This window comes from Acinetobacter pecorum, from assembly GCF_014837015.1.
GTDB classification, from domain to species: domain Bacteria; phylum Pseudomonadota; class Gammaproteobacteria; order Pseudomonadales; family Moraxellaceae; genus Acinetobacter; species Acinetobacter pecorum.
In genome coordinates this window covers 1-57,671 of sequence record NZ_JACSPT010000009.1, presented here as the reverse complement: position 1 = coordinate 57,671, position 57,671 = coordinate 1, and the positions used below count along the sequence as shown (strand labels likewise).

Genomic DNA, 57,671 nt, shown 5'->3' with positions numbered 1-57,671 from the left:
AAACTGTCAAAACAGAATCTGGCCCAGGCACTGGATTTGACTCAGGCGCCACAATTATTAAAACAGGCACTTCAGGCTTTGCATCAGGCTGAAGTTGATTTAGATGCTCCACAGCGGATGCTGCAACAGGCAGTGGCGCAATGGGATATCGACCGGATTCCACATACAACTGAGCTACAAGGTCGCTATTTATAAAAACAGCTTTTCACTTAAGCTAAAAATAACAACGAAAGCGAGAGAGGATTAAAAATGTTTTTTATTTTTGGTATTGGCCCTAAAACCAAAACAATTGAAAAAAGCCAGTTTCTATGTCCCGTCTGCCGGACCCGTTCTGCTTACGAGCTCAAACAGCAACGTAATTATTTTTCTTTATTTTTTATACCTTTGATTCCACTTTCCAAGCCTAAAACTGCTTTTGTGACCTGTTCTCATTGTGGAACTACAATGCCGAGCACAGTGCTTGACCATGCTCAGCCAGAGCCGGGACGAAATTCCAATCTAGAAGCTTGACTCTTCCCGGCTTGGATTGACCTGGCGTGTGGTTGAATCAATCTTCAGGATCAGACTGATCATGACTGCACAGATAATCAGGGATGAACCGCCATAACTGATAAATGGCAGCGTCAAACCCTTGGTCGGTAACATGCCCATATTCATGCCTGCATTTACCAGAATCTGTAACAGGAAAATGATACTGATGCCATAGGCCAGATAGCCGGCACGCAAATATTGATGCTGCAAGGCGCGATGCCCGATACGGATACAACAGACCAGCATGGTAAAGGACAAGATCAGGATGGTCGAAATGCCTAAAAAGCCAAATTCCTCACCCAAAATTGCCAGCATGAAATCGGTATGCGCCTCAGGCAAATAAGACATTTTCTGGATACTATGCCCCAAGCCTACCCCTGCCCATTCGCCACGGCCAAAGGCCATCAGGGCATTGGAGAGCTGATAACCAGTGCCTAGTGGATCTTCCCAAGGATTCGAGAAAGACAGCAGACGTTGCAGACGATACGGTTCCAACAGAATCGCGGCAGCAAAAGCTCCGACCAGGGTCATAAAGGCCACACCGAACTGAATCCAAGGTGCGCCTGCCAGAAAGAACACGCCAAGCATGGTTAAGGTAATTACCACAGTTGCACCCAGGTCAGGCTCGAGAATAATCAAACCGACGGTAGCACCCATGATGGCACTTAAACGGACCAGACCCTTGATATTATTGCGTACTTCTTCCGCACGGCGTACCACGTAGTCTGCGGTAAAAATTGCCATCATCACTTTAGCGACTTCCGAAGCCTGCAAGGTAAAACCAGCGACCCGGATCCAGCGCTTGGAACCATTGACTTCCGTCCCGACAAATAGCACGGCCACCAAAAGTACGATGGTAATAATCCACAAAAAGAAAGTGTTATTAAACCAGACTTTTAAGGGGATTTTATAAGCTAAAAAGGCTGCTACAGCGGCGACAAAAATCGAAATACCGTGCCGGCTAATATAGTGAAACGGATTTTCATGCATCCGTTCTGCATAGGGCATCGAGGCCGATGCCACCATGATCGAACCAATACAGAGCAAAGCCAATACACAGAAAATCAGCACATTTCGTGGATTCAGCTCAGCAGGTAGTCGAGGCACCCACTGCGTATAAAATTGATTTAATTTATTGATCGTAGTCTGAGCAAACCCAGCCATATCACGAATCCTTGTTATTCTTAATTGAGTTCATTCACATACGCAACAAACTTGCGACCACGCTCAGGATAACCCGAGAACATATCAAAACTTGCGCATGCAGGAGACAATAGCACGACATCATGGGTCTGAGTGTGCTTTTGACAGATTTCTACTGCCTGCTGCAGGCTGTCCGCATGGATGAGTTCAGTCGTACCCGCAATCGCTGCTTCAATGATGGGACGATCTTCACCGATCAATACCGCCACTTTGGCATATTTAGCGAGTGATTCACGCAAGGCTTTAAAATCCTGACCCTTACCTTGTCCACCAAGAATAATCGCGACCTTACCGCCTTGGGCTTCAATCGCCATGCCCAGACCATCTAGCGCCGCCAAGGTTGCGCCGATATTGGTACCTTTTGAGTCGTTATAATAGCGTACGCCTTGCACTTCCTTAACAAATTCACAGCGATGTTCCAGACCCTTAAAAGTCTTTAAGGTGTTCAGCATGCTTTCTAGTGGCAGGCCAATCGCTTCACCCAGCGCCAGACAAGCCAAGGCATTGGCAACATTATGCGTGCCCTGCATATACATCTCGCTACTTTTCAGCAGACGCTCACGACCACGCGCCAGCCAGATGCTGCCATCCGTATCCTTAAGAATACCGTACTGGTTCATATCTGGCGCATTCAGACCAAAGCTTTGCATCGGGGTCACATCTGGGACCAAAGGACGGGTCAAAGAGTCATCACGGTTATAGACGACTTTTTTCACACCCTGGAAAATCCGGTGTTTCGCTGTGTGATAACCCATCATATCGCCATGACGATCCAGATGATCTTCACTCATGTTCAACACCACCGCGACTTCAGCCGCCAGATTTGAGGTGGTTTCCAGCTGAAAACTGGACAGCTCGAGTATATACAGCTCAGGATCATCTTTGGTGAGGTCTAGCGCAGGACGCCCCAGATTGCCACCGACAGCGACTTTTTTGCCTGCATCCGCTGCCATCAGGCCAATCAAGGTAGTCACGGTGCTTTTGGCATTAGAACCAGTAATCGCCACAATAGGCTTATCTGTGGCACGGCGTAAAATCTGGATTTCACTGACTACCGGAATGCCCTTGTTAATCGCTGCCTGAATTTCAGGAAGTTTAGGATCAAGCCCCGGGCTGATGACGATTTCTTCTGCAGATAACAACAGCTCGGCATCAAACTGACCGAAACTGGTCTGAACCTCAGCCGGAATCTGGTCATGCCCGGGCGGGTTAGCTCTAGAATCTGTTACTGCAACGCGGTAGCCCTGACTATGCAAGAAATTGACTGCTGCAACACCTGATATTCCGAGTCCTGCAACGACTTTTAACCCACCACGCTGTATTAACATTTTCGCCCCATATTTTGGTCTATTTTGAAACTGACGAAATGGTAGCACTTTGCTGTTTTGAATGCCTTTTCTGATTGGCCTTTCTGCACATTTTTTTTGTGTTCATGCGTAAAAAAACCGTCATGATCATGACGGTTTTTAAAATTCAGCCAGAAGAGGAAATTATTTCCATTTTACTGCTTGTTGAGCCGGCTTTACGTCTGAACCTTTTTCTGAAACCGGACAGGCACAGTTGCCACCGCAGCCTGCCGCCACACCCGGTTGCAGCCATTTAGCCAGACGCTGCCAACCCTTGGCCGCACAGGCATCAGACAGCTTCTGGAAGACTGAGCTAGAGGTGTTCGGAAACACCTTTTTGAATACGACCAGCATGCTCCAAAGCACCAGTGCTGTCACAATTAGAATTTCAATCATCTCAATCTCCCATACATATACAATGCAGCAAATTCAATTGGCCAAGGCCAAACTGATATTTAGCCCAAATAATATGAAGCAATTTGATAAGTCAGGAATGACATGAAATATGCCAGACCAAACAGGTAAACAGTCATGATACTGACAGTTTTCCAGGAACCGGTTTCACGTTTAACCGTTGCCAGAGTCGCCAGACAGTGTGGTGCATAAATAAACCACACCAGCAAAGATAAACCTGTCGCAACTGACCATCCCAGATCACCTCCACCGCTGATCAGTGCAGCCAGACCTTCAGACATTGCATCTTCATCAACTGCCGACATCGCATAGACTGTGCCCAGTGCTGCAACGACCACTTCACGCGCTGCCATCGCCGGAATCAGGGCAATACAGATCTGCCAGTTAAAACCGAGCGGTGCAAAGATCGGCTGCATCAGATGACCGAGCATCCCTGCCAATGAATAATCAATGGCCGGCAAGGTTGCCCCTTCTGGGGGCTGTGGGAAAGTACACAAGAACCACAGTACAATCGATAATGCGAAGATGATGCCACCGACACGTTTCAAGAAGATTTTGCCGCGATCCAATAAGCCGATCCAGACGTTCTTCAGGTCCGGAAAACGGTAGCTTGGCAGTTCCATCAGCAGCATGTGTTGTGATTTATCTTTGTGGAAGAATTTCAACACAAAAGACACCAGCAAGGCACTCACGATACCCGCCATATAAAGACCAAACAGCACCAGACCTTGCAGATTGAGGAAACCCCAAACAGTTTGTGCCGGTATGAATGCTGCAATCAGCAAGGCATAAACTGGCAAGCGCGCCGAACAGGTCATTAAGGGGGCAACGAAAATCGTAGTTAAACGATCTCGTGGATCACTAATGGTACGCGAAGCCATAATTCCGGGAATAGCACAAGCAAAGCTGGACAATAACGGAATAAAGGCACGTCCTGATAAACCGGCTTTAAACATCAGCTTGTCTAACAGGAAAGCAGCACGCGGTAAATAACCCGATTCTTCCAGTACCAGAATAAAGAAGAACAGAATCAGAATTTGTGGCAGGAACACCACCACACCACCGGCACCGGCAATAATCCCGTCCACCACCAGACTATTCAGCAAGGGATGAGAAATATATTCGCCGAGGAACTCACCAAGCCAGCCGAAGAAAGTTTCGATGCCATCCATAAACGGCGCAGCCCAGGCAAATACGGCCTGGAAAATCACGAACATCATCACGGCCAGACTAATTAAGCCCAGCACCGGATGCAGAAAAATCCTGTCAAGAAAATCAGTACGTTTATCCTCCTGATCGACGAAATTGACCACGTCATTCAGAATGTTTTCTACGCGCTGGTGACTGTTACCTTTCAAGCCACTGAGTTCGGTCTGCGGTACAGAATATTTGCCCTGATCTAGCGCATTTTTCAGGTTTTCAATACCTGAATTACGTACAGCCACCGTTTCTACCACAGGTACGCCCAGCCGTTCGGACAGCTTCTGGGTATTGATCTGCATGCCACGCCGGCGTGCTTCATCCATCATGTTCAGCACAACCAGCACCGGACGGCCCAGCTCAATCATTTCCAGTACCAGACCCAGATGCAATTTTAGATTAGTGGCATCCACCACACATAAAAATGCATTCTGTTCCTGCTCTTCAGCAATTTTACCTTGTACGACATTACGGGTAATCTCTTCATCCGGACTGGTCGCATCCAGACTATAAGTTCCGGGCAAATCCAGTACTCGTACCGCTTTGCCTGAAGCAAGCTGAAATGTACCGACTTTACGCTCAACCGTGACACCTGCATAGTTGCCGACTTTCTGGCGAGTTCCGGTTAAATGGTTGAATAATGAAGTTTTACCGCAGTTAGGGTTACCGACAAGGGCAATACGTAATGTATCACTCATGCCGACACCGCCTGCTCGATTTCAATTTTGGCTGCTTCTGATTTACGCAAAGCAAAACGTGTAAATCCAACTTGAATCAAAATGGGATCTCCACCAAAAATACCTTTAGTAATCACCTGTACCTTCGTACCGGGCACAAAGCCTAGAGTTTCCAGGCGACTCGCTACAACATCGTTGAGAGCACCTTCACCATCAGCCGTTCGACTTACTTTTCGGATGATGGCTGTTTGTTTTGCTTTTAAATCAGACAAACGCACCGTGAAAATTCCTGAACTATTTTGGACAGTATACAAACAAATGAGAATAATTAACAAATAAGATTGATTACATGCTGAATTAGTTTCATATCACATCGACAGTTTGGTGAAATTAAACTACAGTGGAGAATATCTATTAAATTCATCGCTTTTTCAGATCAGATCTTTTCACTCTATGCTGAATAAAAAACCTCGTATTCCCGCCCCTGTCCAAATTCCTGAAGTATTCAGCTATTTACAGGGTTTTCGTGACTATCTGATTGCGCAAACGGTCAGCCCGCATACCCGCAACGCCTATCTGTCCGATCTGATGCAATGTGCAGAATGCCTGAGCAAACCCTTGCCACAATGGAGTCATGATGATATTTCCGATGTGCTGATTGCACTGACCAAACAGCAAAAAAGTCCGCGTTCGATTGCCCGCTGCCTGTCTGCTTTGCGTTCATTTTATAAATTTCTGCGTGAGCAAAAACTGCGTAGTGACAATCCGGTTGCTGCACATAAAACCCCGAAACTGGGCCGGGCCTTACCCAAAGATCTCTCCGAAACAGATGTAGAAGCCCTGATTCATGCCCCGAATATCAACACGGCATTAGGACTGCGTGATCGCGCCATGTTTGAAGTACTGTATGCCTGCGGACTCCGGGTGACCGAACTGATTAACTTGCGTCTGGAACTGATCAACTTAAAACAGGGATATTTACGCATTGTCGGTAAGGGCAATAAAGAACGTCTGGTACCGATGGGCCAAATGGCCTGTGAATGGGTAGAAAAATATTTAACCGAAGCCCGTCCACAATTATATAAAACTTCGACCGATTATCTGTTTCTGACCCAGCATGGCGGCATCATGAGCCGACAGAATTTCTGGTATACCATTAAGCGTTATGCACTGCAGGCCGGAATCCAGGCCGAACTGTCCCCACATACCTTGCGCCATGCCTTTGCCACTCATTTACTCAACCATGGCGCAGACTTACGCGTGGTACAGATGTTGCTTGGACACAGTGACCTGTCTACCACCCAGATTTATACCCATGTGGCACAGGTCCGAATGCAGCAGCTGCATGCAACCCATCATCCACGTGCTTAAATCGAAACCAGACCGAATAAACTGAGAAGTTTGACGTGTTTGCATTTTTTTTTGTTATGCTAATGCTCTGTTTTCAGTCCAAGAAGAAAAGGGTTATTTATGACATTTGCCCGCTCAAAAATTTTTATGGCTTGCACACTTGCTGCTGGTTTGGGTCTTGCTGCATGTTCCAACTCCAATAACGAAGCTAAAAAGCAAGATACACTGACTGCAAGCGCACCCGCAACGGGCGAAGCGTCTACCCTCACCGAACGTAATGCACAACAGCGTTTGGTTTCTACTCTGGAAAAGCATTTCAAAACTGCCGGTATCAATGCCAAGATCACCGATATTAAAGCGACCGAGGTGCCGAACCTGTACTGGGTCAGCCTGGAAGGCATGTCTGCGGTCTATGTGACCAGTGATGGCAAATATCTGATTCAGGGTGATGTGATCCGCCTTGGAGACAAACAGCTACATAACGTCAGTGAGAGTCTGCAAGCCGGGATCAACAAAAAACTGTTTGATGGACTGAAAGCTGAAGATCTATTGATTTATCCAGCCAAAGGCAAAGCCAAGCATGTGGTCTATGTATTTACCGATGTCAGCTGTCCGTATTGCCATAAATTTCATGAGCAAATGGATGAGATGAATGCCAAAGGTATTGAAGTGCGTTATATCGCCTGGCCGCGTGGTGAACAGCATATGCCGGCCATGGAAGCGATCTGGTGCAGTGCCGACCGCCGTAGTGCATTTGACCAGGCGATTGCGGGTGCACAGATCAGTGCAGCCAAATGTAAAAATCCTGTTCAGGATCAATATCAAATGGGTCTGAATATAGGTGTAAATGGTACCCCTGCAATTTATAGTTCAGAAGGAATTTATCTGGGGGGTTACCTGTCTGCCGCTGAGTTATTGAACCGGCTTAAATAACTCATTTTAATACGTTATTTAACTTTAATTTATAAATAAAGATATTCTGAAATGACCCTAGAGTCAGGCAGTTTTTTTAGCTATGATCTAGGTTCTTGTAAAAAACTGTGTAATTTGGAGTGTGACGTGAAACCAGTTCGTCTGGCAATCCTCGGTCTTGGTACTGTAGGTGGTGGTGCCTTGAAACTATTAAAAGAAAATGCTGCTGAGATTAAACGTCGCACCGGTCGTGAAATTGAAATTACCTATGTAGGCACCCGTCGCCCACGTCCTGATCTGAATCTACCGGCATCGGTCAAACAGAGTGCAGACTTGATGGACATCGTACGTCAACCTGATGTGGATGTGGTGGTTGAAGTCATGGGTGGAATTCATCCTGCTTTCGAAATTATTATGGAAGCCATGAAACATGGCAAACATATCGTGACAGCCAATAAAGCACTCTTGGCTGAACATGGTAATGAACTGTTTAAGGCGGCTGAAGACAATGCCGTACAAATTGCCTATGAAGCGGCAGTCGCAGGTGGCATTCCCATTATTAAAGTGATTCGTGAAGGTCTGGCAGCCAACAAGATTGAATGGCTGGCGGGCATCATCAACGGTACTGGTAACTTCATTCTCAGTGAAATGCGTGAAAAAGGTCGTGCTTTTGACGATGTGCTGAAAGAAGCACAGGAACTCGGTTATGCTGAAGCCGATCCAACCTTTGATGTTGAAGGCATTGATGCTGCGCATAAACTGACTATTCTAGCTTCATGTGCATTTGGTATACCGCTCCAGTTCGATAAAGTATTTACTGAAGGCATCAGCAAAGTGACTGCGCAAGACGTGAAATATGCAGAAGACTTGGGCTTCCGTATCAAACACTTGGGTATTGCACGCCGCACAGATGCCGGAATCGAATTACGCGTTCATCCTACTTTAATTCCAGATGACCAGCTAATTGCCAATGTGAATGGCGTGAAAAATGCCGTGCTTGTTCAAGCCAACGCGGTCGGTCCAACACTGTATTACGGGGCTGGCGCAGGTGCTGGTCCAACAGCTTCTGCAGTAGTCGCAGACGTTGTGGATATTGTCCGTGATATTATTTACACCGAAGACGGTGCAGGAACCATTCCACAACTGGCCTTTGAAGCCCTGACCGATTTACCGATCTTAACTCGTGAACAAATGACGACCGGCTATTACATTCGTATTAATGCCGAAGATCAAATGGGCGTGCTTGCCGATGTCACCACGATTTTAAGCCGTGCCGGGATCAGTATCGATGCCATCATGCAGCAACCACGCTTAAAAGACCTTATTCCTATCGTGATTCTGACTGATCCAGTCAAGGAATCAAAAATGGATGCAGCGCTTTCACAAATTCAAGCATTACCCGTCATTCATGGCGAAATTGTACGAATTCGTTTAGAATCGCTTGATAATTAATCGGGTTGAGGGGAGGATTCCCCTTGCCAAGCTCTACACACAATTGGAACATCATCATGTCGAATGCCAATCGTTATACTGGTTTAGTTGACCGCTATCGCGACCGTTTACCAGTGTCTGCAACTACTCGTGCGATCTCTTTGGGTGAAGGTAATACTCCACTGATCAAGCTTGAGAATATTCCACGCATTATTGGTAAAGATGTTGAAATTTATGTGAAGTACGAGGGCTTAAACCCGACTGGTTCATTTAAAGACCGCGGTATGACTATGGCGGTGACCAAAGCCGTTGAAGAAGGCTCTAAAGCTATCATCTGCGCATCTACCGGTAACACCTCTGCGGCGGCGGCGGCATATGCGGCGCGTGCTGGCATCAAAGCATTCGTGCTCATCCCTGAAGGCAAAATTGCCATGGGTAAAATGGCACAAGCGATGATGTATGGTGCGATCACCATGCAAATTCGCGGTAACTTCGATGACGGTATGCGTCTAGTTAAGGAAGTTGCCGATCAGGCTCCGGTGACGATTGTAAATTCAATCAACCCGTACCGCCTGCAAGGTCAAAAAACCATTGCTTACGAGATCGTTGAAGCTTTAGGTCGTGCACCGGATTATCACTGCCTACCTGTAGGTAACGCAGGTAACATCACTGCACACTGGATGGGTTATACCGAAGCGGTTGCCAACCAGTCGAAAGAAGAATTTGAGCAAGTCGTTTACGATGCTGAAACTGATGCTTTTACTGGTCCTAAACCGGCTGGCTTGCCAATCATGGCAGGTTACCAAGCCTCTGGTGCTGCACCGTTCCTTCGTGGCGGTCCAGTAGAAAACCCGGAAACTGTTGCAACTGCGATTCGTATCGGTAATCCGCAAAGCTTCAATCATGCTAAAGCGGTTGTTCGTGATTCAAACGGCTGGTTCGATGAACTGACTGATGCGGAGATTCTTGAAGCTCAACGTCTGCTTTCTATGTATGAAGGTGTGTTCGTAGAGCCAGCATCTGCTGCGTCTGTCGGCGGCGCGATCCGTGATATTAAAGCGGGTAAAATTGCTGAAGGTTCAGTGATCGTATGTACCGTAACGGGTAACGGTCTGAAAGATCCAGACACTGCCATCAAGCAATGTGCTGATGCCGTAATGTTGTCGATTGATGCGACCATGACTCAAGTTAAAGACTCTATTCTGTCGAATATGTAATTTCGGCCAGAATTAAAAAAACCCTGCCATTGCAGGGTTTTTTTATGAACCAATCAATTAGATTCGTTTAGGTTGCTGGCTAACCCAACTCATTAAACGGGTCGCATCATTGGTACGCGCCTGTGAGCTGTTTGCGCCTAAAAGTACCACCGCCACCGGACGGTTATTCAGAGTCGTGTGCATCACCACACAGCGCCCTGCTTCATTAATAAAACCGGTTTTAGAAATATTGATATTCCAGCCGCCATTACGTACCAAGGCATTGGTATTATTCGATTTCAACACACGATAACCCAAGTTAAAGTCATAGCTTGGCGTGGTCGAGAACTGGCGAATCAGGCCGTATTGAGAGGCAGTATTCACCAATATCCCCAAGTCACGAGCTGATGCCACGTTGCCCGGATGCAAACCTGTCGATTCCATGAAGCGGGTAGAATTCATCCCGAGCTCTTTGGCTTTGGCATTCATTTTGGCAATAAACGCTGAGCGACCACCAGGATAAGTACGTGCTAAAGCTGCGGCAGCCGGATTTTCAGATTTCATCAGGGCAAATAACAATGCTTCAGCACGGTTCATACTATCCCCTGCTCTTAAGGTCGAGCTTGAGCTCTTGCACCCTGAGCAGGAAAAATCAGCCTGTTGCAAGGTGATTTTTTCTGACATGTTCAAACGTGCATCTGAAATGACCACGGCTGTCATTAATTTGGTAATGGATGCAATCGGATAGGCCGTATTGGTATTTTTACTAAACAGCACTTCACCGGTTTGTGCATCCATGACCAGTGCAGCCCGCGCATTGACAGAAGGTTGATTACTAAAATGATTCGTATCAATAATCTGCGGCGCAGTATAAGCCGGCTTGACTGCTGCTGGCGCTGCTGTGCCGGCCTGACGCAAAGTGGTGGTCACTGTGGCAGACCCGGGTGGCGAAGGCTCATTGGCTGACGCATTAAAATCATCGCTCATTAACTGGTTAACTTCTTCAGAAGACCAGCTGATACTGGATCCGCCCTCTGCTGTGCCAGAATTCATAATGATCTCGGCAAAACTTGTCGTGCTCATGCTGATTAACACGGACAGGCCGAGTAGATGCCTTAGAGACTTGTTTATTTTCTTCATTATTCCTTCACTCAACTAACAGAGGTAAGATTGATTTGCGTATTACCTCTAATATGCCTTACATTTAAACACAATCCTGAACATTTTTTGTTCTTGACACTGTGTGCTAGGTTTCAGATTTAATCTTGCGAATAGGATTGCTAATTTTGTACTTTCATTGCAAGCTTATTTTGCTTTATGTAACAAAAAAATGATTTTTTAAATAGAGGGAGAGTATAGGTGATCACAGTTTTAGTTGTGGACGACCATGAATTAGTCCGTACTGGAATTTGCAGAATGCTGGAAGACCATGCGGAGGTTCAGGTAATTGGCCAGGCTGAATCTGGTGAAGAAGCAATCTCTCTGGTTCGTCAACATCATCCGAATGTAGTGCTATTAGATGTCAACATGCCGGGGATTGGCGGCGTAGAAACTACGCGCCGCCTGCTACAGACGGCGCCTGAAACCAAAGTACTAGCGGTCAGTGGCCTGGCAGAAGAACCTTATCCCTCTTTACTTCTTAAAGCAGGTGCCAAAGGCTATATCACCAAGGGTGCACCCATTACAGAAATGGTACGTGCGATTAATAAAGTCATGCAAGGCGGCAAATATTTTAGTGCCGATATTGCCGAGCAGCTCGCCAGTTCTTACCTTTCCGATACACAACAATCGCCTTTTGATGCACTTTCAGAACGGGAAATGCAAGTGGCCATGATGGTGGTTAACTGTATCAGCGCCCAGGAAATTGCCGACAAACTCTTTGTCAGTGTTAAAACCGTGAATACCTATCGTTACCGTATTTTTGAAAAACTGAATATTGACAGTGATGTAAAACTGACTCATCTGGCCATGCGCTATGGGCTGATTAAACCTTAGCCTTTGGTGAATCATGGTGCATATAGCACAACAAAAAAACTATGCAGAACTGAATCAATATCATCTGGGTATCTGGTATAGCGCTTATCGCCTGCTGATCAGCACCGGTCTGCTGCTGATTTTTCTGTTGACCTATCCCGAAGTAAATACAGATTACCAATATCCGCAGCTGTATTATTATGCGCTGGGAGTCGGGGTAGCGATCAATACTGTACAGCTGTTTGCATTGAAATGGATCAGACTTCTGATTCAGCCGCAGCTGATCATGATTTTCTTTAGCGATGTCTGCATTTTAAGTTTGCTGACCTTGGCCAGTGATGGTCCTAATTTGCAGATCGGACTGCTGTTTGTAATCACCATCTTTGCTGCCTCCTTATTGTTGGATGCAAAAAAAGCCTTGGTGGTCACGCTGGTTGCGGTTATCAGCGTAATTTACCAGCATTTTATCGGCAGCATTTTTGCATTTTCTTCGCTGAGTAATATCAGTAATAGTGCCTTACTGGCTTTTTTATTCTTTATGGTTTATGGCACCGGACAAATTGCCGTACGCCGTTTCCAGATTCTGGAAAATCTAAACTTTTCTCAATCTCTAGAACTGTATCGCTTACAGAATATCAACCGCTATATTCTGGAACAGATCGAAACCGGCTATCTGGTACTGGATGAAAACTATCATGTGGTACTCAGCAATCCTGCCGCCTGCAATCTTCTGGGAATTGAATCCAAATATGGCCATGAAAAGTTCACCTTATACCACTCACAACCTGATTTATTTGAACTGATCCAGTTTGAAACGCTGGAAAATGGTGAGCGTTTTCAGTTTGATTCCCAGCAAAGTCGCTATAACATTCATGTGCAGGTACAAAAACTGATTGTACCGCACCAGACCCTCATGCTGCTTGTGTTGCAGGATGCCAAAAAGCTGAATCAGCAAGTGCAACAGCTCAAACTTGCTGCTTTAGGTCAGCTCTCTGCCAGTATTGCGCATGAAATTCGCAATCCCCTGGCAGCCATTGTGCAGGCTAATGATTTATATCTGGACTCGGAAACTGAACAGCAACAGCTACTCCAGCAGATGATTGGCCGACAGGCCACCCGGATTGACCGGATTATTCAGGACACACTGAATATGGTCAAAAATAAAGAAACCCATCCGGTGCCGATTCATCTTAATGAATTTATCCCGTTATTTATCCAAGAAGATCTGGCTGATATTCACGATCAGATTCAATTTAATATTGATATCCCCCTCATGATTCAGTTTGATGAAGCACAATTCCGGCAAATCCTGATTAACCTGATTCGTAATGCCATTCGCCACAATGCAGCAGATGCAGCCTATATTCAGCTGAATGTGCATCCCTATGAACATCGGGTCTGGATTGACATACAGGATTTTGGCTCAGGCGTGGCTGTACATGACCAGGCCTTACTGTTTAAACCCTTTTTTAGCACTTCAATTAGCGGTACCGGATTAGGACTGTATTTATCACATAGTTTTTGTGAAGCAAATCAGGCACAATTAAACTATATACAACAAGAACAGGGCGCATGCTTTCGCATCAGCTGTCAACGTATCACGCTATAAAGGGGTCAAGGAAGATGAATGGGGAACAACAACCACTAGTACTCTTGGTGGATGATGAGGAAGATTTATGTACCCTCATGCAAATGTCACTACTGCGTATGGGAATTCGTACCCACATTACCCATCGACTAGAAGATGCTAAAAAATATCTTGCCAATCATCAATATGATGCCTGTCTGACTGACCTGAACCTGCCCGATGGCAATGGTCTGGAATTAGTGGACTGGATTGGTAAGCTCTATCCCGCAGTTCCGGTCGCGGTCCTGACTGCCTATGGCAACATGGAAATCGCCATTGCTGCACTCAAAGCAGGGGCTTTTGATTTTGTCAGTAAACCGGTTAACCAGAAACACCTGGAACAGCTACTCCAAAAGGCCCTGAATAAACCGGTAGATTATTCGCATAATAATCCGAATGAAGCGCTCGAACATAAAATGCTGATTGGACAATCCCTGCCGATTCAGCAATTACGTATTACCTTACAAAAAATTGCCCGATCCCAGGCACCGGTTTTTATTACGGGTGAATCAGGTACTGGCAAGGAAGTGGTGGCCAATCTGGTCCACCGCCTGAGCAACCGTAATGAAGGGCCTTTTATTGCAATCAACTGTGGTGCCATTCCGACTGAACTGATGGAAAGCGAACTGTTTGGACATAAAAAAGGCAGCTTTACTGGCGCTGCGCAGGACAAACAGGGCCTGATTCAATCTGCACATGGCGGCAGCCTGTTTCTGGATGAAATTGCAGAACTGCCACTTTCCATGCAGGTCAAACTGTTACGTGCCGTACAGGAAAAACGTATTCGTCCACTCGGTTCAGATACCGAAATTGATGTAGATTTCCGCGTGATCAGTGCTACCCATCAGGATCTGGAAGCCCTGGTGCAACAGGGGAAATTCCGTCAGGATTTATATTTCCGTATTCATGTCATGGATCTGACTTTACCGCCGCTGCGTGAACGCGGCCAGGATATTCTGTTACTGGCTGAACACTTTATTCAAAAAATTTGTCAGGAATGGGGAATTCCCAATAAAAAACTGACTGAACGCAGTAAAGAGTTTTTATTGGGGCAATATTACCCCGGTAATGTACGTGAATTGCGTAATATTATGGAACGTGCAATTACCTTGAGTGATGAAGAACGGATTAATCTTCAGCATCTGCAGAGTGCGCCCCTACGTCAGGCACTAAACAGCTCTCAGGAAATAAATACATTTACGAGCGAAATCATTGCGACTGAAACCCTGATTGCCCCTAGAAAGCTGCCTGAAGAAGGATTGGAGCTATATCTGGAAAAGGTGGAAAAAGAAATTTTGCTTAACGCGCTGAATATGACCCACTGGAACCGGACACTGGCCGCCAAGAAACTCGGTATGTCCTTCCGTTCCCTGCGCTATCGTTTAAAAAAGTTCGGACTCGATACTGAAGAAGACGAATAATTATTTTTGCTGGAGCAGCAAGTCTGTGACATGCTCCAGATAGCTCTCCTCACGCATCTCCTGCTTGAATGGATAATTGAAATGCGGCTGTATTCCCCGCCCTTCAATCATCTGCCCGCTTGGGCTAAAGTATTGCGATACGGTCATCTGTAGAGCCGAACCGTTGCTTAAAGGAAAGAGTTTTTGTACCACCCCTTTGCCATAGCTTTTTTCACCCACTACCCAGGCACGGTTATGCTCTTTTAAGGCGGCAGTAAAGACTTCTGCTGCAGAAGCCGAGCGGTTATTAATCAGAACCCCAATTTTCAGATTCTGAAACTCAAAACTCGGCAAGGCCTGAAATTGCTGGTTACCTTCAGCCCGGCTTTTGGTCGATACAATCACGCCCTGATTCAAAAATAAATCGGCAGATTCCACTGCTGCAGAGAGTAAGCCTCCCGGGTTATTGCGCAGATCAAATAACACGGCTTTTAAGCGTTTATCCGAATAACTTTCAATCAGACGTTTGATTTCATTGGCAGTATCTTGCTGAAAAACTTTAACCTGTAAAGCCAGGACCTGATTATTGTGCAAGCTCGATTTAATTTCGGTATCCAGTTTGGTATTGCGTACCAGACGAAAGGCCGGACTTTGGGGAGAAAGCTGAACCGTGAGCGTAGAGCCGACTGCTCCACTGAGTAACTGCCGGACCTGCGCCTGATTCAGGCTGCTTAATACCTGATCGTCAATTTTATAAACGGTGACACCATTTCGCAGACCCTGTTTGGCTGAATCGGCGTCGTCACTCAGACCTCGAATCACCCATTGCTTCAGTCGTGAATCAAACTGCAGGTCGAAATCAATGCTGGCCAGCTCTCCTTCGGTATATTCACGCAGCTGTTTATAATCTTCAGGAGACAAATAACGGGAATAGCGGTCCAGGCCACTGACCAGGCCCTGAATGGCCTGCTGAAACAAGGCATCGTCATTTTTATCTTGAATATAATTGTCTTTTACAATGCCATAAATTTGCACGAATTCCTGAATGGAAGCCACAGGAATTTCAGAATACACCTGTCCATCCATTTCCATATCATCGAGTGCCGGCTCGTCGGAGCCGGCACTCCAGGCTGAATGACTCAAACACATCAGTAAGCATGGTATTACGACAGACTTCCAGCGTGTTCTTGTCATTCTTTTACCTTTTCAGAATTTTATTAAAGATTATGCATCAAGCTGAATCAGGTTACGGCCCTGCATTTCAGCCGGTACCGGAACTTGCATCAGGCTTAATAAAGTCGGTGCGACATCTGCCAGCACCCCACCTTCCACGATTGTGGCCTGAGTTGGGCCGACATAAATAAATGGAACCAATTCAGTCGTATGCTGGGTATGTACCTGACCACTGTGGTAGTCCTGCATCTGCTCAACGTTACCATGATCGGCAGTCACAATCATATGACCTTTTTGCGCCATCACGGCTTCGTAAACCCGACCGAGGCAGGTATCAACCGCTTCAACAGCTTTGACCGCAGCATCGAATACGCCAGTATGGCCGACCATATCTCCATTGGCATAGTTCACCACCAGCAGGTCAAACTCACCTGAATTGATCGCAGCCACCAGTTCATCAGTCACTTCATAAGCACTCATTTCCGGTTTAAGGTCATAAGTGGCTACGTTTGGCGATGGAATCAGGATACGTTTCTCACCCGGATATTCGTCTTCACGACCGCCACTAAAGAAGAAGGTCACATGGGCATACTTTTCTGTTTCCGCAATACGCAACTGGGTTTTGCCCAGGTTTGACAGGTATTCGCCAATCGAGTTGACCAATGCTTCAGGCATATACGCCACAGGTGCATCAATCGTGGCTTGATAACGCGTCAGCATGACAAACTTCGCCAGATTTGGCACCACTTTACGTTCAAAACCGGCAAAGTCTTTTTCCACAAATGCGCGGGTCAATTCACGGGCACGGTCAGCACGGAAGTTCATGAACACCACGCTATCGCCATCCTGAATTTTTGCCAGCTCACCAATACGGGTCGCTTTGACAAACTCATCCGACTCACTAGCTGCATAGGCCTGTTCCAGACCCTCGACTGCAGTGGCAGCCGTACGAACCGCTTCACCTTCAGTCAGCAGACGATAGGCCTGTTCAACACGATCCCAACGGTTATCACGATCCATGGCAAAATAACGGCCAATCATGGTCGCAATACGACCTTGGCCTGGATATTGCGCAAATAAGGCATCAAGCTTTTCTAAAGAAGGCTGTGCGCTTTTAGGCGGTGTATCACGCCCATCTAAAAATGCATGTAAATAGACTTTGGCACCGCGTTTCAGTGCTAGCTCTGCCATCGCCACGATATGATCTTCATGTGAGTGCACACCGCCTTCAGACAAAAGGCCAAGCAAATGTACTGCCCCATCTGTAGCTTTGGCTTTCTCTACTGCATCGACCAGCACTTCATGTTCAAAGAAGTCGCCCGTACGAATGTCTTTGGTAATTCGGGTAAAGTCCTGATACAGCACACGGCCTGCACCGAGGTTCATATGTCCGACTTCCGAGTTACCCATCTGGCCATCCGGCAGGCCAACATCTTCACCTGAACCCGAGATCAAACCATGTGGATGCTTGTTCTGCATTGCAGTTAAATTTGGTCGTTTAGCTGCTAAAAACGCATTGTCTTCGACCGCTTCGCGATGACCCACACCATCCATAATCACCAAAACGTGAGGGATTTTGCCAGCAGTTGCATCCGTCATAATGAAATACTCTGTTCGTCTACGAATTAATCGCTCTATTTTAGCGAAGTTTATAAAAAGAGGCCATGACCCGGGTATGGTTTAGGCCTCTCATGATGATTGATTTGTTCTATTTCCCTGTGATTTAGCGTGCCCGATGCAGCAGATATCCTCCGATACCAAACATGATCAGAATGGGAATAAATACGAACCAGGCTGGTGAGGGTGCATAAATCAGACTGGCATAACCGAGGAAATCCTGCAGATAGAAGAAACCCAGTCCGGCAAATAAGGCGATCACCAGACGGAAACCCATAGATTGCTGACGCAACGGCCCGAAAATAAACGAACAGGCAATCACTACCAAAGCGATCAGGGCAAATGGGGAACCGACTTTCTGCCAGAAGGCCAACTGATAGGTTTTAGGCACTTGGCTGTATTCATGCATATAGCTCATAAAGCTCACTAGCTGGCTTGGCGATAAATCTTCTGGATCAATCGTCACCATATGCACATATTTCGGTTGCAAGGCTAGAGCCAGTGGCTGTTCAGCATGTTGCACCAGAGTCGCATTGCCATCTTTTAAAATATCAAACTGTTCGGTACTGTTTAATTTCCAGGCTCCATCTTTGACAAACTCACCCTCTTTAGCCTCTAAAGTGCCACGTAAACGGTAATTGTCATCGAAATCCAGCATCTGCACATTTTTCAGCTGACCTTTGGAGTTGGCATAATCGATATAAATAAAGCGCTGACCTTCGCGGGTCCAGTAACCACGGACTTCACCGAGTTGAGCGGCTTTACTGGCACTCTTGACGCTTTTAGCCTGTTCAGTGGTATACGGAATCACCCACTCACTTAAGGCAAAAGACAACACCACCAGCAACAGGGCTGAACGGATGACCCAGCCGACTATACGCCATAAGCTTACACCCACCGAACGCATCACGATCAGCTCACTATTCGAAGCTAATGTGCCCAATCCCAATACTGCACCAATCAGTGCAGAAATCGGCAGGATTTCATACAAATATTTCGGCGCTTCCCAGAGTACATATTTCAAGGCATCCCAGGCGCCATAGCCTTCTTTGAGTGAGCCCAGCTCACCCAGATAAGTGAATAAAACCTGTAAACCCGCCAATACCGCGGTTGCACCCAGCATGGCCAGCGCAGTGGTTTGGGTCACATGTTTTGCAACTATACGACGTGCCAACATTGTTAAGACCTCACTCGCTGAATCTGTTTCTTGATTTTCGGACCCAATTTCTGTTTACGTGAGAACAAGGCACCTGCAATTGCATAGGCAATCAGGATCAATGGATAGGCCCAGATTCCCATTTCCTGTTTACTGATCCGGGTCTTTACTGCCATCAGGGCCACAATCAGACTGGCAAAGATCATGAGGGCAGGAAATAACTTAAGATAACGACCCTGTCGTGGACTTACCTCAGACAAGGCTACAGCCAGGATCAGGGCAATCAGAATGGCAAAAGGCACAAACACCCGCCAGCCCAGTTCACTAGCCACCACAGGATCCTGACGGTTCTTCCATAATTGCGAAGTCGGCAAGGCTTCAACATCAGTACTGGCAAACTCTACTTCTTCATTACTTTCCAGGCGCAGACGATAACTTTCAAATTCAGCTTGAGTATACTGCGGCGTACCCGGATAAATCTCATAACGGCGCCCTTGGACCAGATCTACCACATTGGCAGCATCATTTGGTATTTCGATTCGGGTCGCTTCCTGTGCCAGAATCATCACATCCGGCTTGCCTTCTTTTTGCGCGCGCTGATAGAAGAATATATCTTTTAAGTTTTTACGGTCTTCAGACAGGTCACCCGCATAAATGGTATAGGGTCCGGAAGAGATAAATTCTTTGGGTCGTACCAGATCAAAACCGGTACGTACCGCCTGACTGGTGGTCAGGGCTTCAAACTGGCGTATTCCCCAAGGTGCAGCCCAGAGCATGAGTCCCGCCTGAGCAATCAAAAATACCAGGGTCATCGGCACTAGCAAGCGCGCCAGTTGATGCCGGCTGACACCACTACCATTCAGGACGGCCATTTCATGATCGACATATAAACGGCCAAAAACCAGCATCAGTCCAATAAAGAAACCGAGTGGAAGAATCAGGGTCAAGAATTCAGGCAGCCGGTAGCCAATAATGCTAAATAGAATGCCTGCATCCAGACGGCCTTGTGCAGCGACCCCAAAATACTTGATCAGTCGACCACCCATCATGATCAAAGTCAATAAGGCAATCACCACCAAGGATGTCGAGATAACTTGCTTGACCAGATAACGCCGAATAATCAAATTAATTCTTCCAAAATAAGGTCTATAAAACGAGTGCTAGTTTACCCGAATAGCAAAAATATAAAACCTAAGCCGCTCAGCCCATTGAAAATCTATTCAGATAAATGTTTCAATGACTGAATGATTTACCAATCTAGACAGGCGTGAAAACAGAATATGAAACTTACAATTAATACGTCATTCCCAGAGAATGGATCAAGTCAATCTTTGTTGATTTTAGTTGACTCAGAACAGCTTCAGAATACAACAGCAACCTATCAAATCAATAATTTAGACACATTAATTGAAGCCTCTCAATTCAAGGCAGCATTGGCCGAAAGCCTGAGCCTAATTGGTCAGGTAAGTCAGTCTAGCCATGCCGCACTGATCGGCTTGGGCAAAGTTGCTGAACTGCAACCGGCCAAACTTGCAAAAATCGCACAGACTATTATTCAGGCCACTCAAAAAAAATTCAAACAGATTTCTGTAGACCTGAACCAGCTTCCACAAGAATTCCATTATCTGTTTGCCCTGTTTCTAACTCAGGCCAGCTATGGTTATGATGAATACAAATCCAAGAAAAATGAATTTGTACTTGAGCAGATCGACCTGATTGCCACCCATAGCGTATTAACTACCGAACAGTTGCAACTGGTACAAGCAGTGCAGAACGGACAAAACTTGGCACGTGACCTAGGTAACCGTCCAGGCAATATCTGTTTCCCTGAATATCTTGCAGAACAGGCGGTGGCTTTGGCCGCTGAATATCCAGACCTGCTTAAAGTCACGGTGCTGGACGAACAGCAGATGGCAGATTTAGGCATGGGTGCCTTCCTTGCAGTAAGTAAGGGTTCAGAGCGTCCGGGCCGTATTATCAGCATAGAGTATCAGTCAGAGCGTAGCGAAGCACCGGTCGTGCTGGTAGGTAAAGGCATTACGTTTGATACCGGCGGTATTTCTCTCAAACCAGGCGCAGGCATGGACGAAATGAAATACGACATGTGCGGTGCAGCCTCTGTGCTCGGCACGATGCGTGCATTGTGTGAGTCCCGCTTACCATTGCATGTCATAGGTACCATTGCTGCAGCAGAGAATATGCCTTCAGGCAAAGCCACCCGTCCTGGCGATATCGTGACCACAATGAGTGGTCAGACCGTCGAAATCCTGAATACCGATGCCGAAGGCCGTCTGGTGCTATGCGACACCCTGACTTATGTAAAACGTTTCAATCCTGCTTTAGTGATTGATATTGCAACTTTAACTGGTGCTTGTGTGGTCGCTTTAGGTTCAGTGCTAACCGGTATGTTCACACCAGATGATAAACTGGCAGCAGAGCTGGAAACTGCCGGCCAAGATTCGTTTGACCGAGTATGGCGTATGCCGGTACTGGACGACTATCAGGAACAGCTTGACTCACCATTTGCAGATATTGGCAATATCGGTGGTCCAAAAGCCGGTTCTGTGACTGCTGCCTGCTTCTTACAACGTTTTACCCGTGAATATCGCTGGGCACATCTGGATGTTGCAGGCACGGCATGGAACTCAGGTACCAATAAAGGCGCAACCGGCCGCCCTGTCCCATTATTAATGCAATTCCTGGCCAACCGCGTTCAATCGAATGGCTAAGGTCAGCTTTTATTTATTTGAGAAAAGCCCTGAACGGCAAGTGGATAGCGCTTGCCGTTTATGCCGCAAGATTCTGCGCCAGCCGGCGCGGATCTGGTTACTGTGTGCTAATGCCGAATTGCAGCAACAGCTGGATGAACGCCTGTGGAGCTTTGATCCAGGCAGTTTTATTCCCCATGGCATTGACCAGCCTCAGGCCACTGTCTGTATTTCGGCAAGGCTACCTGAAGAGTCTGACTGGATTATTTTCAATTTTAATCCGGAAGCACTTGAACCTTACGCGAAATTTAGTCACATTATTGAGATTATTGAAAACCAAGAAACGGCTAAACAGCAGGGCCGTGAAAAATTCAAACAGTATCGTCGTTTAGGCATTGAGCCAAACACCCATAAGCTTTAACCGATATTATTCATAAGGAGAGGCACGTGGCATTAAATGTAGGTCCCGATTTTAAACAGCGCTGGTTAAATGTGCCGGAAGCTGTACGTCAGACCTTTATCGATGACCTCTCTCGTATCTGCGATATTTTAAAACCTGAAACGTCTTTGGAAGAATGGCAGAGTCGTGAGCAGCGCTTGCAGCAGGAATCTGAACGCAAGATTGAAGCAGCCTATGCGCAGCGCAAGGCCGAATTGATTGAAGAAGCCCGTATTCGCAAACAGCTTGCACTCGAAAAAGCTTTGGCCGAAAAGCGTGCCGAGGAACAGGCCTATCAAGAACAGTTACGTCTTGAAGAACAGCGAAAATTGAGCGAACAGACCCAAATGCTTGCTGAAATTAATATGCAGCTAAAGACTGAAGTGCAGCACTATGTTGACCGCTTTCAGAAAAACCCTGAGCATACTTTTGACTTTGCCAAAGGCCGCATCCAGATTGAGGATCAGAACATTTTATCCGAATTAGAAAGTGTGCGTTTACGCCTGGAACTTGAGGCAGAAGCGGTGATTGAACAAACAGTCAATGCACTTAGAGAGAAAATGCGTGCTGCAGCCAAAGAAGAAATTGAGTATATCATTCAAAACTCTGAATTTTCTGATCAACCAAGCAATAGTTAGATCATCCTTTCACATAAAAAGCCCGAACATTCGGGCTTTTTTAGTTTTATCCTAGAAAAAGTCGGCCAGCATAAAAGCGGCATTTCCGAGCAGATAACCAATACTTAATAAAGTGCCAATCCAGAGTATACCCCCCACAATATTATAGAAGCTGAATGTGGCAAAACTCATATGGGCGGATCCTGCAGCAAAAGGGCCAAATGAGCGAACAAAGGGAATAAAACGCGCAATAACGATAGTTTTACCACCATGTTTCATAAAATAGTGATTGGTTTTCACCATATATTCTGGCTTAAAAAAACGTGAATGCTGATTGAAATATTTTAAACCAAGAACTTTCCCAGTGTAATAATTCACGCTATAACCCAGCACTGTAGCAGTAAATAGCAACAGCCCCATGGAATGCAAGGTCACGATATCACTGCTGGCGCATAACGCTCCCACAGCCAGTAACAAGCTGTCACCCGGCAGAAAAAAGAAGAATACAGAACCGGTTTCTGCAAAAATCACCAGAAACAGAATTGCATAAATCCATACCCCGTATTGATCGAGCAATAGCGGCAATGACTGTTCCAAGTTAAGTAAAAAATCGAGCATTCGACCCGTCCACCCAGGCAATATTTGCAAGTTGAACTGCTGATTATCCCGAAAAATAAAAAAACAGTCTAATTTTTCAATCAGACTGTTCAGTAAATCAACATTTTTCTTATTTTAAGAAACCGTTTTCAGCTAGAAAATCCATGCTGATTTTCGATTGTTCAGTGGTTTCAGCTGCTTTATCACCCAGCAATAAACGTTCGATATAACGTGCCAGCACATCAACTTCCAGGTTGACCTTGGTTCCCACCTTCCAGGTACCGATATTGGTCCGCTCCGCTGTATGCGGAATCAGGTTGAGACTAATGATACTGCCACGCAAATGATTAATCGTCAGACTGATGCCGTCGACTGTAACCGAGCCTTTTTCTGCCAGATATTTGGCAATTTCGGCCGGTGCCGTCACTTCATAATAAATCGAGCGGGCGTCTTCGCGAACCAGCGTGATTTCGCCGACTGCATCCACATGACCTGACACAATATGACCACCAAAACGTGTGGTCGGCAGCATGGCTTTTTCGACATTGACAGGCTGGCCTGCTTTCCAGTTACCCAGTGTAGTCCGGTTCAGGCTTTCACGGGAAACATCAGCCGCATACCAGTTCTCGCCCCAGTCGATCACGGTCAGGCAGATACCATTGGTCGCAATAGAATCACCCAGATGTACATCGGACATGTCCAGATCAGTCTGAATCCGCAAACGTACATCACCGCCAACGCTTTGCAGACTTTCAACTTTGCCGAGGCTTTCGATAATACCTGTAAACATTTTTATTTCCTTTTCAATTCTTTTACCAGAGTGCCAACTGGGTACTAACGCCGGTCGTATCCACACCGCCCAATTCTGCATAATGATGCAGCTGGCTGAGTAACTGGCGGATTGGCGGACCCGACTTGGCGTGGGTATCGGTAATCACAATAAATTCCAGTACGCGGGCACGTTCGGACTGACGCTGTTTACTAACACGATAACGCGGTACATCCTGGGTCAGCAAGCTGACCCGGCCACGTTTCAGGTTGGCCTGTAATAAATCGGTGGCGCTGATATTCCCGTCGGTTGAATAACTGGTCAGAATAAAGCGCGCATTGATGGTGGCCAGCAGGCTCTCATAGGCTTCTTTGGCATATTTAGAGGAGTTGTACTGGCTCGGACGCTCTTTGCGCCATGCCCGGTCAATCCCACTCTTAAAGCCTTTGGTGTCCGGGGTTGGCAAATCGACCTGATCCCATAAGGTCAATGCATTCAACACATGATAATTACTGCTATACGCATGCTGATTATATGGCGGATCCAGATAGGCCACATCCACTTCAAAGCCGCTCATCTGGTTGGCCAGATGCTGGGCATCGACACACCACATTTCTGCGGCCATTCCCTTTTTCTGATCCGACTCGCAAAAACGGCTTGGGGTCAGCCACAGCAATGATTCAATCCGTTCCAGCGCAGTTTGGGTTTTCCCGCCCCAGCCATGGTGGAAGCTTTTGAAAACACCAGACGTATTGCTGACAAAACTGGCTGAATACAGCAAAGGGGCCAGCAAGGCAGACATTTCCACATCATCAATTGCACCTTGGGCCTGCCAGGCGGCAATCTGCTGGCGAATCGCATCAATACGCATGCCGTTACGGCGTTTGAAGAACAAACGGTCACGGGCTGGATCATAGATTTCATCATTACGTGGACAGAGGTTGTGCGTGACCCAGCCTTTGACTTCAGGCAGACGGTTCAGGTAGTCAATGGCTTTCTGATAGCCACCCAACTCTTTAAATGCCGGTGCTTCCGTACAGGCCAGTACCGCATGATTCAGTGCATGGCTATACGGTTCCCAGTCATTGGCAATCACGCGATAACCATTCTGGCGGGCCAAACGTGAAACCACACCTGAACCGGCAAAAAAATCAGCAAAGATTGGCGCACGACCATCGCTACGTTTCAGGGTTCCTGTACTCTCCAGAGCTTCCAGAATCAAATGCAGTAAACGGCGCTTATTGCCCAGATAAGGAACCAGTTGATGGAAAAGATATTCATCGGTGGTACGCGCCGCATGGCGACGTTTATGATAAACCGTAGGCTCTGAACTCATAGTGTCTCTTGAAAAGGAATTAGCCTGAAGCGCACGTCATCACCCAAGAGAGTCACATCGCGCAGCTTAAATCGGAGTTGTTCGGCCATACGGCTGAATTCTGCATTAAACATGGTACGCGCAGACTGGCCTAATAGGGTTGGTGCAACGTAACTGATCAGTTCATCAACCAATTTTTGTTGTAAAAATGCCGTAGATAAAGTGGCTCCTGCTTCCACCAACACATCGTAAATCTGATGTTGCTGAACCAGTTGCTTTAATAATTCTGCTAAAGGCTGTACCGGCAAGTGTAGCACACCCAGTTCTGCAAGCTCCTGACGAAATGGCCCCATCACCATCACGGTGTCGGCTTGCGCTAAAATTTTTGCGTTGAGTGGTAAACGCCCCTGACGGTCCAGAATAATCCGTTTTGGTTGCACCACGGTCTTGATATCTTCAATCCCGTCCAGTTGACGCACATTCAGTTCACAGTCATCCGCAAGAACCGTATCAATCCCGGTGATCACCGCGCCTGAAATCGCACGCCAGTGCTGTACATCCTGACGTGCTTCCACACCGGTAATCCATTTTGATTCACCCGATGCCATCGCGGTACGGCCATCCAGGCTTGAGGCAATTTTTAAACGCACATAAGGTTGGCCGGTTGCCATAGCCTTCAGGAAACCTTGATTCAGCTGATGCGCTTCATCTTCACAAATACCAACCTTGACTTCGATCCCGGCATCTTTCAGGATCTGTACACCCTTGCCGGCCACCAGCGGATTGGGATCAGGACAGGCAACAATAACTTTTGCCACGCCTGCCTCAACCAAGCCTTTGGCACAAGGCGGTGTCCGGCCATAATGCGCACAAGGTTCTAAAGTCACATAAGCGGTTGCACCACGTGCCTGTTCACCGGCCTGACGCAGCGCAAAGACTTCAGCATGTGGCTGACCGGCTTGGGGATGAAAGCCTTCACCAATCACGATGCCATCCTTAACAATGACACAGCCGACATTCGGATTCGGTTTGGTGGAATATTGCCCCTGACGAGCCAATTCAATGGCACGCTGCATCCAGATTCGATCTTGATTCAATTCAGCCATGTTTATTCGTGTAATTCTCGTTGTTGCATCTGTTCAATCTGATGACGAAAAGCTTCGACATCCTGAAAATCCTGATAAACCGAAGCGAAACGTACATAGGCAACATGATCCAGAGCAAATAAAGACTGCATCACGATTTCACCGATGGTACGTGATTTCACGTCACGCTCCCCCAGACGGCGAATCTGTAGCTGGATATCACTTAGCACGGTTTCAATCTGTTCCTGGGTCACCGGGCGTTTTTGCAAGGCATGCATCAGGGAGCGACGTAGTTTGGCTTCATCAAAAGGCTCATTCTTGCCATCTGACTTGATGACACGTGGCATCACCACTTCATAACTTTCAAAGGTAGTGAAGCGTTCATTACAACTGACACATTCACGACGACGACGAATCTGACAGCCTTCAGCTGCCAGGCGTGAATCAATCACTTTACTGTCTGCAGTATTGCAAAATGGGCAATGCATAGCGGTTTAATTGAGCAAATCCAGATGATTTCCGAGTGTAGCAAAAATTACAAACTTTGTAGAGCTTTACGCAACATATAGAAAAAAAACAGCCCATTCGGGCCGTTTTACACTATATATTGATTATGAGATAGTTATTATTATTCGACACGTTCGCCATGTTGGCTCAAATCCAGTCCCATACGCTCATCATCAGATGTCACACGGATTCCAATGATCAAGTCAATGACTTTGAGGATAATGAAGGTCATGATCGCAGAGTAAGCAATTGTCGCCAACACACCTTCCACTTGCACCCAAAGCTGATGCATGACATTGGCAGGGGCATTGTCACCCATGATGAATTCGCTGGCAAAGAAGGCTGTTAAAATCGCACCTACAATACCACCTACGCCATGCAGGCCAAAAGCATCCAAAGAGTCATCGGCTTTCAATGCGCGTTTCAGTGCTGTAATCCCCCAGAAACACACCACACCACCGATCAGACCCATCGCCAGCGCACCGCCTACGGTCACAAAACCTGCAGCAGGAGTAATCACGACCAGACCTGCAACTGCACCTGATACGCCACCCAGTACAGAAGCTTTACCACGCACCAGTTTTTCAGTGATTAACCAAGAGATAGCTGCTGCTGCTGCTGCCACTTGAGTCACGATCAAGGCATAGCCTGCAGAACCGTTTGCACCTAATGCAGAACCACCATTGAAACCGAACCAGCCCACCCAGAGCAAAGATGCTCCGATCACTGTAAGGGTCAGGTTATGTGGTGCCATAGATTCACGGCCCAAGCCCATACGTTTGCCCAGCATATATGCCGCTACCAGACCAGCAACACCCGAGTTGATATGTACGACTGTACCACCAGCAAAATCAAGCGCGCCATCGTTACCTAACCAGCCGCCACCCCACACCCAGTGGGTAATTGGGGCATAGACAATCACCACCCAAAGTGCGATGAAAGCAACGAAAGCACCAAATTTCATACGTTCTGCAATCGAACCGCTGATGATGGCAACCGTAATAATGGCAAAAGTCATTTGGAAAATCACGAATAGGATTTCAGGAATCGTGCCCGAAAGTGCTTCTGTGGTGATTCCCGCTAACATGAATTTATCCAGGCTACCTATAAAGGCGTTACCTTCCCCGAAAGCGAGGGTATAACCAATAATGACCCAGGCAATACTGACCACTGTAGCAGCAACAAAGCTATGTGCCATGGTCGCCAGGACATTTTTCTTGCGGACCATACCGCCATAAAATAGCGCCAAACCAGGAATGGTCATCAATAAAACCAGAGCGGTCGAGGTTAAAATCCAGGCGGTATCACCAGTATCTAGCGTTGGTTCTTCTTCTGCAGGTATTACGGCTTCGACTGGCGCTGCTTCAGCAATGACTGCTGTAGTCTCTGTTGTATTTAGTGTTGTATCGCCTGCTTCTTCAACAAGCACAATTTCTTCTGTTGGTATTGTTGCTGTTGCAGCTTCTTCAGCCCATGCAACAGAACCACCAAAAAGAGCGCCGGCCATGCCGAACGCGAGTAGCATTTTTTTCATCGTATCCCCCAACCAAGTTTTTGTGAGTTATTAGGTACCCAGCAAACTTCGTGCCAAGTTAGACAGCGTCTGCCCCTGTTTCACCTGTACGAATACGGATGACTTGTTCCAAGTTAGTTACGAAAATTTTTCCGTCACCGATTTTTCCAGTGCTAGCCACACGGGTAATAGATTCAATTACTGAGTCAACCATGTCATCGCTGATGGCAATTTCAATTTTGACTTTCGGTAGGAAATCTACAACGTATTCAGCACCACGATAGAGTTCAGTATGGCCTTTTTGACGACCAAAGCCTTTCACTTCAGTTACAGTGATGCCTTGAACACCAATTTCAGACAATGCTTCGCGCACATCATCTAATTTAAAAGGTTTTACAATTGCAGTTACGAGCTTCATGTTTGTTTTCCTTCGGCTTATTTCACCAGTAAGGTTTTACGTTCAAATTTCATGCCAAGATCCCTAAGGTCGGGGGAAATTAGAAAGCTCGGCATGTGGTCTATTTATACCTTATTTTATACTTATAAAGTCCTTGAATCTTCAAAAAATAGACATTTTTTATGTGGATTTTTACAATATCTCTGCCCGAATAAGTCTATATTTTATCTGAAATACTATAGTCTGCATTTTAGCAATGCTAAACTGTGCGCTCCTTTCTATGGCAATGGATCAGACGATGATTGAAACCTTATTACAAGCAATTATGCAGCAAGTCGAACAACCTAAGAAAGATTTGGAACATAATCTCCGTGCCCTGTTAAATGAAGCTGTGGCTAAAATGGATCTGGTGTCTAAAGAAGAAATTGAACGTCAACGCACTGCCCTAAATAAAGCCAATTATCGTCTGGATGAATTGCTCAAACAGGTTGAGGCACTAGAAGAAAAGATTTCGAACAAAAAATAAGCACAAGTACAGTGCAAAAAAGACACCAGACTTATAAAAATAACGCACCAAATTGGAACAACAATAATGTCTTTTGCCAAAATTTATACGCGAGGCTTGCTTGGCCTGCATGCACCTTTAATAGAAGTCGAGGTTCATGTCAGTTCGGGCATGCCTTCACTCACTATTGTGGGGCTTCCAGAAGCAGCAGTACGGGAAAGTAAAGACCGGGTACGGTCGGCTATTTTAAATAGCGGCTTTCAATTCCCCACCAAACGTCTCACCATTAATCTGGCGCCAGCAGATCTGCCAAAAGATGGCTCACGTCTGGACTTACCGATTGCTTTAGGCATTTTAGTGGCTTCAGGCCAGCTCCCAGAAGATTGCACCGAGCATCTTGAATTTATTGGAGAATTGGCCCTTGATGGTCAATTACGTCCGGTCAGTGGAACCCTGAGTATTGCGATTGCCTGTCAGAGTGATCAGCATCAACTGATCCTGCCTGGCCCAAATGCCCAGGAAGCCTGTCAGCTCCCTGATTTTAAAGTCTTCGCAGCCAATCATCTGAAAGAGGTGTGTGAACATCTTTCCCAGACACAGTCCTTGCAGCAGATAGAATCCGGTTCACTTGCTACAGACCATTTTTATAAGTTTGATCTTGCGGATGTAAAAGGACAATTACGACCACGACGTGCTTTAGAAATTGCTGCAGCAGGTGGTCATTCCCTGCTGTTTCGTGGTCCGCCTGGAACAGGCAAGACTTTGCTGGCCTCCCGATTGGCCAGTATTTTACCGCCTTTAAAGACCCAGGAAAATCTGGAAGTCGCCAGTATCTATTCAGTGGCGAATGCCAATCATCCTTTTGGGCAACGCCCGTTTCGGGCTCCGCATCATACTGCTTCTGCCGTGGCACTGGTCGGTGGTGGTTCACATCCCAAGCCAGGAGAAATTACCCTGGCGCATTTAGGGGTTTTATTTCTGGACGAACTGCCTGAATTCGACCGCAAAGTTCTGGAAGTCTTACGGCAGCCTTTGGAGGCAAAGGAAATTGTCATTTCCCGGGCATCACGCCAGATTACTTTTCCCGCCAATTTCCAGTTGGTGGCTGCTATGAATCCATGCCCATGTGGCTATGCCTTTAATCAGGATATCCGCTGTCAATGTTCGCCTGAAAGTATTAAGCGTTATCAGAACCGGATCTCAGGCCCCCTGCTGGACCGGATTGATTTGCATATTGATGTACCGCCATTACAGGCGCATGAGTTACAGGACAATAGACCTACAGAAAACTCGGAAACGGTCAGACAACGCGTCATTGCCGCTTATGAAATTCAGATGCAACGGCAAAACACCTTGAATATGAGTCTGAGTCCGAAGCAGCTAGAGCAATATGCCGCATTAGATCAGTCTGCTCAGAATATGCTTGAACTGGCGCAGCAAAAATTAAATTTGTCAGCCCGAGGCTATCATCGGGTCTTGCGTGTCGCACGTACCATTGCCGATTTGCATCAAAGTCCCGATATCCAAAGCCAGCATCTGTCGGAGGCTTTATCTTATCGCGGGCAGCAGCAGATTTAGAATATTAAAAAAGGCGACCTGAGATCGCCTTTTTTAAACACCAAAGATTAGAAGCTGTAGCCTAGTCCTAATACCACTTTATTTTTCTGTTTATCTTCAAAACGGTTATAACCACCAAAAATATAATTCATGCTGGCGGTGATGCCTGTATCAGCAAGTGGCTTGCTTAGACCGATATCGAAATGACGGAAACCGAAACTGTTTTCTGTTCCTTTTATGTCGCCATCTTTGGCATAAATATATAGGCCAAGTGCAGTATCCAGACTAAAATCTTTTGGCAGTGCATAGCTATAGGTGCCTTTAAGATAAGTATCCCCTGCATTACCCCAATCAAGATCTTCAAGCAATGTTTGAGCAGTCACACCAAAATCTTTGTACGTCAGACCCAGCATGGTTTCAAAACCATTTGAGCCTGTATTGCCAATATCATAATAGTAATAATAAGTTAAACCCGCTGTATAACCCCAGTCTTCATTGATTGAACCGTTATAGCCCGCGTAAAAATCATTTTCAAAGGCATTTGGCAAATCATCACCATAGTCTAATGTCGAACCCCACCAGCCTGCATAGAAACCAGAAGCATGGTTATAGTCCAGTCCCCCCTGTAAAGTAGCACCCTTATTTTCTGGCGTATTGGTAATACCACGCAGGTTATAGCTTGAAAGTACGCTGATATTTCCAGATACCGTATGTTCAGCAGCCGGTTCCTCAGCAAAAGTAAAAGAAGATGCAGCGCCCAATAAAGCAAGAGATAATACTTTTAATGTTGATTTCATTGTGTGACTCCCCCAGATCGTCTGAGACGTTTTTTATGGTCATTGATTAAACTCAAGCTCGAAACTGCAAGAGCTATGCCAATCTGAATAAAGGAAACTCGAAACAATAAAACCCACAAAATAATTAATATATAAGCTTCTGTTTTTAAATTAAAATTTAAATTATTCTAAAAAGTATGTGCTAGGTGATTTCTTGACTCAAAAGATTTGAGCACCATTCCTTTGTTTTTTAAGGCTTATACATAATTATTTACAACTTGCCCTATTTTGATTCTTCTTTTAGAAGAACTAAAATTTATGCCAAAAAACCGTGCATATTTTTTGATCATATTTTTTTACACATTATTCAGTATAAAAGCCATTTCTTCTTATTTTGCATTCTTAAAAAGATAAGTTTTACCTTCTAACAGGTTTTTGTTTATATTAATTTTTTACCAAATGGTTATAAATCCATTTTCGTTAAGTTTCGCTATTTTTTAATTTGAGTTAAAAAAATTAGACTTTAATAGAAGATCTGCAATAAAAAATGACATTTTTTCCATCAATTCTTATACAATTCTTAAAAATTCTCTACTAGTTTGTATAAGGTCATCTCCCAATGCAAAATATAAAAAAATTAACATTGATCGTTATGATTCAAGCTGCTTTGGTGTCATCTGTGTATGCCAATGAACAAGCTGAAGCTAAAGGTTTTGTTGAAGGTGCTGACGGTACGGTTTTATTCCGCACCGGTTTTCTAAGCCGTGACAAAAAGAATGGTGTAGCGGATACACGCTCATCTGCTCAAACGGCGATAGTTAAACTGGACTCTGGCTTTACTAAAGGTGTAGTTGGTTTTGGTGCAGGTATTATCGGTGATGCATCTTTCAAGATAGGCAAAAATGCACACGCGGGGAATAACATGATTCCCCTGCATAATAATGGTGCCAAAGATGCCCAAGGCCGGGTGGATCCTTATAGTACCTGGGCACGTGGTGGGGCATATGTGAAAGCTCGTGTTTCTAGTACGACAGCTACTTATGGTACTCAGGTTCTTGATATTCCTGTACTCGCAAGTAATACCGCACGTCTGGTTCCCGAGTATTTTACCGGGGTACTGGTCACAAGTAACGAAATAGACAAGCTGAAGCTTACAGCAGGTAAATTCACCAAAGACCAATATTCAGATCAACTTAGTACTGATGGCCGTCATCTGAAAAGTGCAGTAGTTTGGGGTGCAAAATACGACTTCAATGACCACCTTAACTCCTCTTATTATGGAGTTGATGTTAAAGATAAACTGGAACGTCATTATGCGAGTGTCAACTCTACCCATGACCTGAAAGATGATTCATCTTTAACTTTAGATTTGAGTGGATATCATACTAAGTTTGACAAGGATGCCAATACCTACTCTCAGACCACGACTGATCTGGCAGACCGTCATAATACAATCTGGGCGGTTTCAAGTGCCTATAACAAAGACGTGCACAATATCATGCTGGCTTACCAACAAAACTCAGGCAATGTTGGTTACGATTATGGTGAAAATGCTGATGGCGGTCAGAGCATGTACCTTCCAAACTCTTACCTTTCTGACTTTATTGGCAATAAGGAAAAATCTGCTCAGCTACAGTACAGCTATAACTTCAAAAATCATGGCATTCCAGGTTTAAACTGGACCACGGCTTTTGTTTATGGCTGGGATATCCATGTTGCGAATCCGGATAACCGCGCTGAATTAATCACCAGCAATGCTCAGGAACATGAATTTTTTAACCAGGTTAAATATACCGTTCAATCCGGTCACCTGAAAGATGCAAGCTTACGCTTACGTCACTCTTATTACCGGGCGAGTGATGACTATCAATCTAGCTATATTGGTGACACCAACGAATGGCGTATCTGGCTAGACATTCCTGTGAAATTATTCTAATTCACGCGAAATTCAAGCCATAAAAAAACCTGCATCATGTGCAGGTTTTTTTATACCAAGCTTTAAAAATTTAAAGCCCAATGAACAAAAAGCAATTATTTATTTGCTTCTGCATAAGCTTCAATTGAACTCATAACTTCCTGTTTTGCAACATCAGCCCCGTCCCAACCACTAAGCTTAACCCATTTACCTGGTTCAAGGTCTTTGTAATGCTGGAAGAAATGTTCGATCTGGCTGATCAGTAATGGAGGAAGATCCGTATATTCCTGAACATCTTTGTAGATCGGCGTCAGTTTATCATGTGGAACTGCAACCAGTTTCGCATCAATACCACCGTCATCTTCCATGTTCAACTTACCCACAGGACGGCAACGAATCACAGAACCTGGTTCGACCGGATGCGGAGTTACCACCAGTACGTCTAATGGGTCACCGTCAAGTGACAGGGTGTTTGGTACATAACCGTAGTTTGCTGGGTAGAACATTGCTGTACCCATAAAACGGTCTACAAATAACGCATCAGAATCTTTATCGATTTCGTATTTGATTGGTGCTGCATTTGCAGGAATTTCGATGATCACATAGATATCGTTTGGCGCATCTTTACCCGCTGGGATATTGCTGTAGCTCATAGCATCACTCTTTAACAAGTTATATCTTTTAAAAAACCGCGACAATTATAACGGGTTTTAAAGAAATTTTTAGACTTTAAATCTCGAACTGTAAATATGTCCGTTGACTTGCTGACTTAAACGATCTTGATGATCAGCAGCAATAAAGCCACCGGGCATAACATCGAGAGCAACCATACAATAGAACGTAGAGTTGCCCAGTTGGCCAGATAGCAAATTCCGTACAAGGTACGAAAAACCAGATAGGCAATACCGAACGTCATGACCAACTCTTGGGGCACCACCATATATTCTGCCATCAAGATCGCAGCAATAAAGAGTGGTAAACTTTCAAAACTGTTCTGCTGGACAGCATTGGCACGACTGGCTAGTCCTGAAGACTTTTCTAAAAATTCCCGTGGATGCTGATTGTCTTTGGCGCTAAAGCCTGCAGTTTTTTTTGCAATCAATGTGAATACATAGGGCAAAAGACAAGCGGCTAAAATGAGATAGATAATCCCACTAATGCTGTGCATCTGTTTTTTCTCATAAAATTTTATCCCTATCATAGCATGGCATTTCGTGAATAAATTTTGTTAAATAGAGTGCTTTTTATTACTTGTTAAGGATTCACTATGGTCACACCTGATCAAAATGAAATGTTCGATGTCCTCGAGAAACAACGCCAGCATCAACGTCAAGTGGATCGCGTATTAAAAATTGTGCTGCCGATTGTGGCATTTCTGATCGCCGTCATTTGTGCCAATATGAACATCTGGTCACCGATCTTCACCTTTGCTCTTCTATGGATTTCTTTTTATGCTGTAGGGATCAAGCGCCTGCCTCTCTGGCACTGGTTGATCGCAATCCTGGTTTATTGCTTGCTAGATAATATTCTAAGTTATGGCAGCTTTAATCAAACCGGATTTACCCGCCAGTTCGGTACCATGTTTATTTTCTTGGGAGTAGTCGGAGTAGGCCGCCCTTATTTTGACCGCTGGTTAATGAAAAAATAAAAAGTCCAAATTAAAAAAAGCGCCTGACGGCGCTTTTTTTTTTACAGAATTTAGGCAGATTTACGTAAATCTTTGCGCAGGATTTTACCTACATTCGATTTTGGTAATTCATCCATAAACTCGACATAACGTGGACGTTTATAACCGGTGAGATTTTCTTTAGCAAATGCCAAAACCTCTTCTGTGGTTAGAGATGGATCTTTTTTCACCACAAACAGTTTCGGCACTTCACCTGATTTTTCATCTGGTACGCCAATCGCAGCCACTTCCAGTACTTTTGGATGGGTTGCCAGTACTTCTTCAATCTCAGATGGATAAACGTTAAAACCAGAAACTAGAATCATGTCTTTCTTACGGTCTACGATTTTTACATAACCACGTGAATCCATCACACCGATATCACCGGTACGGAAGAAGCCATTAACCATCACTTTGTCAGTTTCATCTGGTCGGTTCCAGTAGCCTTTCATGACCTGAGGACCACGGATTGAAATTTCACCTTGCTCGCCCAATGGAACTTCATTGCCTTCATCATCCAGAATAGCAACTTCGGTTGATGGTAACGGGATACCAATGGTGCCACTAAATTCTTCAGATGCAGGTGGGTTTGCCGTAGCGACTGGAGAGGTTTCAGACAAGCCATAACCTTCAACAATATTGGTTCCGGTGACTTTCTTCCATGCTGCTGCAGTAGAAGGAAGTACCGCCATACCACCGCCCATTGCCATTTTTAACTTGCTATGATCAAGCTGTTTGAACTCTTCATTGTTTACCAGCGCATTGAATAGTGTATTCACTGCCGGGAAGAAAGTCGGCTGGTATTTACGTAATTCTTTCATCACTGCCGGCAGATCACGCGGGTTCGGAATCAGGACATTCGCTTGGCCTTTGTACATGCCATACAGTGCGCACACCATAAACGCAAAGATATGATAAAGCGGCAAGGCACAGAAAATACGGTCATCTGGCTGACCATCTTGCGCACCAAATTTACTCTGGAAAATACCGTCACACTGTAACAGGTTCGCGACCAGGTTACGGTGCGTCAGTTCAGCACCTTTAGATACGCCTGTGGTACCGCCCGTATATTGCAGTACAGCCGTATCGCTTAGGCCTAGTTCAGGACGCTTGTAATTGTTCGGGCTAACTTTATTTAAAGCGGTATTGAACTTGACGTGGCCTGGAATATCCCATGCTGGAATCTGCTTGCGCACAGAACGCAGTACAAAATTTACCAGTGTTCCTTTCAAGGCACCCAGCATGTCACCGACAGAAGCTACTACAACATGCTTCACTGGTGTTTTACCGATAATCGCCTGGTAAACAGATGCAAAGTTCTCAATGATCACCAGAACTTCAGCACCTGAGTCATTCAATTGATGCTCAAGTTCACGTGATGTATAGAGTGGATTCACGTTGACCAGTACCAAACCTGCGCGGAACACCCCAAGTGCCACGACCGGATACTGAAGCACGTTTGGCATCATCACTGCAACACGTGAACCTTTTGCCAACCCCAAGCTTTGTAAATAAGTTGCAAATTTGCGACTCGCCTCTTCCAATTCATTGAAAGTCATGGCCTTATCCATAAAGATAAAGGCATCACGCGAGCCGAATTTTTGGAAATTACGTTCAAAAATATCTACTAGAGAAGTATTTTCTGGTGGTAATTCTACTGTTTCTGGAATCCCTGTTTTTTGGTATTCAGCAAACCAAATTTTTTCCATAATGGCCATCTCTCCAATCATAATCCTTAGTATTTCAACTGTTTTTTTCAATATCACACGCCGTTTTTAGACTTGTATATGTGCAATATTGCATCCATCTTGTCGAATCGTTGTTCATATATAACGTATTTTACAGGATGGATGCTAGTCTTATCTTTGAATCAACAGTTTATTTGCTTTTTGGTATCCGCGTGGTAAAAGCTGACCTTTTGCACCACGTTTGCCGAGATATTTTTGCAAATCATCCCCTTTTAATTTTAACTGCTGCTGTCCTGCAAGCACTTGAATTGTTTCATCAAGCTTCAATAGTGTCATGGACAAAATTTGATCACTAGCCTCAAGTTGTATCAATTTATTTCCTTTGCCTTTATTCAACACCGGCAACTCTGCTAAATCGACAATTAACAGGCGCCCTGCCGAACTGAGCAGTGCAACATGCGTGGCATCTTCGAGTAGCTGCAGGTTCATCACTTCAGCTCCTTCAGATAAATTCAGGAAAGCTTTCCCGGCTTTGGCACTGGTATCCAGCTGCTTGGCCTGGGTTTTAAAGCCATACCCTTTACTACTGATGGCCAGAATTTCAGCTTCGTCATCAGCCACCAGAACCTGTTTAAAACCCACTCCGCTGGCAGGAGAAAGTTTTGAACTGAGTGGTTCACCGAGACCACGTGCCGATGGCAGGCTATTGATTGGTAAGGCATAGCTACGGCCGGTATCATCAATCACATAGACCCGCTGGTTGGACTTGCCTTGAGCATGACTCAAGTACTGGTCACCGGCACGGAAATTCAGATTTTCAGCCTCCACTTCATGACCTTTGGCACAGCGAATCCAGCCAGCTTCAGATAACACTACCGTCACCGGATCGGCAGGCAACATTTCAGTTTCATTGATCGCAGCAGCTTCGGCACGCTGTACGATTGGCGAACGGCGATCATCACCAAATTTCTTGGCATCTTCTTTTAGTTCAGAAATGATCAGGGTCTTCAAGGATTCCGGATTGGCCAGCTGTTCACGAATCACCGCAGCTTTCGCTTCAAGTTCTTCCTGTTCACGGCGCAGTTGCATTTCCTCAAGCTTGGCCAGATGACGTAACTTGAGTTCCAAAATGGCTTCAGCCTGAATCTCGTCAATGCCAAAACGCGCCATCAATACCGATTTTGGCTGATCTTCTTCACGAATAATCCGAATCACTTCATCAATATTCAAATATGCAATAATCAGACCACCCAAGATATGCAGGCGTTTTTCGATCTTGTTCAGATGGTATTGCAGACGACGTGTTACCGTGGTTTTACGGATTTCAATCCATTCCAGCAGAATACGACGAATCGATTTTACCTGTGGACGGCCATCGGCACCAATCATGTTCATATTGACACGATAGCTGGATTCCAGATCTGTGGTCGCAAACAGATGGCTCATGACTGCTTCTGCATCAATGCGGTTGGAACGCAGAACAATCACTAAACGGGTTGGATTGACATGATCCGATTCATCCCGTACATCGCTGACTAAAGGCAGTTTCTTGGCCTGCATCTGGTCGGCAATCTGGGTAATGATTTTGGAGCCTGACACCTGATATGGAAGTTCAGTGATAATAATTTCGTTTTTATCTATGGTATATACCGCACGCATGCGATAACTGCCACGACCTGTAGTCTGAATTTTTAACAGTTCAGCAGGAGGAGTAATAATTTCGGCTTTGGTCGGCAAATCCGGTGCAGGAATATAGTCTGCGATTTTTTCATCGGTCAGGTTCGGATTACGAATCAGGGCAATGGTGCCCTTGACTACTTCACGCAGGTTATGCGGTGGAATGTCAGTGGCCATCCCGACTGCGATGCCAGTGGTACCATTCAGCAGGATATTCGGTACACGTGCTGGCAAGTTCACCGGTTCTTTCATCGAACCGTCAAAGTTGTCCTGCCATTCACAGGTGCCCTGACCCAGTTCAGATAACAATAGTTCGCTGTATTGAGACAGTTTGGCTTCGGTATAACGCATGGCTGCGAAAGACTTCGGATCATCCGGAGAACCCCAGTTGCCCTGTCCCTCAATAAACGGATAGCGGTAACTAAAGGGCTGTGCCATCAGTACCATGGCTTCATAACAGGCCGAGTCACCATGCGGATGGTATTTGCCCAGTACGTCACCCACAGTACGTGCCGATTTCTTTGGTTTGCTGGTCCATTTCAGGCCCAGCTCACTCATGGCATAGACAATCCGGCGCTGTACCGGTTTCAGGCCATCGCTGATATGAGGGAGTGCCCGATCCATAATCACGTACATGGCGTAATTCAGATAAGCTTGTTCGGTAAATTCTGCTACGGAGCGGTTTTCTGTCGCATGATGCGCAAGGCTTGTCATAACAACCTATAGTCCTAAATAATTCGTTTTTGTATCAATGTTTCTTATGCTATGTCGCGGCTGGGGATGACACAAGGGCATCAAATAGCTCAGCGCGACAATTTGTGTCTTATGGCCTAAAAATATCCACTTTATAGGCCTCAAGCAACTAAAAAATCATTCACTTTATAAGCCCATCGATTCCAGGGTCTTGCCTTTGGTTTCTTCACCCAAAACCAGAATCACAAGGGCAACAGCGACCAGAACTCCAGTAAACATGGTGAAGACATAGCTAAAGCCATTCGGCATGCCCATCAGATGGGTTACGGCAAAAGGCGCTGCAATACCGCCAATCCGGCCCACTGCACCGGCCCAGCCTGAACCAAAGGCACGGATATTGGTCGGATATTGTTCCGGCGTATAAGTATAGAGCACACCCCAGGCACCCAGATTAAAGAAGGACATCAGACAGCCCCAAATCACGATTTCAGCAACACTACCCGACTGGCCAAAGAAATAGGCCGAGATCGCACACATGCCAATAAAACCGGCTAGAGTAGGCTTACGACCCAGCTTTTCGACCAGCCAGGCTGCCACCAGATAACCCGGCAACTGCGCCAGAATCATAATCAGTACATACTCAAATGACTGGACGATGCTATAGCCTTCTTTGACCAGTAAGCTTGGCAACCAGGTAAAGATGCCATAATAGGAAAAAATAATACCGAACCAGATCAGCCAGAGCATAAGCGTACGGCGCGCAAAGATACCCGACCATAACTGGGAAAATGAAATATTCTGCTTCTCTGCGACCGGTTTCACTTCAAAAATTTCATAGACTTGAACGCCACATTGACGCTCAATCTTTTTAACCAGTGCCGAGGCTTCGTCTATACGGCCACGGTTAATCAGGAAAGGAATAGATTCCGGTATCATTTTCCAGATCACAATTGCATACAGCGCAGGCAGGCCACCAATCAGAAAAGCGGTTTGCCAGCCAAAATCAGGAATGACAAAGCGCGATACTAAAGCTGCAACTAACCAGCCCAGCCCCCAAAAGCTTTCCAGCAGGACAATAAAACGGCCTCGCACCCGGGCCGGAATATATTCACTGACCAGCGTCACAGCCACGGGTAACTGGCCACCCAGGCCCAAACCGACAATAAAACGGAAGACCAGCAGCCAGGTCAGATTCGGTGCAAAAGCGCAGGCTGCCGTGGCCAGGCTATAAATGACCAGCGTTGCAGCAAAGACTGTTTTACGCCCAAACCGGTCAGCCAGTCCCCCAGAACAAATCGCCCCAATCGCCATGCCAACAAAACCGATCGACACCACCCAGCTCTTCTGATCTGCAGTCATCTGCCAGTCTTCAGCCATTTTTGCCAGAATAAAGGAAATTAATCCGGTATCCATTGCATCAAACATCCAGCCCAGTCCAATCACCACCAGCAAGGTATAATGAAACTTACCAATTGGTAAGCGTTGTATGCGAGAAACTAGATCCATAACAAAAATCTCTGATCAGGTGGAACGGGAGATGCTGCTTTCTCAACAGATGGGCTGCTTTATATTTTTTATACTACGAATTAAGCACAATGCGGTGATTTTATTACCGCATTCATGTCAATGAAAAAATCAAGATTCGTCTTTGGAGGATGCAGATTGCTCATCATCATCTTTATAAATAAATTTTGGCATTTCCAGACCAAAATAAATGGCGATCAGACGTAAGCTAAAACCAAAGATCAGGGTAGAAAGAATGGTGACGTCTTGTGACAAACCATAATAACTACACAACCAGTAAAAGATTACTGACACAAAAGCAATACTGGCATACAGTTCACGACGGAATACCAGCGGCACATCATTACATAAAATGTCACGCAAAATCCCGCCAGATACCCCAGTCAAAACCCCGGCAACTGAACTGACCACAAAGCCATGTCCCATTTCCAGAGAAATCTGACAACCAATAATGGTAAAGCCGATAAGGCCTAAGGCATCCAGCACCAGGAAGATATTGCGCAAATGCCGCATCCATTTGGCAATCAGGATCGTCACGAAAGCTGCACAACAGGTCAGTATCAGATATTCGGGATGCTTGACCCAGGTCAAGGGATAATGCCCAAGCAGGACATCGCGAACCGAACCACCACCCAGTGCCGTGACACAGGCAATAATCATGACGCCAAACCAGTCCATACTGCGCCGGCCAGCAGACAGTGCCCCGGTCATGGCTTCAGCGGTAATTGCAACAATATAGATAACGGTCAGTAACATCGCCCTGCTTCCACCTGAGGCTTTGAGATGGCGGCTATTCTAAGCTAAATCTATGTGAAAGTTATAAGAATCCGGCACAACATTGCTTAAATTTTTTACCTGAACCACAAATACAGGGCTGTTTCATGCCGAGGGTGTGATCCGTGGTCGGATCCAGGAAATACCAGCGACCTTCCAGCTTCACAAAATGTGAAACTTCATGATGTATCTGTGCCTGCTTGCCATCATGATAATAAGCATTGAACTCAACCAATGCATGATTTTTATCCAATTTTTCATCGGCTTGAACAATCTCAAGCTTTAACCACTGATTGGCTTTGCTCCAATCGCTAATTGCCTGCAAGTCCAAGGCCTGTTGCTGACCCAGCGCGGTGGTGGTTTTGATGTAATCGATTTCATGCTTCGCGAAGGCACTGTAACGGGAACGCATGAGTTGCTGCGCAGTCTCTGCGACCCGTTGTCCTGCATGTAAGGGCTGACAACAGCTGTGATATTCACCTTGTCCACATGGACATGCTTCTGACATTTCAGTTCCATAAAAATAGCCCGACAATGCGGGCTATTTTAGCAAATTTTTGCGTCCGAACCTTTGCTATAGTCTATTCCTGCGCAGGAAGCGGAATGATATGTACTTTATCGATCTTATGGCCGTCCATGGTGACCACTTCAAAGATATGTCCATCTGCTTCAAATTTTTCACCACTATGCGGTAAACGTGCCATATGGAATAATACATAACCGGACAGGGTGGAATATTCTTCAGTTTCATTGACCAGATCACGATCCAGCAATAAGGAAACATGACGGATATCGGTGGAACCATCCAGAATCAGGCTGCCATCTTCCAGACTTTCTGCAGCAGCTTGCAGCTCATCTTCATCCGGGAATTCACCGGCAATTGCTTCAAGGATATCAATTGGCGTGACAATCCCTTCAATCGAACCATATTCATTCAGGACAATCGCCATTTGCAATGGAGCCTGACGCAATTGCTCCATCACCATCAGGACCTGGGCATTTTCATGCACGATCACCGGTTCACGTAAGTGCTTTTCAAAATCCAGCACCCCGGTTTCAATGTATTCGTTCAGGACTTTATGAGTCAGTACCACCCCGGCAATATTATCCAGTTCACCACGCGCAACGATCAGACGTGAATGGCTCATTTGCAATAACTGTTCTTTGATACTGTCGGGCTCATTGTCCAGATCAATCCATTCCAGTTCAGGACGTGGCGTCATCACCGACTTGACCGGCCGTTCCGACAGACCCAGTACCCCCTGCACCATGACACTGTGATAAATGCCGTTTTCATCATTAAAGACTTCATCAGCAAAGGCACGCGTCGCCAGAACATCTTCCGGCTCAGAAGAATCATTGTCCTGAGCAGGTTTGCCACCCAGCATCCGCATCACTGCTGAAGCAGTACGGTAGCGCATGTCGGTGGTGGTCACCATTTTTTCCTGATTGCGTTTCATGGTCTGGTTAATAAATTCGACAATCACCGAGAAGCCAATTGCAGCATACAGATAACCTTTCGGAATATGGAAACCGAAGCCTTCGACTACCAGCGAGAAGCCGATCATCATCAGGAAACCCAGACACAGAATCACCACGGTCGGATGTCTGTTAACGAAATCCATCAGGGCTTTGGATGCCCAGAGCATAATCCCGATGGCAATAATCACGGCAATCATCATGACTGACAGGTCTTTGACCATGCCAACCGCAGTAATCACACTGTCCAATGAGAAAACGGCATCCAGTACCACGATCTGCACAATCACCATCCAGAATACCGCATGGACCGGATTTTCTTCTTTGATGACTGGTTTGGCTTCCAGACGCTCATGCAGTTCCATGGTGCCTTTAAACAGCAGGAACACCCCACCAAACAATAGAATCAGATCTCGGCCCGAGAAAGCATGATCAAAAATGTGGAACAGTGGATCAGTCAGGGTGACCACCCAGGCAATCGAAGCCAGCAAGATCAAGCGCATCACCAGGGCCAGCATCAAGCCCACAATCCGCGCGGCATTCCGCTGTTCTGGCGGCAATTTCTCCGCCAAAATGGCAATAAAAACCAGATTATCGATCCCGAGTACAATCTCAAGAACAATTAATGTGAGTAAACCGACCCAGGCTGAAGGATCCGACATCCATTCAAAGATCATACGCTTGGCTCCTGACACTCAGGACTGCTGCATTGAATGAACCGAGACTGTAATGAAACAGCATAATATTTTTGATATTGAACAATACCAATTATTTGACGGCGATTTATAGAGTTACACGGCCAACTACCACTACCCATTTTCGTTCTATTGTTGTGAAACCAATTTTTAGTATAGCAAGATCAAATCGAAATTCACCTTTTTTCATGGCTGTTTATCGATGAATTTTGCCTGGCTGTAATGCCATGAAAATGCAGCTGCTCACAGAATTGTCATATTTATTAATTAAGCTAGAGTCACCAGAAAGAAAAATGATAAGGTGAAGAAAATAAATGCAAAGCGTAATTCAAATGACAGATTATTTTAAAGACAACTCCCCAAAAACAACTCGCCCTTTAGTGGCACTCTATTGTGGTTCACGTGCAGGCAACAAGCCGATTTATTTAGAAAAAGCCCTTCAAATCTCGCAAGGACTGGCAGAACATGGTTTCGGGCTGGTCTATGGTGGCGCCAGTATTGGCCTGATGGGACAGGTCGCGGATGCCATGATCCAGCATGGTGGTGAAGTAGTGGGCGTCATTCCCGAATTTATGCTGGACTATGAAATTGCCCATAACCAGCTGACAGAGTTACATGTGGTGACCAGCATGCATCAACGCAAAGCCATGATGGCTGAGCGAGCCTGTGCCTTTGTGGCCTTGCCAGGTGGACTAGGTACTTTTGAGGAAATTCTGGAAATTGCCACTTGGGGCCAATTGAACCAGCACCAGAAACCGATGATGCTATATAACGTCAATGGGTTCTATGATTCCTTGATTGCACAACTGGATCGTGCCGTTGAAGATGGTTTTTTACCGCCGCAACATCGTGCCAAACTGATCATTTGTGAACATGAAGAAGAAATTTATACAACTTTAACCAATTTAGGCCATCCACAAAGATTTGTGGTTTAAACCGTTCCAATTAATAAAAAAGCGAGCACCTGGCTCGCTTTTTTCTCGGATTTTTAATACTAGGACTTATTGTCCATAATTCGTCACAAACTCATAAAACATCGGCAAAGTTGTTGCCAGAATGACCGACATGGCCAGACCGAACATCAGTTTCATGGCATCTGCACTGACATTACGTGAAGTACGATGTTTGTTGACTTCATCCAGAATCATCGACATGGCAAATTCACGACCTGCAAGTAAGCCCAGGAATACCCAGGTGGTACTCATTGGAATGTTGCTCCACTCTTTGAAAACTAACAGGATAATGGCATACATGAAGTCGATAATCGTTGCAGCACGAATGTCGGTTACACCGGTTTTGGTGTCGACAATGTTCTGGATGGCTCCGCCACGTTGATACAGAATCACGCCCAGCAACACCACGAATACCGTAATCGCAAACATCAGGAATTCAAACGGCACCTGACGTGGTACATACACGAAGATGTTGGCCAGATCCTGAATCAGCCATTGGCTCCACAGGAAACCGGTAGAGACCCACTGCAAGCCCATCCAGACCTTGGAGTGCTCCTGATGACGTGTCTTGGCAAAATGGCGTGCCAGCTGCTTGGCCACAAAACGATAGATGACAATCGCCACGATAAAGGCGACGGCATAGCCCATCATCGATTTGACCATCATCGAGCCTAGGCTGGCAGGAGAGAAGATCGTAAGCACCAGGAAGGTAGTACTGACTGGAATCCCGTATCTGGTCAGTATTAACAGGAGAATAGGCGGCACAATATACAGCCAGGTAATGCCACCTTCAGGGAAAGGAATGGTTTCTAGACGACCGTATGAGGCATCACCTACCCCGGATGCATACCAACCATAGATCAATACGACAATTAAAATTGAGCTGATATAAATCCACAATACCCACCATGGGCGATGGGAATTTGATGAAATAAATGTCCCTAAGGTTTGAGGCACATCATTTCCGACAATAGAATAGGCGGCTAAACAGAAGCCGATCACCATCAAAATCTCGATTGTCATAAACACAAACCTATACGCGAGGAGATTTCAGCACTGCTGAAAAGTTGGCCCAAGATTATGACGGTTTTATTTCATTTTAATGACAACACTGTCATATATATGCCGGTCTTACAAAAAAGAGCAGCGAAGTGCTCTGAATCTAGCAGCTTTTAGCGGCTCTAGATCGACTTGATAAATCATAGGGCGACTCCCTGATGTCATTGCTCCCTTATGCCCAGAACATGACTTTACCATGACCGATTTCTTGCAGTTCCTTGACACACGACGCTATAAAAGTTGACACGCTTTATATACGACAGACTCGGCTGTTTCCTTTAAACTATTAAAAATTTTAAGCTTTCCATAATTATGAATGCCACGCCTACGCATCAAGCCCTAGATCCTGAATTCAGACTGCTGGTCTTGTTGGTGTCGATCGGCTTTTTTATGCAGGGGCTGGACAGTACCATTATCAACACGGCCCTGCCCGCAATTGCTAAGAATTTACAGGAAGATCCGCTGCGGATGCACGGTGTGGTCGTGGCTTATGTCCTGTCAGTGGCAGCCTGCATCCCCTTGAGTGGCTGGCTGGCGGACCGTTTTGGGGTCAGAAACATCTATTTTTCTGCCATTATCATTTTTTCTCTGGCATCGTTGGGCTGCGCCTGGGCTGAAAGTCTGAATGAATTACTCATCTATCGGGTATTTCAGGGCATAGGGGGTGCCTTTTTACTCCCGGTTGGCCGGCTGGCGATGTTGAAGATTATCCCACGAACCCAGTTCTTGGCTGCCATGAGCCTAATGAGCCTGGCCGGACTGATCGGTCCGCTGATTGGACCGACCTTAGGCGGATGGATGGTCGAATATATGTCCGTGCGCTGGATTTTCCTGATTAATTTACCGATTGGCATCCTGGGTGCCCTGATTACCCTTAAAGCCATGCCCAATGTGCTTGAACCTACGGTAGCACGTTTCGATTTTGGCGGTTTTATCCTGCTCATCATCGCCATGGTATCGCTATGTCTTGGTATTGAAAATTTTGCCAGTCCACAACATCCGCTCTGGTGGAGTCTGGCCCTGATTCTGGCTGGATTGGTAGCTTCGCTTATCTATGCCTATCATTCGCACACCCATCAGAATGCATTATTCCGTAGCAAACTGTTTAAGAATAAAATTTATTCGATCGGAATTCTGGGTAATTTTTTTGCGCGTCTGGGCGGTAACTCGATTCCATTTTTATTGCCTTTAATGCTGCAGGTGGCATTTGGTTTTGAACCCTTTATGACCGGCTTGCTGATGATTCCCACTGTACTCGGTTCCCTGGCCTCCAAACCGATTATCCGCAGTATTGTGCAGCGCTTCGGCTATCGTCGTGTCTTGTTGGTCAACACCTTGTTGGTCGGCCTGTGTATTGCCAGTTTTTCCCTGACTACAGCAGACACCCCGCTCTGGTTAAGAACCATGCATTTCTTTATTTTCGGGGTTCTGAATTCACTCCAATTCGTTTCTATGAACACCCTGACTTTAAAGGATTTAAACCAGCAGGATGCCAGTAGCGGCAACAGCTTTCTGTCAATGATCATGATGCTGTCGATGAGTATCGGGGTGGCACTGGCCAGTACCCTGGTCAACATGCTGGGTGCCTATTACGGCGCTGACAATCTGGTGGCTGCTTTTCATATGGCACTGATCTGTTTGGGCTGCATCAATATTATTGCGGCCTATATTTTCTGGCATATTCCGAAAAACACCCCTGTCTAATGCGATAATAAAATTCAGACTGAGGCGGTCTTTAGACCAGCTCAGATACAGGTAAGGACTGAAGATGCAAAAACATCAGATTTGGAGCAGATATAGCAAGCCGCTTTTAGTAGGGTTTGGCTTTCTGGTCATATTGGTTACGATCGCCATGGTTTATCTCTATCTGATGAAAACCCCGTCTTCCCATGCTGCCGATTATCCAATTCAAGGATTTGATGTATCGCATCATCAAAAAGAGATCCAGTGGCAGCAGATTCCGCCTGAAAAGTATCGTTTTGTTTATCTGAAAGCCACTGAAGGCGGCGACTTTAAAGACACCCGTTTTCAGGAAAACTGGCTCAAGGCCCGGGAGCGCGGCTTTCTGGTCGGCGCCTATCATTTTTACCGGCTCTGCCGCGATGGCAGCATTCAAGCCCAGAATTTTATTGACTCCGTACCCAATAAACCGGATGCCTTACCGCCAGTGATTGATCTGGAATATGACAGCAAATGCATCAATACCTATTCTAAAGAGCAGCTTTTAAACGAAATTCAGGTGATGCACGATGCCCTGAAAAAGCATTACGGCAAGCAGCCGATTTTCTATATTTCTAAAGCTTTTTATAATATTGTACTGGTAGGAAATTTTCCCGACGTACCGCTCTGGGTACGTGAATACAAGGGTCTGCCTGATTTAAAAGATCAGCCAGCGTGGCTATTTTGGCAACATACCAGTCAGGGGAAAATTCCCGGTATTACCACACCGGTAGATCTGAATGTTTTTTATGGCTCAGAACAGCAATGGCTGGAGTTTCTCAAAAAGAATGCGATTGCAGTACCTTCATCTGAAGAGCAGGCGAAATACAGTTGATCGCCTGAAAATAGGTTCTTTATAAAAACAACAAGGAAATAAAAAGATTGAAATGGATAAAAGGCGTTTTACTCGGTCTGCTAATTCTTCTCTTACTCATCGCAGGTACACTGGCTTATCTGTTGCAAGCTTCAGGAAAACTCAGGGACTTTCAAGCGTGGCAGCCGAAAACCGGTACATCCGTTCACGGTCTCACCGTTAAATTTTTTGGTGTGTCCACCCTGTTACTCGATGATGGTCACGATCAGATCCTGATCGATGGTTTCTTTAGCCGGCCATCTTTGTGGCAAGTACTTAGCCGCCCGATTCAAAGTGACAGGCTACTCCTCGAACAACTGGTGCAACGCCATGAATTGAGTCGAACCCAAACCATTCTGGTCACTCACTCACATTATGATCATGTTCTGGATGTACCGGCCTTACTGGAAATGCTTCCCGGAACTGCTGTCGTCGGTTCACCTAGCACCCTGAATATCGCCCGGGCAAACCCTAAAGTTATTCCACAGCAATTACAGCCGGTTAAGCTTGGGCAAGTACAGCAATGGGGAAACTTCCAGATCACTGCCATTCCCTCACAACATACCCCGCCCACAGCGGTAAATGATGATTTAGGCGAAGAGTTGCTGCAGCCTTTTACCCTTCCGGCCAAATTTTCCGAATTTAAAGAAGGTGGCAGTTTCGATTACCTGATTGAGCATGTGGGATATAAAATTCTGGTCAAGGCCAGTACCGGATTTATTCCAGAGCAATTACAACATCTGGAAGTCGACACCCTGTTTTTAGGCATTGCCCAGCTCTCCAGACAATCTGCTGCCTATCAGCAGCAATATCTGGCTGAAACCCTGAACCTGCTCAAGCCCAAAGTGGTGATCCCGGTACATTGGGATGATTTTTTTCAGCCTTTAAACCAGCCGCTGCAATTTTTACCCCGTCTTGCCGATGACTCCCCAAAAAGTTTACAACTTCTGATTCAGGCTGCCGAGAGACAAGGGACCAAAGTTGTCCTGCTAAGCGGACCACAGCCCTATTTACTCAACGCAGCCGTCGCTTCCCAATCCGATTAAAGCCCCTTAAGATAGCGAACATGCGCAAAATTATTCATATCGATATGGATGCGTTTTATGCCTCGGTAGAGCTGCGTGAACGTCCAGAACTGAAAAACTTACCTATGGTGATTGCTTCGCATCATCCTCGGGCGGTGGTCGCGGCTGCCTCATACCCGGCACGGGTTTATGGCCTGCGTTCTGCCATGTCCATGGGGCAGGCGCGCAAACTGTGTCCTCAGGTCATCGTGATTGAGCCGGATTTTGCCAAATACCGGCAGGTATCGGCACAGATTCATCACATCTTCCAGCAATATACTTCCCTGATTGAGCCACTGTCTCTGGATGAAGCCTTTCTGGATGTCACAGAGAATCTAAAACAAATTCCAAGTGCTACCGAAGTCGCCATGCGGATTCGCGAGGATATTTTTCAAGCCACCGGATTAACCGCGTCTGCTGGTGTAGCGCCCAACAAGTTTCTCGCTAAAATTGCTTCGGACTGGCACAAACCGAATGGCATCTGTGTGATTAAGCCATCACAAGTTCAGGGATTTATCCAGAATCTGCCCCTAAAAAAAATTCCCGGTGTGGGAAAAGTTACCCAGGAAAAACTGAGCAGCCTGAACCTGAACACCTTGGGAGATTTACAGCAGATTGATGAAGCCTTACTGATTCAGCATTTTGGCAAATATGGACGACGGCTGTTTTTATATGCTCAAGGTATTGATGAACGACCGGTCGAAGTGGAACGAGAACGCCAGCAAATCTCTAAAGAAACTACTTTTGACGATGACCTGTATCTGAGTGAATGTCGTCCCTACTGGGAGCCCTTACTGGTACAGGTTTGGCAAAGTCTGCAAAAGAAACAGCTTTCGGCTCGCGGCGTTACGGTCAAATTAAAACTCAAGAACTTTCAGGTGATGCAACACAGTAAAAGTTTTAAACAGATACTGCGTAGTCCACAGGAATTAGCCCAAGCCTTGGACTTACTGCTCGACGATCTGCATATTGCCCCGCAGATGCAATTCCGGCTGATCGGTGTAGGCGTATATCAGCTCAGCGTCCCCGAGATTGAAACCCAATTGTCACTGCTCTAAGCAGTTTCTGTTCATGTTTTAAGCATCGGTTTAAAAAGACGGCAACTTTGTTTTTACATTTTGATTTTTTAGAGTAATCTATCTGCGCAATGCATTATCCATGTATGTGCTGAGATGCTGAAAATCACCTTTACTTTCAGCATGCTGTCCTGTAATTGGCGTGACGATCAAATCCGAATATTACAGGGCAACTCTGATGTAACTCATGGAATTCCCTCCTGCATGTCTTCTGTAAATTCTTCTGTTGTTCAAGAACAACGCGCACGTAAAGCTGCGCTATCTAGTTTTGTTGGTGCTGTTGTCGATTGGTATGATTTTCTCCTTTACGGCATTGTTGCAGCCTTAATTTTTAAAGATCAGTTTTTTCCCAGTATTGGCGAGAACATGGGTACCCTGGCAGCTCTGGCCACCTTTGGGGTCGGCTTCCTGTTTCGTCCTTTAGGTGGTGTAGTATTTGGTCACTTTGGTGACAAACTCGGCCGTAAAAAAATGCTGGTACTTACGGTAATCCTGATGGGAATTTCCACGGTAGGGATTGGCCTGCTGCCAAATTTCGAGGCAATTGGCTGGTGGGCACCGGTACTACTGGTGTTTTGTCGTGCCTTGCAAGGCTTTGCCGTCGGTGGTGAATGGGGCGGTGCAGCCCTCATGGCCGTAGAAAATGCACCAAAAGGAAAAAAGGCCTTTTATAGCAGTGGTGTTCAGGTCGGTTACGGCGTCGGTCTGGTTCTGGCCACCGGTGCAGTATCGCTTATACTCGCGACACTGGGTGAAGACGCCTTTGCTGAGTGGGCATGGCGTATTCCCTTTTTAGCCAGTATCGTGTTGATCGGCATTGCCATGTGGATTCGCCGTGATCAGGATGAATCTCAGGAATTTGTAGAAAAGGTGGTGAAAGCAGACCATCAGCCAGAAAAGCTGCCAATCTTGCAGGCCATCAGTAAACATCCTAAAGCTTTTTTCTATATCATTGCTTTACGTTTGACCGAATTGCTGACCATGTATCTGGTCACCAATTTCGCCCTGAACTATTCCACCAGTAATCTGGGCATGGACAAACAGTTCTTCCTGAATATTACCTTGATGGTCGGGGCCATTAGCTGCTTCAGTATTCCCTTCTTTGCCTGGCTGGCAGATAGATTCAATCATCAGAAAATGTGTGTCTGGGGTGGTTTGATTGGTGCACTCTCAGCCTTTCCATTTTTTATGGCGCTCGATGCACAAAATACCTGGATGATTATCATCGGGGCAATTTTACTGGCAAACGTTGCCCATGATATGGTGGTCAGTGTCCATCAACCGATTTTCACCTCACTGTTTGGCACCGAATACCGCTACAGCGGTGCCGGAGTTGGCTATCAGGTGGCGAGTATCATTGGTGGTGGATTTACCCCATTTATTGCAGCTGCACTGGTGATTTGGGCAGACGGTTCATGGCATTATGTAGCGATCTATCTGGCGGTGGGTTGTCTGCTGACTGCACTGGTCGCAGCCCTGATGCCCAAAACTCAGGATGAACAACATGACAGTTGAACGTTTACACGTATCGAAACGCTTTTCGGAAATTGCCATTGCCGGTAATCTGGTACATCTTGCAGGCCAGCTGGCTACAGATGTCGAACTGGATATTAAAGGGCAAACCCAACAGACTTTAGATATTATTGACCAGTTTCTGGCAGATGCCGGTACTGATAAAAGTCACATCATGTCAGTCACAATTTATCTCAAGGATATTGAGCATGACTATGCGGCTTTTAATGAAGTCTGGGATGCCTGGGTGGCGGATATCGAAGCGCTGCCTCGTACCTGTGTCGAAGCAAAACTGTATGATCCACGGGTATTGGTCGAACTGACCGTCGTGGCGGTTAAACCGGAATAATTTTCCTAGATCGATTCATAAAAAAGCATGCTTCTGGCATGCTTTTTTGTTTTAACCGACTGCTTTAATTTTACTGCGCTCTAAATCTGAATATAGATAGTATTTTTTCAGATCATTGCTAACTGTATATTTGGGCATTTTCTGCATTTGCGCTTGCTCCTGCAAAAAGTCTTGGCGCAACTGATAATATTCCGGCACATCGTCGTAACGGATCACCCGATAACCAGCCATGGTCAGTAATGCATCCTGGAACCCTGTCTGTTGTGGACGCTTAAGGATTAAAGGGTCATCTACCGCTACAACTGCCAGAATCTGATATTGCTGATCCAGAATTACAAAATCGGCAGTCAGGTTACGGTACTTGTGTCGAGTCCGGTTAAATTTGGTGGTCATTAAGGCATCATAGGAAACATGAGCCAGAATGATGCATTCTGGTAAAACTTCTCTCAGGCGAGTGAAGGTCAATTGCTCATTCAGATTGAAAATCGCACGCTGCTTCAACGCGCTGTCTTGTGGTTTGGAATTATTTCCGAGCTTTTTCCATGCCATGAGCACGACACAGAAGAGCAGGAAACTCCCAATCATAATATAGGTGGTCATGCCTAAATCCTTGCATTCTTATAATCATTTTTGTTTTATTGTTGTGCAGTATAAACCCACGCTTTATTTTAAATAGAGCTAACAACCAATCTGCTTAAATACCCATACAACCGGTATCAAAACTCGATTTTGTGTTACCTAAAGTGACATCTTTTTGAATGCCCATGAAAGTGGATTTAAAGTACTGATAGCGCACTCTAAAACATCCATAGAATTGATCGCAATACAAATCTGCTTAACTGTAGGACAATTCCGACAAAGTGTTATTTTTATACCACTTTTTTAGCAATACATAATGCAAATAATACATCCCTCTACATTTTTTAATTATAGTCCTTAGCTACGTTACTTTACCTCAGCGCTAAAAAAAGACACCGAAGTGTCTTTTTATTAACTTAATTATGCACGTGATTTGGGCTTCGCTTTAGGCTTCTGCCCACCAAACGGTTTCTTGGCATCGCCTGTTTCACGTGGTGGCAAACCGGTGTGCTGGGTCAGAATTTGACCACGCTCAGGACGCTTCTTGGTATTTGAAGGACGTGACTGAGCTTGTGCAGCCTTGCTACGGTTCCCCTGCTCGCCGGTACGTTTTTGCGAATCACCGGCAACCGTCGAATTTTTCTTACGCGCCGATTGATACTGACCATCTGCGCTACCTGCAGGCTGATAAGTCGGAATCAAATGCTGTTTCGAGTTACCAATTAAATCCTGACGACCCATTTCTTTCAGGGCTTCACGCAGTAAAGGCCAGTTGTTTGAGTCATGATAACGCAAGAAAGCTTTGTGCAGACGACGACGCTTCTCACCTTTCACAATGTCGACATTTTCCGTATAACGCGCCACTTTCGCCAGCGGGTTTTTACCAGTGTAGTACATGGTGGTTGCAGTTGCCATTGGTGATGGATAGAAGGTCTGTACTTGGTCGGCACGGAAACCATTCTTCTTCAACCAAATGGCGAGGTTCATCATGTCGTAATCGGTGGTACCCGGATGCGCCGCGATGAAATAAGGAATCAAGTATTGTTCCTTGCCTGCTTCCTTACTATAACGATCAAACATTTGCTTGAATCGGTCATAAGTTCCAATGCCCGGCTTCATCATTTTATTGAGCGGACCTTTTTCGGTATGCTCGGGCGCAATCTTAAGGTAACCACCGACGTGATGCGTCACCAACTCTTTCACGTATTCAGGGTTCAAAACCGCAAGGTCATAACGTAAACCTGAACCAATCAGAATCTTTTTAATACCCGGTAAGTTACGCGCTTTACGGTAAAGCTGTGTCAACGGTGCATGATCAGTATGCAAGTTTTGACATACACCGGGGAATACACACGATGGTTTACGACAGTTCTTTTCAATCTCAGGATCTTTACAAGCCAAACGGTACATGTTGGCGGTTGGGCCACCCAAGTCCGAAATAATCCCTGTGAAGCCCGGTGCTGTATCACGAATCTTTTCTACTTCACGCAAAATTGATTCTTCAGAACGGTTCTGAATAATACGACCTTCATGCTCTGTGATTGAACAGAAAGTACAACCACCGAAACAACCACGCATGATGTTCACCGAGAACTTAATCATGTCAAAAGCTGGAAAACGTGCATTACCGTAAGAGGGATGTGGCAGACGTGCATAAGGCAGATCAAACACATAATCCATTTCTTCCGTGGTTAATGGAATTGGCGGTGGATTTAACCATACGTCACGCTCACCATGCTTTTGTACTAAAGCACGTGCATTACCTGGATTGGTTTCAAGGTGCAAAATACGATTGGCATGTGCATAAAGCACTGGATCAGCAGCAACTTCTTCAAAAGCAGGCAAACGGATTACGGCCAATTCACGCGGCGGTAATTTATGTTTAATTGCTTTGGATGCCGGCTGTAGCTGCACGATTTGCGTATTTTCGTCCAAATTGTCGCCTTCACGGACAATTGGATTGGCTACATGTTCTTTTTGGAAACCCTGATACTGGCTCGAGTCCTTCCCCTGCTCAATTTCACAACCTTCAATATCTTCAGTCATGACGTAAGGGTTAATAATTGGATCGACACGACCAATCGCATCGACATCATTCGATGCGATTTCAACAAATTTGGCTTTCGATGGGCGGTTGTGTTTATTGACAATAAACGCTGTACCACGAACATCGGTAATATCTTGGATTTTTTCACCACGCGCCAAGCGATGCATGATTTCAGTGATTGAACGTTCACCATTACCGTACATCAATAGATCGGCTTTAGAGTCCATCAATACTGAACGACGCACTTTATCTGACCAGTAATCATAATGCGCAATACGACGTAGTGAGGCTTCGATCCCACCTAACAATACAGGCACATCAGGATAGGCTTCGCGTACACGCTGGCAATACACGGTTGCTGCACGGTCAGGACGTTTGTTTGGCTGGTTGTCTGGTGAATAGGCATCGTCGGAACGGATTTTGCGATCTGCCGTATAACGGTTGATCATTGAGTCCATGTTGCCCGCAGTCACACCCCATGCAATATTGGGTTTTCCCAACACACGGAAGGCTTCAACATTGGTCCAGTCTGGCTGTGCAATAATCCCCACACGGAAGCCTTGGGCTTCTAGGGTACGGCCAATAATGCCTGAACAGAATGAAGGATGATCGATATAGGCATCGCCACAGACTAAAATAAAGTCACAACTGTCCCAGCCGAGTTGATCCATCTCCTCGCGTGACATCGGCAAAAATGGCGCAGGTTCAAAACACGACGCCCAATATTTGTCGTAATCAAACAACGCTGTAGGCGCTGTCTGCATGGTATAAGCAGTAGACATGGCTAGCAATTCTCGGCTGGCAGATGGAAGATCAAAAAATAGATCAAAGATGAAAGCCGAGCATTTTAGCATGAATTCGGCTTGGGTTGCTTGATTATAATTTATACAACACAGGCTTTAGGACCTTAATCAGGAATATATACTCATTTTATTTCTAGCTTGCTTATTTTAGGTTTTAACTGTTGAGCTACCAATAAACCGATTGCCAAAATAATGCCGATGAACACACTGAGGCCGAGCCATCCCGCCTTTTCCCAGACCAGACCACTGAAGCTGCCGAGTACACTGGACCCAAGATAGTAGCAGAATAAATAGAGTGACGATCCTACAGCACGATACTGTAAAGATTGCACAGATACCCAACTGCTGGCCGTGGAATGTGCAGCAAAAAATGCAAAGGTAAAAATGAGCAGACCAATAAAGATCAGCACCAAGCTGTTGACTAGCATCAACACCAATCCTAGCAGCATGCTGGCAAGCATGGCCACCAATACCTGGAAACGTCCAAATTTCTGGCTCCATGCCGCCGCACGAGGCGAACTATAAATTCCTGCCAGATAGGTAATAGAAATCACGCCAATCCAGACATGCGACAGCTCAAAAGGTGACAGAATCAGGCGATAGCTGAGGTAATTAAAGACTGAAACAAAACAGCCCATCAGGATGAAACCTTGCAAGAACAAGATTCGCAGTTTGGGATCACTCAGATTATGCTGAAATGCAGTAAGGAAGCGGCTCAATTTAATAGGATAAGCTTGAAAATTCCTGGATTTAGGCAATAAGAAATAGAAGGTTGTCGCAATACAGAGGTTAATTAGTCCAATGATTAAAGTCGCTGACTGCCAGGAAATAAAGTCTACCAATACCCCGGCAATCAAACGGCCACTCATACCGCCAATCGCAGTTCCAGAAATATAGAGTCCCATGGCCAAACCGATATCTTTAGCGGCCACCTCTTCCCCAATATAGGTCATCGCCACTGCAGCCACGCCACTCACGGTTAAACCAATTAATATTCGGGTAGCCAGAAATACTGACCAAACTGGCAATACAGCACTCAGTAACAACAATACGGAAACTGAAAATAAAGACCAGACCATAATCGGCTTACGGCCAAAACGGTCGGAAATGAGCCCAGTTAAAATCAGGCCAACCGCTAATGCAAGGGTAGAAAATGAAAGTGGAAAACTGCTTTGCGTAGGAGAGATATGAAAATAGTCTGCCAGAATCGGCATCATCGGCTGGACACAATACAATGATGAAAAAATTGCAAATCCAGCCAGAAACAAGGAAAACAAAACCGCTTTAAAGGCAGAGGACCCATATTCAATATGGCTTGAAGATAAATTTGAGGACATATCCGCTCCAGAAACCTGTTCCAGTATACGCCTACCCTGCGGATTTTCTGCTGTGATTTTATGTGAAAAATAATATTTGGAAGCGCTCGACCAAATTCCCCGCATAAAAAAAGCCCCTGACTGATGTCAGGGGCTTTCTGGAATAATGAGCTGGCGATGACTTACTCTCACATGGGTAATCCCACACTACCATCAGCGCTAAGAGGTTTCACTTCTG

53 protein-coding genes (1 of these 53 running past the window's edge) are annotated in these 57,671 nt (G+C 45.8%); 23 read left to right on the top strand and 30 right to left on the bottom strand.

Annotation, left to right across the window (positions count from 1 at the left end; genetic code table 11):
• Positions 1–195, top strand: partial view of a tRNA glutamyl-Q(34) synthetase GluQRS gene (gene gluQRS / locus H9629_RS08450; RefSeq protein ID WP_225215757.1) — the 3' end only. It extends 726 nt beyond the left edge of the window; 195 of the gene's 921 nt are visible here — the last part of the coding sequence; the start codon falls outside the window, past its left edge; it ends in the stop codon at positions 193–195.
• A gap of 54 nt (positions 196–249) precedes the next feature.
• The gene (locus tag H9629_RS08445; RefSeq protein WP_191730914.1) at positions 250–510 is read left to right on the top strand and encodes a zinc ribbon domain-containing protein; all 261 of its coding nucleotides are present in this window, start codon (positions 250–252) and stop codon (positions 508–510) included.
• On the opposite strand, the gene ftsW is transcribed toward H9629_RS08445, so the two are convergent.
• The 5 genes from ftsW to H9629_RS08420 form a co-directional block, all read right to left on the bottom strand.
• A complete protein-coding gene (gene ftsW / locus H9629_RS08440) occupies positions 499–1,695 on the bottom strand; it encodes a putative lipid II flippase FtsW (protein ID WP_064102355.1) in 1,197 nt (398 codons plus the stop codon). The genes H9629_RS08445 and ftsW overlap by 12 nt on opposite strands.
• Positions 1,696–1,715: 20 nt before the next feature.
• A complete protein-coding gene (gene murD, locus H9629_RS08435) occupies positions 1,716–3,062 on the bottom strand; it encodes a UDP-N-acetylmuramoyl-L-alanine--D-glutamate ligase (RefSeq protein ID WP_191730913.1) in 1,347 nt (448 codons plus the stop codon).
• A 162-nt stretch (positions 3,063–3,224) separates the two neighbouring features.
• The gene (locus H9629_RS08430; protein ID WP_191730912.1) at positions 3,225–3,476 is read right to left on the bottom strand and encodes a DUF6587 family protein; all 252 of its coding nucleotides are present in this window, start codon (positions 3,474–3,476) and stop codon (positions 3,225–3,227) included.
• Between the two features lie 59 nt (positions 3,477–3,535).
• Positions 3,536–5,392: a ferrous iron transporter B gene (gene feoB, locus H9629_RS08425; RefSeq protein ID WP_064094653.1), complete on the bottom strand. Its 1,857-nt coding sequence runs from the start codon at positions 5,390–5,392 to the stop codon at positions 3,536–3,538.
• A complete protein-coding gene (locus H9629_RS08420) occupies positions 5,389–5,649 on the bottom strand; it encodes a FeoA family protein (protein ID WP_064094654.1) in 261 nt (86 codons plus the stop codon). Before H9629_RS08420 ends, feoB begins: the two co-directional genes overlap by 4 nt.
• 175 nt (positions 5,650–5,824) lie before the next feature.
• On the opposite strand from H9629_RS08420, the gene xerD reads away from it, so the two are divergent.
• The 4 genes from xerD (at position 5,825) to thrC (ending at position 10,281) form a co-directional block, all read left to right on the top strand.
• Positions 5,825–6,742 carry a site-specific tyrosine recombinase XerD gene (xerD, locus tag H9629_RS08415; protein ID WP_191730911.1) on the top strand — a complete coding sequence of 306 codons (918 nt, stop codon included), beginning with the start codon at positions 5,825–5,827 and terminating at the stop codon, positions 6,740–6,742.
• A 99-nt stretch (positions 6,743–6,841) separates the two neighbouring features.
• Entirely contained in the window at positions 6,842–7,654 is an 813-nt protein-coding gene (locus tag H9629_RS08410; RefSeq protein ID WP_144723558.1) for a DsbC family protein, read from the top strand.
• A gap of 126 nt (positions 7,655–7,780) precedes the next feature.
• Positions 7,781–9,085: a homoserine dehydrogenase gene (locus H9629_RS08405; RefSeq protein WP_191730910.1), complete on the top strand. Its 1,305-nt coding sequence runs from the start codon at positions 7,781–7,783 to the stop codon at positions 9,083–9,085.
• Positions 9,086–9,141: 56 nt separating this feature from the next.
• Positions 9,142–10,281, top strand: a complete 1,140-nt coding sequence (gene thrC / locus H9629_RS08400; RefSeq protein WP_005248423.1) for a threonine synthase — start codon at positions 9,142–9,144, stop codon at positions 10,279–10,281.
• A 57-nt stretch (positions 10,282–10,338) separates the two neighbouring features.
• Here thrC and H9629_RS08395 read toward each other — a convergent pair whose 3' ends face one another.
• Positions 10,339–11,400, bottom strand: coding sequence for a serine hydrolase (locus tag H9629_RS08395; RefSeq protein ID WP_191730909.1), 1,062 nt, complete (start codon positions 11,398–11,400; stop codon positions 10,339–10,341).
• Positions 11,401–11,619: 219 nt separating this feature from the next.
• On the opposite strand from H9629_RS08395, the gene gacA reads away from it, so the two are divergent.
• The 3 genes from gacA to H9629_RS08380 are packed head-to-tail and all read left to right on the top strand — an operon-like array spanning position 11,620 to position 15,282.
• On the top strand, positions 11,620–12,255 hold the full coding sequence (gacA, locus tag H9629_RS08390; protein ID WP_064094660.1) for a response regulator transcription factor GacA: 636 nt from the start codon (positions 11,620–11,622) through the stop codon (positions 12,253–12,255).
• Between the two features lie 22 nt (positions 12,256–12,277).
• Positions 12,278–13,843 (top strand): sensor histidine kinase, encoded by a 1,566-nt coding sequence (locus tag H9629_RS08385; protein ID WP_191730939.1) that lies wholly within the window; start codon positions 12,278–12,280, stop codon positions 13,841–13,843.
• A 14-nt stretch (positions 13,844–13,857) separates the two neighbouring features.
• Positions 13,858–15,282 (top strand): sigma-54-dependent transcriptional regulator, encoded by a 1,425-nt coding sequence (locus H9629_RS08380; protein ID WP_191730908.1) that lies wholly within the window; start codon positions 13,858–13,860, stop codon positions 15,280–15,282.
• Here H9629_RS08380 and H9629_RS08375 read toward each other — a convergent pair whose 3' ends face one another.
• The 4 genes from H9629_RS08375 to lptF all read right to left on the bottom strand — a co-directional run bounded on the left by H9629_RS08375 (position 15,283) and on the right by lptF (position 20,331).
• A complete protein-coding gene (locus tag H9629_RS08375; protein ID WP_191730907.1) occupies positions 15,283–16,455 on the bottom strand; it encodes a S41 family peptidase in 1,173 nt (390 codons plus the stop codon).
• Between the two features lie 30 nt (positions 16,456–16,485).
• Positions 16,486–18,033: a 2,3-bisphosphoglycerate-independent phosphoglycerate mutase gene (gene gpmI / locus H9629_RS08370; protein ID WP_191730906.1), complete on the bottom strand. Its 1,548-nt coding sequence runs from the start codon at positions 18,031–18,033 to the stop codon at positions 16,486–16,488.
• Positions 18,034–18,157: 124 nt separating this feature from the next.
• Positions 18,158–19,228, bottom strand: a complete 1,071-nt coding sequence (gene lptG / locus H9629_RS08365; RefSeq protein WP_064094664.1) for an LPS export ABC transporter permease LptG — start codon at positions 19,226–19,228, stop codon at positions 18,158–18,160.
• Positions 19,229–19,230: 2 nt separating this feature from the next.
• Complete coding sequence (gene lptF / locus H9629_RS08360; RefSeq protein WP_064094665.1) at positions 19,231–20,331, bottom strand: LPS export ABC transporter permease LptF; 1,101 nt, start codon at positions 20,329–20,331, stop codon at positions 19,231–19,233.
• A 156-nt stretch (positions 20,332–20,487) separates the two neighbouring features.
• On the opposite strand from lptF, the gene H9629_RS08355 reads away from it, so the two are divergent.
• Genes H9629_RS08355 through blhA form a run of 3 tightly spaced genes read left to right on the top strand, consistent with a single transcriptional unit; the run spans position 20,488 to position 22,992 of the window.
• Positions 20,488–21,936: a leucyl aminopeptidase gene (locus H9629_RS08355; RefSeq protein WP_064102348.1), complete on the top strand. Its 1,449-nt coding sequence runs from the start codon at positions 20,488–20,490 to the stop codon at positions 21,934–21,936.
• Positions 21,929–22,336 (top strand): DNA polymerase III subunit chi, encoded by a 408-nt coding sequence (locus tag H9629_RS08350; protein WP_064094667.1) that lies wholly within the window; start codon positions 21,929–21,931, stop codon positions 22,334–22,336. Before H9629_RS08355 ends, H9629_RS08350 begins: the two co-directional genes overlap by 8 nt.
• 26 nt (positions 22,337–22,362) lie before the next feature.
• The gene (gene blhA / locus H9629_RS08345) at positions 22,363–22,992 is read left to right on the top strand and encodes a cell division protein BlhA (RefSeq protein ID WP_064094668.1); all 630 of its coding nucleotides are present in this window, start codon (positions 22,363–22,365) and stop codon (positions 22,990–22,992) included.
• A 51-nt stretch (positions 22,993–23,043) separates the two neighbouring features.
• Here the strand turns inward: blhA and H9629_RS08340 are convergent, their stop codons facing one another.
• The 7 genes from H9629_RS08340 to glnK all read right to left on the bottom strand — a co-directional run bounded on the left by H9629_RS08340 (position 23,044) and on the right by glnK (position 29,175).
• Positions 23,044–23,589, bottom strand: coding sequence for a VTT domain-containing protein (locus H9629_RS08340; RefSeq protein ID WP_064094669.1), 546 nt, complete (start codon positions 23,587–23,589; stop codon positions 23,044–23,046).
• Between the two features lie 109 nt (positions 23,590–23,698).
• Complete coding sequence (locus H9629_RS08335) at positions 23,699–24,358, bottom strand: riboflavin synthase (protein WP_191730905.1); 660 nt, start codon at positions 24,356–24,358, stop codon at positions 23,699–23,701.
• A 22-nt stretch (positions 24,359–24,380) separates the two neighbouring features.
• A complete protein-coding gene (locus H9629_RS08330; protein WP_191730904.1) occupies positions 24,381–25,673 on the bottom strand; it encodes a DNA adenine methylase in 1,293 nt (430 codons plus the stop codon).
• Positions 25,670–26,758, bottom strand: a complete 1,089-nt coding sequence (gene ribD / locus H9629_RS08325; protein WP_064102346.1) for a bifunctional diaminohydroxyphosphoribosylaminopyrimidine deaminase/5-amino-6-(5-phosphoribosylamino)uracil reductase RibD — start codon at positions 26,756–26,758, stop codon at positions 25,670–25,672. Before ribD ends, H9629_RS08330 begins: the two co-directional genes overlap by 4 nt.
• A gap of 2 nt (positions 26,759–26,760) precedes the next feature.
• Entirely contained in the window at positions 26,761–27,225 is a 465-nt protein-coding gene (gene nrdR / locus H9629_RS08320) for a transcriptional regulator NrdR (RefSeq protein ID WP_064094673.1), read from the bottom strand.
• Positions 27,226–27,365: 140 nt separating this feature from the next.
• Positions 27,366–28,778, bottom strand: coding sequence for an ammonium transporter (locus H9629_RS08315; protein WP_191730903.1), 1,413 nt, complete (start codon positions 28,776–28,778; stop codon positions 27,366–27,368).
• Positions 28,779–28,836: 58 nt separating this feature from the next.
• A complete protein-coding gene (gene glnK / locus H9629_RS08310; protein WP_005094485.1) occupies positions 28,837–29,175 on the bottom strand; it encodes a P-II family nitrogen regulator in 339 nt (112 codons plus the stop codon).
• 277 nt (positions 29,176–29,452) lie between these two features.
• Here glnK and H9629_RS08305 point away from each other — a divergent pair, with 277 nt between their 5' ends.
• A complete protein-coding gene (locus H9629_RS08305; protein ID WP_064095169.1) occupies positions 29,453–29,680 on the top strand; it encodes an accessory factor UbiK family protein in 228 nt (75 codons plus the stop codon).
• A gap of 66 nt (positions 29,681–29,746) precedes the next feature.
• Positions 29,747–31,237: a YifB family Mg chelatase-like AAA ATPase gene (locus H9629_RS08300; protein ID WP_144723542.1), complete on the top strand. Its 1,491-nt coding sequence runs from the start codon at positions 29,747–29,749 to the stop codon at positions 31,235–31,237.
• A 47-nt stretch (positions 31,238–31,284) separates the two neighbouring features.
• On the opposite strand, the gene H9629_RS08295 is transcribed toward H9629_RS08300, so the two are convergent.
• Positions 31,285–32,013 (bottom strand): TorF family putative porin, encoded by a 729-nt coding sequence (locus H9629_RS08295; RefSeq protein ID WP_144723540.1) that lies wholly within the window; start codon positions 32,011–32,013, stop codon positions 31,285–31,287.
• A gap of 598 nt (positions 32,014–32,611) precedes the next feature.
• Here H9629_RS08295 and H9629_RS08290 point away from each other — a divergent pair.
• Positions 32,612–33,928 carry an OprD family outer membrane porin gene (locus H9629_RS08290; protein ID WP_064094677.1) on the top strand — a complete coding sequence of 439 codons (1,317 nt, stop codon included), beginning with the start codon at positions 32,612–32,614 and terminating at the stop codon, positions 33,926–33,928.
• Between the two features lie 95 nt (positions 33,929–34,023).
• Here H9629_RS08290 and ppa read toward each other — a convergent pair whose 3' ends face one another.
• Together ppa and H9629_RS08280 are read right to left on the bottom strand one after the other, a co-directional pair.
• Positions 34,024–34,560, bottom strand: coding sequence for an inorganic diphosphatase (gene ppa / locus H9629_RS08285; RefSeq protein WP_064094678.1), 537 nt, complete (start codon positions 34,558–34,560; stop codon positions 34,024–34,026).
• A gap of 116 nt (positions 34,561–34,676) precedes the next feature.
• Positions 34,677–35,075, bottom strand: coding sequence for an MAPEG family protein (locus H9629_RS08280; RefSeq protein ID WP_191730902.1), 399 nt, complete (start codon positions 35,073–35,075; stop codon positions 34,677–34,679).
• A gap of 99 nt (positions 35,076–35,174) precedes the next feature.
• Between H9629_RS08280 and H9629_RS08275 the strand changes: the two genes are divergently transcribed.
• Entirely contained in the window at positions 35,175–35,555 is a 381-nt protein-coding gene (locus H9629_RS08275; protein ID WP_064102341.1) for a hypothetical protein, read from the top strand.
• A gap of 50 nt (positions 35,556–35,605) precedes the next feature.
• On the opposite strand, the gene H9629_RS08270 is transcribed toward H9629_RS08275, so the two are convergent.
• The 6 genes from H9629_RS08270 to H9629_RS08245 form a co-directional block, all read right to left on the bottom strand.
• Complete coding sequence (locus H9629_RS08270) at positions 35,606–37,282, bottom strand: AMP-binding protein (RefSeq protein WP_064095170.1); 1,677 nt, start codon at positions 37,280–37,282, stop codon at positions 35,606–35,608.
• A gap of 150 nt (positions 37,283–37,432) precedes the next feature.
• On the bottom strand, positions 37,433–39,652 hold the full coding sequence (gene parC, locus H9629_RS08265) for a DNA topoisomerase IV subunit A (protein ID WP_064102340.1): 2,220 nt from the start codon (positions 39,650–39,652) through the stop codon (positions 37,433–37,435).
• Between the two features lie 165 nt (positions 39,653–39,817).
• On the bottom strand, positions 39,818–41,137 hold the full coding sequence (gene niaP, locus H9629_RS08260) for a niacin transporter NiaP (protein WP_191730901.1): 1,320 nt from the start codon (positions 41,135–41,137) through the stop codon (positions 39,818–39,820).
• A gap of 129 nt (positions 41,138–41,266) precedes the next feature.
• Entirely contained in the window at positions 41,267–41,911 is a 645-nt protein-coding gene (locus H9629_RS08255; RefSeq protein ID WP_064094683.1) for a trimeric intracellular cation channel family protein, read from the bottom strand.
• Between the two features lie 61 nt (positions 41,912–41,972).
• Entirely contained in the window at positions 41,973–42,437 is a 465-nt protein-coding gene (locus H9629_RS08250) for a YchJ family protein (RefSeq protein WP_191730900.1), read from the bottom strand.
• A 73-nt stretch (positions 42,438–42,510) separates the two neighbouring features.
• On the bottom strand, positions 42,511–44,085 hold the full coding sequence (locus H9629_RS08245; RefSeq protein ID WP_144723664.1) for a TerC family protein: 1,575 nt from the start codon (positions 44,083–44,085) through the stop codon (positions 42,511–42,513).
• Positions 44,086–44,417: 332 nt separating this feature from the next.
• Between H9629_RS08245 and H9629_RS08240 the strand changes: the two genes are divergently transcribed.
• Complete coding sequence (locus tag H9629_RS08240) at positions 44,418–45,038, top strand: LOG family protein (protein WP_191730899.1); 621 nt, start codon at positions 44,418–44,420, stop codon at positions 45,036–45,038.
• 66 nt (positions 45,039–45,104) lie between these two features.
• On the opposite strand, the gene H9629_RS08235 is transcribed toward H9629_RS08240, so the two are convergent.
• Complete coding sequence (locus H9629_RS08235; RefSeq protein WP_064094687.1) at positions 45,105–46,079, bottom strand: hypothetical protein; 975 nt, start codon at positions 46,077–46,079, stop codon at positions 45,105–45,107.
• A gap of 348 nt (positions 46,080–46,427) precedes the next feature.
• Here H9629_RS08235 and mdtD point away from each other — a divergent pair, with 348 nt between their 5' ends.
• The 6 genes from mdtD to H9629_RS08205 all read left to right on the top strand — a co-directional run bounded on the left by mdtD (position 46,428) and on the right by H9629_RS08205 (position 52,688).
• Positions 46,428–47,819 carry a multidrug transporter subunit MdtD gene (mdtD, locus tag H9629_RS08230; RefSeq protein ID WP_064094688.1) on the top strand — a complete coding sequence of 464 codons (1,392 nt, stop codon included), beginning with the start codon at positions 46,428–46,430 and terminating at the stop codon, positions 47,817–47,819.
• A gap of 64 nt (positions 47,820–47,883) precedes the next feature.
• A complete protein-coding gene (locus tag H9629_RS08225; RefSeq protein WP_144723528.1) occupies positions 47,884–48,669 on the top strand; it encodes a glycoside hydrolase family 25 protein in 786 nt (261 codons plus the stop codon).
• Between the two features lie 47 nt (positions 48,670–48,716).
• Complete coding sequence (locus tag H9629_RS08220; protein ID WP_191730898.1) at positions 48,717–49,733, top strand: MBL fold metallo-hydrolase; 1,017 nt, start codon at positions 48,717–48,719, stop codon at positions 49,731–49,733.
• Positions 49,734–49,753: 20 nt separating this feature from the next.
• On the top strand, positions 49,754–50,809 hold the full coding sequence (gene dinB / locus H9629_RS08215) for a DNA polymerase IV (protein WP_064102333.1): 1,056 nt from the start codon (positions 49,754–49,756) through the stop codon (positions 50,807–50,809).
• A 222-nt stretch (positions 50,810–51,031) separates the two neighbouring features.
• Positions 51,032–52,342, top strand: coding sequence for a shikimate transporter (gene shiA, locus H9629_RS08210; RefSeq protein ID WP_064102332.1), 1,311 nt, complete (start codon positions 51,032–51,034; stop codon positions 52,340–52,342).
• Positions 52,332–52,688 (top strand): RidA family protein, encoded by a 357-nt coding sequence (locus tag H9629_RS08205; RefSeq protein ID WP_064094693.1) that lies wholly within the window; start codon positions 52,332–52,334, stop codon positions 52,686–52,688. Before shiA ends, H9629_RS08205 begins: the two co-directional genes overlap by 11 nt.
• A 51-nt stretch (positions 52,689–52,739) precedes the next feature.
• Here the strand turns inward: H9629_RS08205 and H9629_RS08200 are convergent, their stop codons facing one another.
• From H9629_RS08200 to H9629_RS08190, 3 genes are all read right to left on the bottom strand, one after another.
• Positions 52,740–53,288, bottom strand: coding sequence for a hypothetical protein (locus H9629_RS08200; RefSeq protein ID WP_064102331.1), 549 nt, complete (start codon positions 53,286–53,288; stop codon positions 52,740–52,742).
• Between the two features lie 399 nt (positions 53,289–53,687).
• Positions 53,688–56,096 (bottom strand): YgiQ family radical SAM protein, encoded by a 2,409-nt coding sequence (locus H9629_RS08195; RefSeq protein WP_191730897.1) that lies wholly within the window; start codon positions 56,094–56,096, stop codon positions 53,688–53,690.
• 143 nt (positions 56,097–56,239) lie between these two features.
• A complete protein-coding gene (locus H9629_RS08190; protein ID WP_191730896.1) occupies positions 56,240–57,454 on the bottom strand; it encodes an MFS transporter in 1,215 nt (404 codons plus the stop codon).
• Between the last annotated feature and the right edge of the window lie 217 nt (positions 57,455–57,671).

Excerpts from the sequence above, each read along its gene's own strand:
- H9629_RS08445 (WP_191730914.1), top strand. The coding sequence starts at position 250 with ATGTTTTTTATTTTTGGTATTGGCCCTAAAACCAAAACAATTGAAAAA.
- ftsW (WP_064102355.1), bottom strand. The coding sequence starts at position 1,695 with ATGGCTGGGTTTGCTCAGACTACGATCAATAAATTAAATCAATTTTAT.
- murD (WP_191730913.1), bottom strand. The coding sequence starts at position 3,062 with ATGTTAATACAGCGTGGTGGGTTAAAAGTCGTTGCAGGACTCGGAATA.
- H9629_RS08430 (WP_191730912.1), bottom strand. The coding sequence starts at position 3,476 with ATGATTGAAATTCTAATTGTGACAGCACTGGTGCTTTGGAGCATGCTG.
- feoB (WP_064094653.1), bottom strand. The coding sequence starts at position 5,392 with ATGAGTGATACATTACGTATTGCCCTTGTCGGTAACCCTAACTGCGGT.
- xerD (WP_191730911.1), top strand. The coding sequence starts at position 5,825 with ATGCTGAATAAAAAACCTCGTATTCCCGCCCCTGTCCAAATTCCTGAA.
- H9629_RS08410 (WP_144723558.1), top strand. The coding sequence starts at position 6,842 with ATGACATTTGCCCGCTCAAAAATTTTTATGGCTTGCACACTTGCTGCT.
- thrC (WP_005248423.1), top strand. The coding sequence starts at position 9,142 with ATGTCGAATGCCAATCGTTATACTGGTTTAGTTGACCGCTATCGCGAC.
- H9629_RS08395 (WP_191730909.1), bottom strand. The coding sequence starts at position 11,400 with ATGAAGAAAATAAACAAGTCTCTAAGGCATCTACTCGGCCTGTCCGTG.
- H9629_RS08380 (WP_191730908.1), top strand. The coding sequence starts at position 13,858 with ATGAATGGGGAACAACAACCACTAGTACTCTTGGTGGATGATGAGGAA.
- H9629_RS08375 (WP_191730907.1), bottom strand. The coding sequence starts at position 16,455 with ATGACAAGAACACGCTGGAAGTCTGTCGTAATACCATGCTTACTGATG.
- gpmI (WP_191730906.1), bottom strand. The coding sequence starts at position 18,033 with ATGACGGATGCAACTGCTGGCAAAATCCCTCACGTTTTGGTGATTATG.
- lptG (WP_064094664.1), bottom strand. The coding sequence starts at position 19,228 with ATGTTGGCACGTCGTATAGTTGCAAAACATGTGACCCAAACCACTGCG.
- H9629_RS08355 (WP_064102348.1), top strand. The coding sequence starts at position 20,488 with ATGAAACTTACAATTAATACGTCATTCCCAGAGAATGGATCAAGTCAA.
- H9629_RS08350 (WP_064094667.1), top strand. The coding sequence starts at position 21,929 with ATGGCTAAGGTCAGCTTTTATTTATTTGAGAAAAGCCCTGAACGGCAA.
- H9629_RS08340 (WP_064094669.1), bottom strand. The coding sequence starts at position 23,589 with ATGCTCGATTTTTTACTTAACTTGGAACAGTCATTGCCGCTATTGCTC.
- H9629_RS08335 (WP_191730905.1), bottom strand. The coding sequence starts at position 24,358 with ATGTTTACAGGTATTATCGAAAGCCTCGGCAAAGTTGAAAGTCTGCAA.
- H9629_RS08330 (WP_191730904.1), bottom strand. The coding sequence starts at position 25,673 with ATGAGTTCAGAGCCTACGGTTTATCATAAACGTCGCCATGCGGCGCGT.
- ribD (WP_064102346.1), bottom strand. The coding sequence starts at position 26,758 with ATGGCTGAATTGAATCAAGATCGAATCTGGATGCAGCGTGCCATTGAA.
- nrdR (WP_064094673.1), bottom strand. The coding sequence starts at position 27,225 with ATGCATTGCCCATTTTGCAATACTGCAGACAGTAAAGTGATTGATTCA.
- H9629_RS08315 (WP_191730903.1), bottom strand. The coding sequence starts at position 28,778 with ATGAAAAAAATGCTACTCGCGTTCGGCATGGCCGGCGCTCTTTTTGGT.
- glnK (WP_005094485.1), bottom strand. The coding sequence starts at position 29,175 with ATGAAGCTCGTAACTGCAATTGTAAAACCTTTTAAATTAGATGATGTG.
- H9629_RS08305 (WP_064095169.1), top strand. The coding sequence starts at position 29,453 with ATGATTGAAACCTTATTACAAGCAATTATGCAGCAAGTCGAACAACCT.
- H9629_RS08300 (WP_144723542.1), top strand. The coding sequence starts at position 29,747 with ATGTCTTTTGCCAAAATTTATACGCGAGGCTTGCTTGGCCTGCATGCA.
- H9629_RS08295 (WP_144723540.1), bottom strand. The coding sequence starts at position 32,013 with ATGAAATCAACATTAAAAGTATTATCTCTTGCTTTATTGGGCGCTGCA.
- H9629_RS08290 (WP_064094677.1), top strand. The coding sequence starts at position 32,612 with ATGCAAAATATAAAAAAATTAACATTGATCGTTATGATTCAAGCTGCT.
- ppa (WP_064094678.1), bottom strand. The coding sequence starts at position 34,560 with ATGAGCTACAGCAATATCCCAGCGGGTAAAGATGCGCCAAACGATATC.
- H9629_RS08280 (WP_191730902.1), bottom strand. The coding sequence starts at position 35,075 with ATGCACAGCATTAGTGGGATTATCTATCTCATTTTAGCCGCTTGTCTT.
- H9629_RS08275 (WP_064102341.1), top strand. The coding sequence starts at position 35,175 with ATGGTCACACCTGATCAAAATGAAATGTTCGATGTCCTCGAGAAACAA.
- H9629_RS08270 (WP_064095170.1), bottom strand. The coding sequence starts at position 37,282 with ATGGAAAAAATTTGGTTTGCTGAATACCAAAAAACAGGGATTCCAGAA.
- parC (WP_064102340.1), bottom strand. The coding sequence starts at position 39,652 with ATGACAAGCCTTGCGCATCATGCGACAGAAAACCGCTCCGTAGCAGAA.
- niaP (WP_191730901.1), bottom strand. The coding sequence starts at position 41,137 with ATGGATCTAGTTTCTCGCATACAACGCTTACCAATTGGTAAGTTTCAT.
- H9629_RS08255 (WP_064094683.1), bottom strand. The coding sequence starts at position 41,911 with ATGTTACTGACCGTTATCTATATTGTTGCAATTACCGCTGAAGCCATG.
- H9629_RS08250 (WP_191730900.1), bottom strand. The coding sequence starts at position 42,437 with ATGTCAGAAGCATGTCCATGTGGACAAGGTGAATATCACAGCTGTTGT.
- H9629_RS08245 (WP_144723664.1), bottom strand. The coding sequence starts at position 44,085 with ATGATCTTTGAATGGATGTCGGATCCTTCAGCCTGGGTCGGTTTACTC.
- H9629_RS08240 (WP_191730899.1), top strand. The coding sequence starts at position 44,418 with ATGCAAAGCGTAATTCAAATGACAGATTATTTTAAAGACAACTCCCCA.
- H9629_RS08235 (WP_064094687.1), bottom strand. The coding sequence starts at position 46,079 with ATGACAATCGAGATTTTGATGGTGATCGGCTTCTGTTTAGCCGCCTAT.
- mdtD (WP_064094688.1), top strand. The coding sequence starts at position 46,428 with ATGAATGCCACGCCTACGCATCAAGCCCTAGATCCTGAATTCAGACTG.
- H9629_RS08225 (WP_144723528.1), top strand. The coding sequence starts at position 47,884 with ATGCAAAAACATCAGATTTGGAGCAGATATAGCAAGCCGCTTTTAGTA.
- dinB (WP_064102333.1), top strand. The coding sequence starts at position 49,754 with ATGCGCAAAATTATTCATATCGATATGGATGCGTTTTATGCCTCGGTA.
- shiA (WP_064102332.1), top strand. The coding sequence starts at position 51,032 with ATGTCTTCTGTAAATTCTTCTGTTGTTCAAGAACAACGCGCACGTAAA.
- H9629_RS08205 (WP_064094693.1), top strand. The coding sequence starts at position 52,332 with ATGACAGTTGAACGTTTACACGTATCGAAACGCTTTTCGGAAATTGCC.
- H9629_RS08200 (WP_064102331.1), bottom strand. The coding sequence starts at position 53,288 with ATGACCACCTATATTATGATTGGGAGTTTCCTGCTCTTCTGTGTCGTG.
- H9629_RS08195 (WP_191730897.1), bottom strand. The coding sequence starts at position 56,096 with ATGTCTACTGCTTATACCATGCAGACAGCGCCTACAGCGTTGTTTGAT.
- H9629_RS08190 (WP_191730896.1), bottom strand. The coding sequence starts at position 57,454 with ATGTCCTCAAATTTATCTTCAAGCCATATTGAATATGGGTCCTCTGCC.